This is a genomic window from Promicromonospora sp. NPDC057138, assembly GCF_042670845.1.
GTDB lineage: Bacteria > Actinomycetota > Actinomycetes > Actinomycetales > Cellulomonadaceae > Promicromonospora.
Genome location: NZ_JBHUUX010000018.1, coordinates 1 through 57,025 on the forward strand (window position 1 = coordinate 1; position 57,025 = coordinate 57,025).

Below are 57,025 nucleotides of genomic sequence, written 5' to 3' on the forward strand. Positions count from 1 at the left end.
CGTTGCCCCCTATTGAGGAAGCTCTCGCCGCGTATCGGCGTCTGGCCGGGGCGAATCCCGACCGGTACGAACCCGACCTCGCCCGCTCCCTGACTAACGTCGGGATAGGGCTCTCCGAACTGGGGCGTCCGCAGGACGCGTTGCCCCCTATTGAGGAAGCGGTCAGCCTCCGCCGGCGTCTGGCCGAGGCCAATCCCGACCGGCACGAATACGACCTCGCCAACTCCCTGAATCACCTCGGGGTCGTTCTCTTCGAGCTGGGGCGTCCGCAAGAAGCGCTGCCCGCTAGTCAGGAAGCGGTCAGCGCTTACCGCCGTCTGGCAGCGGTCAACCCCGACAGGTACGAACCCAACCTCGCAGATTCCTTGTGGGAACTGGGGCATCGCCTCGACGGTCCAGAGCAACGATCCAGGGCAATCGAGCTGCTGCGGGAATCAGCCGCCGTCTATGAACGCGTCGTACACCGCAACGAGGCCCGCTACCGCGACAAGTATCAGCGTCTGCTCGCGTTCCTCCGCCGCTTGGGATACGACGCAGACACCACCTAGGCCACGACCGGGAGTGCGTGCGTGCACGGTGGCTTCTTCGACGGTGCCCCCTCCGCGACACAAGCCGAGAAGCTCATCGTTCCGCAGGCTGACGGCACCGCCGTCGTCATCCCCAAGGACACCGACCCGGCACTCATGCCAAGCCTGTTGACCCTGTCCGACGTGTACCTCACCGGCTATCACGCAGCGGTCCGCGGCAACGTCGGGCCCGGCAAGACCGTCACCGTCATCGGTGACGGCGCTGTGAGCCTCTCGGCGGTCCTCGCCGCCCGTCAGCTCGGCGCCGAGACGATCATCGACATGGGCCGCCACACTGCTCGCACCGACCTCGGCCGCGAGTTCGGCGCCACCCGCGTCGTGGCCGAGCGCGGCGACGAGGGGATCGCCAAGGTGATGGACATCACCGAAGGCGAGGGTTCGCACATCGTCCTCGAAGCAGTCGGGCACATGCCCGCCTACGAGCAGGCCTACAAGATCGTCCGCCCCGGCGGAACCATCAGCCGGGTCGGCGTGCCGCAGTACGAGGACGCCGCGATCGGGTTTATGTCGCTGTTCGGCAAGAGCGCCACCCTCACCGGCGGTCCCGCCACCGTCCGGGCCTACGTCGAGCACGTCATGCCGCAAGTTCTCGACGGCACCATCAACCCGGGGCGTGTCTTCGACCGCGAGCTGCCGCTCGACGACATCGCCGAGGGCTACCGCCTGATGGACTCCCGCGCAGCCCTCAAGGTACTCATCCGCCCCTGACAGTCACCGGCGAGAGGCCGCGCCTTCCTTGGGCGCGGCCCCTCGCCCCGCGTAGGTTCGCGATGCGTGCATGCCATCGAACCAATGCGGTGCGGTCCGTTGCACTACATCGCTTTGTTCGGGACTGTCGCCCGTGCGTGGCAGGTGCAGGACGGTGGGCCGCCTGCCGAGCGGGAGAACTTCACGATGCCGTTCGGGCCAGATGGAGAACCGACAACTACCCGGTCGACCGACACCTTGCCGACCACAACACCGCTCTGAACGACATCTTCGATGAGTTCCTACATGCGTATCGGCGCAGACATCTGCCTGGCGTTCATCAAGGACGACTCTCCTGGTGCGTCCGGGTGCGTCCAGTTCGCCAGGGCTGCGGGGATCCCGCTCCGCCTGTTCGAGTCCTGAGCCACCACAGGTGCTGGGTTCGTGGGGGCCTGATCGCCCCGCACTCCACCGGAGCATGAGCATCCAGCGTCAGCCCGCGGGGTCGCCGGACTCCACCGGCGGGCGGTTCGCCCCGTCCGCCCTAGGCGAGAGCGCCACTGACCTCACGACGACGGCCATGGCGCCCGGATTCCCGAACCTGGCCTCCGGCGTCGACGCCGAGATGACCGGCAAATGTCGCAACTGCGACCGCGTCGCCGGGTTTCGGAAGCTCGACGGTGACTCCGGGTTCGTGCACCTCAACGCCGACGGATCTCTCGCGGAAGTCGACGGGGACGGCGACCCCGAGGACCGGTCCGACGACCCGACACCGGATCCAGAACTGTACGCGGGCGACACGAGCTACCTCGACGGGCTCTGGAGCGACCGCGACTGGGAGCGGTTCTACGATGCCCGCAGCGACCGCAACGAGCAGGAGCTCGACGAGCGCCGCGCCCTCGACTCGACCGGCGGCATCGACCTGGACCAGGACCCAACGCAAGTGCGCAGCCAGGCACTGACGCTCCTCTGGAAGATGCAGGACCTGTCCCTGCAGGCAGGCTTGAAGGCTGCCGCAGCCGAGATCATCGCCGAGCACCCCGATGCCGTCTTCCTGAACCTCGATCAGGGCGACCAGGGATCGGCCTGGTACGCGACCGGGATCGCCGACAAAGACGACCGCTCCGTCGTCGACTTCGAGGAGTTCGAGGACGAACACTGGGGTGTTGTCTCGGATCTACCCGGTGAGCGTGGTCTGCGCGGCTACCCGTGGGCGGTCCTCTCCGGCGACGACCTGCCCAAGATCGACCTGCGCCAGGCCGCCCAGATCGACCTGCACGCCATCTTCGACCGGGAGGGTCAAGCATGAGCCACGGCATGCAACGTCCCGGCGCAGCACGGGCGGCGGCGCGTCACCCCAAGGGTGCTCCGAACTCCAGCGGCGGCCGCTTCGCACCGTCCCCCCACGACGAGAACGCCACGGCCCTCTCCCCGATCGCGCCCCCAAAGGTTCGCCCCTCCCGGCAGACAACTGAGTTCATCGAACGGATGGTCCAAACCGGATACCTCTCTCCCGGTGCCCGCGCGATGGACCCACGGGAGGCGATCGAGCAGCACGCCGAGGCAAGTGTGATGCTCTTTGTGCAGAAGGTGTCGTGGTACGAGCAGGCCGGCCTGTATATGCGGGCTGACGCCGAGGACATCCGCGAAGGTGACCGGATCGACGTTGAGCCGCTGATGCGGGAGTACTCCAAGGATGCCCTCGAAGGCGACGCCAAACCATCCATATCCGAGCTGGCGACGGTGATCCAGCACGACGACATCATGGTCGATGGCCGGCGCGTGACGTCGATCCATACCGACCAGGCGCACATCCAGGTTCCGCTCGGCACGCAGGTGGAGTTCATGCCAGCGCCGGACAACGCGAACCGCTGCGACGACTGCGGTGACGAAATGGACGACGCCGAGGAGGACTACCTGTGCTCCTTCTGCGCTGCGGATCAGCGCGCCGAGGAGGCAGCCATCCTCGCCGAGGCATCCGACGACGGTGACGGTGCGTGGTAACTCCCGAGCTTCCCCGCAGCCGCTGATCGGCACCTGCGCCGATGAGGCTGCGGCCAACGGCGAGCGACGTTGACCCCTCGCGCTCACCTCCTGCCCCGCACTCCAACGGGGTATGGCCGACGTATCGAACCGCAGCAGGCGGCCGCAGGGCGCCCCGGACAGCACCGGCGGGCAGTTCTCGACCGAGGACCATGCCGAGGTCGCAGTCGTCCTGGACACGGCCCCTGGCCCCGAGACCGTCACCGAGGTCGTCGGCTACAGCCGCACCGAGATCAGCACGGCCGCGCATGCGCTCCGGAACCTTCTGAGCGAGCAGTCCGCAGCCCGCACCGGCAGCGACGAGCTGTTCAACCACGAGAGCCGCTCGGCGGCGTTCAGCGAGTATGTCGCGATCCTGCACGACCCTGAGGTCCTCGATGATCCGTGGACCGACATAGCCGTGGGTCAGTCCGCCGCCAACACTCGGGACGCTCTCCGGGCTGGGTTTGACATGTCCGCACCATCAGGACTGAACGAAACGCAGCGGCGGGCGGCGATCGAGTACATCTCAGGGAGGTTCGCCAGTGAGCTCGCTTACGCCGCCGAGGCCGACGCTCAGCCCAAGGAGGCTCCTTCCGAGACGCGGGCTGAGGACCACCACTCCAGGGGACGCCTCGAAGGTTACGGCGCGGCACTCGTCGAGCTCGTCCACTCAGGACAGCAGTCCAGCACCCGCGTGGAGACAAACTCCAAGCTCGCCGAAATGACAGACACGTGGAAAGAGCCCCCCGCGCCTTACGACGTCATCGCCGTCGCCATCAGGCAACGCACCGCACATCGAACCGCCGTCGCGGAGCAGGAGGCCGCTGCCGCGCACGACGACGTCATCGGCGCCCGCCAGGATCTCACCGAAGCCAACAGGCAGCTGGACCTTGCGTTCGCCGCGGATCCCAACTGGGACCACCACAGCGCGCTGGAGAACGACATCTCCGACGCTCACGTCGCCTACCGCGAGGCCGAGCGGGCACACGACGAGGCAATTCAGAAGCTGTGCCTGGCACGCGCACCACAGTTGCTGCGAGAGGTCGACGAGGACCTGGGCAACGCCCCCCCGTGACGTCTCCGCACTGCGATCTCGGGACAGCATCGAGCTCGACCTGGCATGGTTCCGTAGTCACCAGGACCGAGTGAACGCTGCCCTGGCCGCCAAAGGCGCCGACAGCGACCCTGCAAAGGACGGGCTGCAGCAGGCGGCACGACTGGTCAGGGCGCGCGTAGCGCTGCTGGATGACCGGTTCACCGAGTTACATTTCGCGCAATCCTAGAGAGATGCTTGGTAACGCGACCGCGGCTACATCATGCGCGGCACGTCACTGGTTCCGGCCAGCCGACAACACCTCGTTGGACGCGACCTCAGCAGCCTTCGCACCGCCGCCGATCCCTTGGTCGCCCGCACGAGCGAACATCTGGGCAACTCGCAGTGTCAGGCGGAACCTACCAAGTCCCTTTCACCGCCAGCCGAGCCCGGCCAGTGCTCCCTGCCACCAGGGGCAAGGCGTCCTGCGTTGACCGGCTGTCGAACCCAGATCTCACACACCGAACAACTCCTGGCCGCCACACGTGACCGCGATCGATTCCGCCCATTGCGCAGGACGCGCATCGCGAGCATGTCGGAGCCGACGCGCTGCGAAACTTGGTGGTCGATACTCATCCCATGCCCATCCTGAAGTTCCCGCTCGACGTGCCCCAGAGCATGGGCCGTTTCTGGCTCTCAGGCGCCGACCCAGACCAGGCCAGGTCCGATGGCAACTGCCGTGTCGAGGGCCGCTCAATCGACATCGAGGTTGTCTCACCGCTGACCGAGTGGATGAGTCCAGCCAACCCCAAGATCGTGGACGGTGATCTTGTCATCCACGGGATGCTCGCTGTGCAACCTGGGCCAGTCACCTTCCTTGGCGCGCGCACCATCACCCGAGCGGGACTCCTTGTGCCGTCCAGCGGCGACACCTCCGAGTTTCATGGTCTGCGGGCAGAGTGGTGCGTCACCGGGGCACATATCGACGGGCTGGAAACACAGTTCACAGCAGTACGTGCCCGCTTCACGCACCTTGAGCTGTGGGCTCGGACCAATGTCATCCAGCTCAAACAACGGCTGAAGCCGTCACTGCAGTCGACAATGATCTTCACGCCCATTGAGGCAATCGAGGTGCCTTTCCAATCCTTCGAAGAGGATGGTCGTCTGCGTGTCACCACCGACGGATCTATCGGCCCTCCGGGTCCTTGGGGATCGCACATCAACACCCGCGACTGGCTGGAACTCGACCGCCTCTCGGGTTGGACACTCGAAGAAGCTCTCGCGAGGTTCGTCAGACCGATTCAGATTCTGCTGACATTACTCGCTGGCGAAGACTGTTCAGTGACTCATCTTGAGGTCAAGGTCAACGACCAGTGGTGCGCGGTGTATGGCGACGCGGTGCAATCGACCGCGCCTCTGCCGGAGAACGAAAAATTGCTGATGGACCGCGAAGCAATGCCGCTGGAGAAGCTGGCTGTGTGGTGCGAAGTCGCAAACCGGCTCGCGCCAACTCCGCACGTGGTTGGCTCCTCGGTCGGCAGCGAGTTCGCAACCCTCGACGCGGAGGCTCTCGCCCTGACAACGACTGCCGAAGGGCTGGACCGGGTCCTGTACCCGGATTCGCGCCGGTTCGACGAGGGCCAGGTTGCCGCGAGCATCAAAGCGCTCAAGGCTTCCGAGGTTCCCGACCAAGTCCGCGAAGCCATAGTCGCCGCATTGAATCAGTACTTCTATGAGGACACCTACCCGGTACGCATGAAACGCCTGGCGGATTCGGTAGCCGAGGCGGTGCCCCGCTGTGTTGGGAAGACGAGCAAGTGGAAGGGAGAGATCGCCAACCTCCGCATCGGTCTCGCGCACGCTCTGGACCAGAACGCTGGGTCCACCGATGCCGAGATTTGGACGATGCACGCGCGAGTCCGATCTTTACGCTGGGCGATCTTGCTGCGCTTGCTTCTGGAGGCCGGCGTCCCGGCCAAGACTCTAAGCGCGGCCGTCGAGGCGTCCAGAAGGTTCCAGCGCGATGAGCGGATCTGGCGGACACGGCTGCCGAAGGTCTTCCCGATTTCGGATGACGCCCCCGCAGAGGCGAACTCTCCAACTGAACCCGCTCACGGGGCAACAACTCAGCCGTGACCAGCCAGCGGGACCGCGGGTGCGGGGATAGACGCCACTGGGCACGTCGACTCCGTGGCGACGCTCCGCTGTTTTCAGCGGTTAGCCTGTGCGCAGCACGACCTGATCGGTGCCCAGCGATGCGGAATCCCATGCGGAATCCACCCCGTGTACAGGGGTGTCACGGGATGCACGCCCGTGCATCGCTCTATAGTTCTGAGGTGAACGACGTGGAGGCACTCTGTTGGATGAGCACGACCCTGGAGATGGACATGACGGCTACCCGCCTAGCTCCACGGACTCGGCGTCTTCGCAGGTCAGCCTCCTGTGGCGGACCGACCACCTGCTCGGCGAACCGTTCCAGGAGGCCCCGCTCGGGCCCGCCACGCTGGTGCGCTACCCGCACCCGGACGACGCTCCCCCGCCCCACGCCGCCGTCGTCCACGTGCACGGCTACAACGACTACTTCTTCCAGGAGCACCTGGCCCGCACCTTCACGGCGGCGGGGTACGCCTTCTACGCCGTCGACCTGCGGGCCGCCGGGCGGTCGCTGCAGCCGGACCAGATCCCGCACTTCGTGACGGACCTGCGCGAGCAGGCCACTGACATCGCCGCCGCCGCGCGGGCCGTGCGCGCTCTGGAGCCGGGCCTGCCGCTCGTGCTGCATGCCCACTCCACGGGCGGGCTGACCGGGGCGCTGTGGGCGCACGCCCACCGCAGCGCCGCAGGGGCCGGCGCCGGGCCCGACCTGCTCGTGCTCGACTCGCCGTTCCTCGACCTGTGGGCGCCCGAGTGGCAGCGCACGATCATGACCCAGGTGCTGGACGCGGTCGGGCACCTCGCCGCGACGGCGGTGCTGGGCGACGGCCCGTCCCGGTACGCCGAGCACCTGCTCGCCGCCAACGGCGGGCGCTGGGAGTTCGACACGACGCTCAAGCGCCCCGAGGGCCTGCCCCGCCGGGTCGGGTGGTTCGTCGCCGTGCGGCGCGGGCAGGCGCGCGTCGCCGCCGGGCTCGAGATCGCCTGCCCGGTGCTGCTCGCGCGGTCCGACTCCTCCGGCCCGGACGACCTGGACAACCCCCTGCTCGACGCGCAGGACACCGCGCTCGACGTGGACCAGATGGCGGCGCTCGTGCCACGCCTCGGCCACGACGTCACGGAGCTCGTCGTCCCGGGCGGTGTGCACGACCTCACACTGTCGGCCCACGGGCCGCGCGAGGCCTACCTCGACGGCATGCTGGAATGGACGAACAGCCGGGTCGACGCCGCCGTCGGCGCCCGGGACACCATGTAGTACGACGAAGCGGTACAACGAAGCTGGACCACGATGCACGACCGAGACGCGGGACGAGACATGAGGTACAACCAGTGAGCTACTTCGAGGGGCCGTTCCAAGCCCTCGCCCACCGCGGGTTCGCGCACGCCTCGGCCGGCACCGAGGGCCTGGAGAACTCGCTCGCGGCGTTCGGCGCCGCCGTCGACCTCGGCTACCGCTACGTGGAGACGGACGCGCACGGCACCGCCGACGGCGTCGCGGTCGCGCTGCACGACGAGTCGCTCGACCGCACCACCGACGGCACCGGCCTCGTGGCCGAGCTCCCGTGGTCCGAGGTCAGCGAGGCGCGCATCGGCGGCGTCGAGCCCGTGCCGCTGCTCGAGGACGTCCTGGGCGGCTGGCCCGGCCTGCGGGTCAACATCGACGTCAAGCACGGCTCCGGCGTCGGGCCGGTCGCCCGGGCCATCGAGAAGACGGCGTCGTGGGACCGCGTGTGCGTCACCTCGTTCGACGCCGCCCGCCGCCGCGCGACCCTCGCCAGGCTCTCCCGCCCCGTGGCGACGTCGGCCGGCCGCAGGGAGATCACGGCCTTCCTGACCGGGGTGCGCGTCCGCGTGCCGGTGCTGTCCCGGCGCGCCCTGCGCGACGTCGACGCGCTGCAGGTCCCGGTGAGCGAGGGCTCGATCACCGTCGTGGACGCTGCGTCGATCGAGGCCGCGCACGCGCTCGGCAAGAAGATGCACGTCTGGACCATCGACGAGCCGGACGAGATGAACCGGCTCATCGACGAGGGCGTGGACGGACTGATCACCGACCGCGCCGACCTCCTCAAGAAGGTCCTGGAGGACCGGGACCTCTGGGCCTGACCCGAGCTCAGCCCAGCGTCAGCGTGACCGGGGTGCCCGGGCCCTTGGCCGGGGGCTCCTTGGCGACCTCCGCGTAGGCCGCGGCCAGGAGGGTCGGGTCGGGGCCCTCCAGGCGCACGGGCTTGGCGACGTCGTCCAGCACCACGAACCGCAGCAGGTCGCCGCGGGTCTTCTTGTCGCGGCGCATCGCGGCCAGGAGCTGGTCCCAGCGGTCGCCGCGGTAGTGCACCGGGAGGCCGAGCGAGGACAGGATGGTGCGGTGCCGGTCGGCGACGTCGTCGGGCAGCTTGCCGGCCAGGCGGGCGAGCTCGGCCGCGAAGACCATGCCCACGCTGACGGCGGCGCCGTGGCGCCACTGGTAGCGCTCGGCCAGCTCGATCGCGTGGCCCAGGGTGTGCCCGTAGTTCAGGATCTCGCGCAGGCCGGCCTCCTTGAGGTCCTCCCCCACGACCTGGGCCTTGACCCGGACGGACCGCTCCACCAGCTCGGCGACGACGCCCCAGGTCTCGTCGGAGGCGTCGGCTCCCGCCCAGTCGCGCAGCTCGTCGACGTGCGCCTCGACCAGGTCGAGGATCTCCGGGTCGGCGATGAAGCCCGTCTTGACGACCTCCGCCAGGCCCGCGACCAGGTCCCACTTGTCGAGCGAGCCGAGGGCCGCCAGGTCGCACAGCACGCCCGCCGGCGGGTGGAACGCGCCCACGAGGTTCTTGCCCTCGGTCGTGTTGATGCCCGTCTTGCCGCCCACGGCGGCGTCGACCATCGCGAGCAGCGTGGTCGGCACGTGCACCACGCGGATCCCCCGCAGCCAGGTCGCGGCCACGAAGCCCGCCAGGTCCGTGGTGGCGCCCCCGCCGACGCCGATGATCGCGTCCGACCGCGTGAAGTCGAGCTGGCCGAGCAGGCCCCACAGGAAGGCCGCGACCTGCGGCGTCTTGGCCGACTCGGCGTCGGGCACCTCGGCCACGAACGCCTCGTAGCCGCCGGCCTTCAGGTCCTCGGCGATCGTGTCCGCGGTCGCCGACAGCGCGGCCGGGTGGATCACCATGACCTTGCGCGCCGCACCCACCAGGGACGGCAGCTCGCCCAGCAGGTGGCGGCCGATGACGACGTCGTAGGGCACGTCTCCCCGCACGGTGACCCGTGTGGGGGCGCTGTCGGTGCTCACGCGTTGCTCTCCTTGTGCTTCGGGTCCACGTGCTTCGGGTCCACCACGTTCTTGGGGTCTCTCAGCTCGCCGCCCGCCAGCTCCAGGCCGAGGGCAGCGACGATCTCCGCCGCCACCTGCTCGCCGGGCCGCTCGCTGGAGACGATGGTCAGCGTCGCGAGCCGCTCGTACGTCGGGCGCCGCTCGGTCATCAGCTTCTGCCACTGCGCGCGCGGGTTGCCGAGCAGCAGCGGCCGGGCCTGGTTCATGCCGACCCGCTGGGCGGCCACCGCGAGCGGCACGTCCAGGAAGACGACGTGGCCGCCGTCCGCCGCGTACCTCTCGAGCGCCTCCTGGGTGGCGGGGTTCATGACGGCGCCCCCGCCGAGCGACAGCACGCCGTCGTGCTCCGCGAGCGCCGCGAGCACGGCCTGGTGCTCGAGCTCGCGGAATCGCGGCTCGCCGTCGTTCACGAAGATGTCGCTGACGGGCTTGCCTGCGGTGGCCTCGATGTCGGCGTCGGTGTCCCGGACCGTGACGTCCAGGCCGGCGGCGAGGATGCGGCCGACCTTGGACTTGCCGGAGCCCGGGGGGCCGATCATGACGGCGACGGGGCCGTTGCGGGTCGAGTCCCCGCTGGTCGAGCCTGTCGAGGCCCTCACTGGAGCAGCTCCGGGATGGCGGCGACGTAGGAGTCCAGGTTGCGGCGCACCTCGGCCACCGAGTCGCCGCCGAACTTCTCGAGCGCGGCCTCGGCGAGCGTGAGCGCGACCATCGCCTCGGCGACGACGGCGGCGGGCGGCACGGCGCACACGTCGGACCGCTGGTGGTGGGCCGTGACGGGCTCGCCGGTGGCGGTGTCTACGGTCGGCAGGGCGCGGGGCACCGTAGAGATGGGCTTCATCGCGGCGCGCACGCGCACGACCTCGCCGTTCGACATGCCGCCCTCGATGCCGCCGGCGCGGTTGGTGGTGCGCTCGATGCCGCCGGGTCCCCGCACGATCTCGTCGTGGGCGGCGGTGCCGCGGCGGCGGGCGGTGCGGAAGCCGTCGCCGACCTCGACGCCCTTGATCGCCTGGATGCCCATCAGCGCGGCGGCCAGGCGCGCGTCGAGCCTGCGGTCGCCCTGCACGTAGGTGCCCAGGCCGGACGGCACGCCGTAGGCGAGCACCTCGACGACGCCGCCGAGGGTGTCGCCGTCCTTCTTGGCCAGGTCGATCTCCTCGACCATGAGCTTGGACGACGCGGCGTCGAGGCAGCGCACCGGGTCGGCGTCGAGCGCGGCGAGGTCATTCGGGGTCGGCAGCGCGGCGTCGTCGGGCACGCCCGCCTCGCCGATCGCGACCACGTGCGAGACCAGGCGGATGCCGAGGGCCTGCTCGAGGAACTTCGCGGCCGCGACGCCGAGCGCGACACGCGCCGCGGTCTCGCGGGCCGAGGCGCGCTCCAGCACGGGCCGGGCGTCCTCGAAGCCGTACTTGCGCATGCCGATCAGGTCGGCGTGGCCTGGGCGGGGGCGCGTCAGCGGCCGGTTGCGGGCCACCTCGCGCTCGTCGCCGGTGCCGGCGTCGACCATGAGGGCCTCGGCGGGCACCGGGTCGGCCGACATGACGTCGGTCCACTTGGGCCACTCGGTGTTGGCGATCTCGATGGCGAGCGGCCCGCCCTGCGTGACGCCGTGGCGCAGGCCGCCGAGCACCCGCACCTCGTCCTGCTCGAACTTCATCCGCGCCCCGCGGCCGTAGCCGAGGCGGCGGCGCGCGAGCGCGCCCTGGATGTCCGACGTCGTCAGCTCCACCCCTGCGGGCAGACCCTCCATCACGCCCACGAGAGCAGGACCGTGCGACTCACCCGATGTCAACCAACGCAGCATGCTCGGATTGTTTCACGCGGGTGACGGGGACGGCGCACCGGTCCACAGGGCGGCGCGCCGTCGGCGTGTCGTCGGGGAACAGCGTCGGGGAACAACGTCGGGAAACAACCTTGCCTCAGCCCGTCCCCGGCCCGCCGAGCGCCGCCTGGAGCGCCTCGTCCATCGCCGCGAGCGGCGCCACGCGTCCGGTCATGAGGCGCACCTGCTCGGCCGCCTGGTGCAGCAGCATGCGCTCGCCGCCCAGGGTCTCGGCCCCGAGCGCGGCCCACGCGGACTGCAGCGCGGTGGGGCGCGGGTCGTAGACGACGTCGAGCAGCACGCCGCGCGGCTGGTCGCCGGCGGCCGCCAGCAGGTCGGTCAGCAGCGGCGCCCAGGTGTCGGCCGCGTACTTCGGCGTCGTGGAGACGACGGCGTCCGCGCGCGCCAGGGCCGACGTCGTCGCCTTGTCGTCGAACACCTCGAACGACGGGCTCACGCCCATCCGCGCCACGGCCTCCCGCAGCGGGCCGATGCGGTCCAGGGAGCGCACGAACACCTGCGGCGAGGGGCAGCCGAGCTCGGCGACCGCCGCGAGCGCCGACGCCGCCGTCGCTCCGCCGCCCAGGACCACGGCGTCGGACACCCGGCGGGTGCCGAGGCGCTCCCGCAGCGCCGCGACGATGCCGTACACGTCGGTGTTGGCGCCGGTCGTGGTGACGCCGGTGCGGCCGGCGCCGCCCGCCGCACCTCCGACCGCCGAGAACAGCACCGTGTTCACGGCGCCGACCGCCTCGGCGAGCGGCTCCACGTGGTCCAGCAGCGGGATGACCACCTGCTTGAGCGGCATGGTCAGGCTCAGGCCCGCCCAGCCGCGGTCGACGTCGCGCAGGAAGCCCGGCAGGGCGTCCTGGGTGACGTCGTGGACGCCGTACTCCCACCCGTCCAGGCCGAGGGCCCGGTAGGCCGCGGTGTGCAGCACCGGCGAGAGGGAGTGTGCGACGGGGTGACCAAGGACAGCAGCGCGGCGCCTCGGCGTACGGGTCGAGCCCGGGGTGGCAGAGCGCATGGTCAGTGGCCGTTCGCCGCTTCCCAGGCCCGGAGCTCGGCCACAAGGGCGTCGAACTCTTCCTGGGTAGTGGCGAACTTGGTCTCGCCGGTCTCCAGGTTCACCGCGCACCAGTACATCCACGTGCCGTCGGCCGGGTTCATTGCCGCATCGATGGCGCTGCGGCCCGGGTTCGAGATGGCCGTCGGCGGCAGGCCCTTGTGGCGGCGCAGGTTGTACGGGTTGGACGCGTCGTCCAGCTCGGACTGGTACAGCGCACCACTCGTGCGCCCGACGCCGTACAGGATCGAGGCGTCGATGCCGAGGTACCAGTTCTGCTCGATCCGGCTGTGGATCACGCGCGACATCTTGGGCTGGTCCTCGGGGTTCTTGGCCTCACGCTCGATCAGGGACGCCATGGCGAGGATCGACTCGCGCTGGTCGAGGGGGACATTGACCTCGCCCAGCACGCTGACGGTCTGCGCGATCATCTCCTTCAGGACGTCGGTCGCCGGGGTCTCCTTCGGCTTCACGTCGTAGGTGCTGGGGAACAACCAGCCCTCCGGCTTACCGCCGGCCTGCGGCGGGAGCAGCTTCCCGATGTTGTCGAACGCCGCCTTGACGTCCGCCTCCGGCCAGCCCTGCTTGATCATCCGCTGCTTGATCTGCTCGGCGGTCAGCCCTTCGGGAACGGTGAAGCCGCCGCGGTTGATCTTGTTCTCCGCGAGCAGCGCCACGGCCGACGCCGCGCTCATCCGCAGCTTCAGGACGTGCGTGCCGGCCTGGATCCCCCCGGCGTCCGGGTCGGCGTTGAAGGCGTGGACGAACGCCTCGGCGCTGGCCACCACGTCCTTCTGGGCGAGCTCGACACCGATCGCGTACCCGTTGGCGTTCTCGGGCACCTCGACCTCGACGTCCTGGCCGCCCGTGCCCTCGTAGTCCGCCGCCGCCAGCGGCGTCCGGATGCCGAAGAGGTAGCCGTCGTTCTTCATCGTCCAGGCCCCGAGGCCGCCCACGACGACGAGCACCGCCACCAGGGCGATGACCAGCGGGCGCCGGGACTTCTTCGTCCGGCGGTCCCTCCGGCTGGCGTACACGTCACGCTCCCCTCGTCGGCCGCGAGAGCCGCTGGCGTGCCGCGGTGGCCCCTCATAATTCACTCCCGGAAGGGCCTCGGTCACGCTCGCTCCGTCCTCTGCACTGCCTGGATCGGGTCGATCCACGCCTGGTCACGGGCCGGGCGCACGACACCGTCATCGCATGTCACGATCGCATCACAGCCCGGGTGCCGCGAACGCTACCCCGATCCGTGCATTCCCGGCCAACTCCCGGGATTCGCCGCGCAACGCCGTCATGAGCCAGCACTGCGTGCGAATTCACCCGTTCGCCGCCTCCCACGCGCGCAGCTCGTCGACGTTGCGCTGGTGCTCCTCGAAGTCCGTTGCGAACTTCGTCTCGCCCGTGTCGAGGTTGACCGTGACCCAGAACTTCCAGTCGCCCGACGCCGGCTTGAGGACGGCGTCGATCGCCACCTCGCCCGGGTTGGCGATCGGGCCCGGCGGCAGCCCCGTGTGCCGATAGGTGTTGTACGGGTTCTTGGTGTTGTCGCGGTCAGCGTTCGTCAGCTCGGTGCCCGGCTTACCCGCGCCGTACGCGACCGCCGCGTCGATCTCGAGCCGCATGTCGTCGTCGAGCCGGTTCTCGATGGCCCGCGCGATCTTCGGCTTGTCCTCGGCCTTGAAGCCCTCGCGTTCCACGAGCGACGCCTTGGTCAGCACCTGCTCCCAGTCGGCGGTGGGGACCTCCTTCTGGCGCAGCAGGCTCGTGGTGCGCTCCACCATCTGCGACAGCAGCCCGGCGGCTGTGTCGTTCGGCTTGACCATGTACGTGTCGGCATACAGCCAGCCCTCGACGTCGCCATCGGCTCCCTTGGGCAGCCCGATCTTGCCCGGACGCTTCAGCGCGGCCGCGAAGTCCTCGGCGGGCAGGCCCGTGACCTGCACCGCGCGGTCGACGATCTGGTCGGCCGTGTAGCCCTCGGGGATGGTGAGCTGCAGGTCGGCCGTCTCGTTCTTCACGAGCAGCGCGACGGCGTCCCGCGCCGGCATCCCCTCCAGCATGGTGTGGGTGCCCGGCCGGATCAGCACCGACTCCGGGTTCGCCTCGAACGCGGCGGTGAAGGCCGGCACGCTGGCGACCACGCCCGCCTCGTACAGCTCCTCGCCCATGGCGGTGCCCGTGGCACCCTCGGGGATCTCCACGTTGACCTGGTCACCGCCGGGACCCGGGAAGTCCTTGGACTCGAGCGGGGTGGTCAGGCCCATCAGCGAGTCGAGGTTCATCCAGATCGCATAGCCCGACCCGCCGACCAGCACGAGCGCCACCAGCAGCACGACCAGGGAGCGGCCGTGCCGGTTGCGCCGGCGCTTGCGCTGGGCTCTCCTGGTCGATCTGCGTTCGGGGAAAGCGGGTTCCGCCTGACTGTGCGGGGGCGCCGTGAAGAGGTCCGTCACCGGAGACTCACTGTCCTTCGTTGGGGGGCGACTGGGGTTACTCGTGCGTGTCGTGCACCGTCTGCACCTCGACGAGCTCGCCGGCGCGCTCCCCCTTCGCCCGCTCCGCGTCGAGTGCAGATTGCAGAATGATAACGGCTGCGGCCTGATCGATCACGGATCTGTGCTTCTTGGATTTCCGGCCGGCCGCGTGGAGCGCCTGATGGGCCGACACGGTAGTCATCCGCTCGTCCACGAGCCGCACCTCGGCGCCCTCTCCCGCTGCCGCCAGCGCGACGGCCAGGCGGCCCGCGAAGGCCCGCGCGTCCGCCGTCGCCGCCCCCTCCTTGCCGGACAGGTGCCGGGGCAGCCCGACGTAGACGACGGCGGCGAACCGCTCGGCCGCCTCGGCGACGATCCGGGCGACGTCGGCGGTGGTGCCCTGGGCGCTCCGGCCGGGCGGTGTGCCGCCCTGGCGAGCCTTGCCGGGCTTGGCAGCCTTGCCGGACGCCGCCAGCACCCGCGGCACGGTCTCCACCGGGGTGGCCACCAGGCCGTCGGGGTCGCTGGCGGCCAGCCCGATCCGGGCCATGCCGACGTCGACCCCGAGCCGGGCCCCGCGTGGGAGGCCCGGCTCGGGGGTCTCGACAGGCTCGACCACCGGGTGCACCGGCGTCAGGCGCCGACGGCGGCCAGGCGCACGCTCTCGGCGATGCCTGCCAGCGCCTCGCCCAGCTTGGCCGGGTCGGTGCCGCCGCCCTGGGCCATGTCCGGCTTGCCGCCGCCTCCGCCGCCGAGCGTCTGGGCCGCCGTGCGCACCAGGTCGCCGGCCTTGTAGCCGGCAGCGCGGGCGGCGGCGTTGGTCACGACCACCACGACGGGGCGGCCGCCCGACACGCCGCCTGCGGCGGCCACGACGGGCTCGGCCTCGCCGAGGCGCGAGCGGACGTCGAGCACGAGGGCGCGCAGGTCGTCGGCCTGGGCCTCGCCGGCGTCGTGCGCGATGACGCGGACGTCGCCGACGCGCGGGGCCTCGGCGGCGAGCTTGCCCGCCGTGGCCAGGAGCTGGCCCTGCCGCATGGCGGCGAGCTCCTTCTCGGCGTCCTTGAGGCGGGACACGAGCGAGCCAACCCGGTCGGGCAGCTCCTCGGCGCGCGTGTTGAGCAGGCCCGTGAGCTGGCCGACCAGGGCGTGCTCCTTGGCCTGGAAGCCGTACGCGCCGTCGCCCACGAGGGCGTCCACGCGGCGCACGCCGGAGCCGATCGACGACTCGCCCAGCAGCGTCACCCGGCCGAGCTGGCCGGTCTGCTTGACGTGCGTGCCGGCGCACAGCTCGCGCGACCAGTCGTCGCCGATCGAGACGACGCGGACGACGTCGCCGTACTTCTCGCCGAACAGCGCCATGGCGCCGGCGGCGCGGGCCTGCGCGATCGGCATGAGCTGGTCGGTCACCTCGAGGTTGTCGGCGAGGCGCACGTTGACACGCTCCTCGATCTCCGTCAGAGCCGACGCCGAGACGGCCGACGGCGAGCGGAAGTCGAACCGGATGCGGCTCGGGGCGTTCTCCGACCCGGCCTGCGTGCGGTCCGGGCCCACGAGCTCGTGCAGCGCCTTGTGGATCATGTGCGTGGCCGAGTGGGCGCGGCTGATGGCCTTGCGGCGGGCCGTGTCGATCTGCGCGGTGCCGGGGTCGCCCAGTGCCACGGTCCCCTCGATGAGGCGGCCGCGGTGCACGCTCAGGCCCTTGATGGGGCGCTGCACGTCGTCGACCTCGATGGTGGCGCCGGCGTCGAGCACGATGGTGCCGTGGTCGGCGAGCTGGCCGCCGGCCTCGGCGTAGAACGGCGTGCGGTCCAGGACGACCTCGACCTCGGCGGGGGCGGTGACGGCCGGGGCGGGCACGCCGCCCGACAGCAGGCCGGTCACGCGCACGGCGGCGTCGGTCTGCGTGTAGCCGAGGAACTCGACCGGGGCCGTGAGCTCCTTCTCCAGGGCCTCGTAGGCGGCGACGTCGGCCCCGCCCGTGCGCTTGGCGATGGCGTCGGCGCGGGCACGGGTGCGCTGCTCCTGCATCAGCGAGCGGAAGGCCTGCTCGTCCACCTGGACGCCCTGCTCGGCGGCCATCTCCAGGGTGAGGTCGATCGGGAAGCCGTAGGTGTCGTGGAGCTGGAAGGCGGCGTCGCCCGGCAGGACGAGGCTCGTGCCGCCGTCCCCGCTCTGCCGCTTCAGGTTCGCCACTGCCGTGTCGAGGATCGTGGTACCCGAGGCGAGCGTGCGCCGGAAGGCCTCCTCCTCGGCGTAGGCGACCGCGGAGATCTGCTCGAAGTTGGTGGCGAGCTCCGGGTAGGAGGGAGCCATGGCGTCCTTGGAGACCGGCAGCAGCGAGGTCAGGGCGAGGCCGTCGACGCCGAGCAGGCGCATGGCGCGCACCGAGCGGCGCAGCAGGCGGCGCAGCACGTAGCCGCGGCCCTCGTTCGAGGGGCGCACGCCGTCGCCGATGATCATCAGGGCCGAGCGGACGTGGTCGGCCACGACGCGCATGCGCACGTCGTCCTCGTGGTTCTCGCCGTACGTCTTGCCGCTGAGCTTCTCGGCGGCCTCGATGACGGGGAAGACCTCGTCGATCTCGTACATGTTGTCCTTGCCCTGGAGCAGGAAGGCAACACGCTCGAGGCCCATGCCGGTGTCGATGTTCTTGTTCGCGAGCTCCCCGAGGATGCGGAACTCCTCCTTGGACTTCACCTCGTCGATCTCGTACTGCATGAACACGAGGTTCCAGATCTCGACGAAGCGGTCGCCGCCCTCGTCGATCAGCGGGCCGCCGTCCGGACCGTAGGCGGCGCCGCGGTCGTAGAAGATCTCCGAGCACGGGCCGGCCGGGCCGGGCTGGCCGGTGGACCAGTAGTTGTCCTTCTTGCCGAGGCCCTGGATGCGCTCGTCGGGCAGGCCGACGATGTCCTTCCAGAGCTGGCGGGCCTCGTCGTCCTCGTAGTAGACGGTGACCCACAGCTTGTCCGGGTCGATGCCCAGCTTGCCCTCGTCCAGCGAGCCCGTCAGGAAGTCCCAGGCCATGCGGATGGCGTCGGCCTTGAAGTAGTCGCCGAACGAGAAGTTGCCGTTCATCTGGAAGAACGTGCCGTGGCGCGTCGTCTTGCCGACGTCCTCGATGTCGAGCGTGCGCACGCACTTCTGCACGCTCGTGGCGCGCTTCCACGGCGGCGTCTGCTGCGCCGTCATGTACGGGATGAACGGCACCATGCCCGCGATGGTGAACAGCGTCGACGGGTCCGGGGAGATCAGCGACGCAGACGGCACCACCGCGTGGCCCTGAGCTTCGAAGTAGTCGAGCCAACGCTTGCGGATCTCGGCGGTGCGCATGAGGTCAGTGGTCCTTCTTCTCGGTCGTGCGGGAACGTCGTACGGGAATGTGGTGTGTCGGTGGCCCGACGCAGTCCCATTCTGCCGCTGGTTGCACGGCAGACGGAAACTGAAAGAACCGGCGGGATGTCCCCCGGACGATCTCGCCGGGCATCTGGCGTTCGGCCCTGCGGGCTCGCTACCGCTGGTCGCCGGGGAGCTCGCCGCGCAGGGACGCCATGAGCTCGGCCTCGCGCTCGGCGCGGGCGACGGAGAACTCGGACCGGAACGTGCGTGCCATCGTGTTCAGGCGCGCCCCGGCGTCGTCCACCGCTGCCGCGGCGCGCTCGCTGACGGCCTCCGGCGTGTAGCGCCGGACGACCTGGCGGCCCTTGTAGATCACGACGACCGTGACGGCGGCGCCCACGCCGACCCAGAACAGGCGGCGGATCATGCGCCGGTCCCTGTTGACCCGGCCCCGTCCGGGCCGGTGTGCTTGCCGGAGCGGCCCCCCGCCCTGCCGAACGCCTGGCGCACGCCGTAGGAGAACGCGGCCACCCTGACGAGCGGGCGACCCAGCGTCGCCGCGTACAGGCCGGTCAGCGCGGACACGTTCTCGCTGACCGACGCCGCGGACGTGGTGATCGTGTCGACCTTGACGAGCTGGGTGTTCGCGGACGCGAGGGTGCTCGCGGCCTCGTCGAGGATCGGCACCGAGTGCTCGGTGACGTCACGGACGCTCGAGCGCGCCTCGTCGAGGAGTTTTCCCAGCTTCCACAGGGGGACGGCGAGAAAGCCCACCAGGAGCACGAACGCGATCGCCGCGATCAGTCCCGCCACGTCTCCGAGGTCGCCGAAGGTCATGCGCAAGCTCCTGCCCTGAAAGGTCCGCTGATGATCAGCGCCGATGTCTGTGGGGAATCGTTCGTCACCCTATCCCGGCCACCGCCGACACTGCCGCGCGACACTGCCGACCGACGTGCCCCGGATGCAGAAAGCCCCGCCTGCGCCGAAGCGCGGACGGGGCGTCCTGAGCATGCTGAACGGGCTGGATCAGCGAGCGTAGAACTCGACGACCATCTGCACGTCGCAGGTCACGGGGACCTCGACGCGCTTCGGGTGGCGGGTCAGCGTGGCCGTCAGCTTCTCGAGCTGGACGTCCAGGTAGCCCGGCAGCGCCGGCAGCACGTCGCGGTGCGCGCCGGCGGCGGCGACCTGGAACGGCACGGTGGTCTGGCTCTTCGGCTTGACCTGGATGGTCTGGCCCGGCTTCACGCGGAACGACGGGCGGTCCACGATCTTGCCGTCCACCAGGATGTGGCGGTGCGTCACGTGCTGACGCGCCTGCAGGATGGTGCGGCCGAAGCCGGCACGCAGCACGACCGAGTCGAGACGCGTCTCGAGGTCCTCGACCATGACCTCACCGGTCAGGCCGGCCTGCTTGCGGGCGTTCTCGTACACCTTGAGGAGCTGCTTCTCCTTGAGCATGTACTGGGCGCGCAGACGCTGCTTCTCGCGCAGACGCACCGCGTAGTCCGACTCGGTGCGGCGGCGGGCACGGCCGTGCTCGCCGGGCGGGTACGGGCGCTTCTCGAAGTGCTTGACAGCCTTGGGCGTGAGCGCGAGGCCCAGCTTGCGGCTCAGTCGCACCTGGCGGCGCGAACGGGTCACAGAAGTCACTGTGTTTCCTGTCCTGTAGTAAGGAAAAAAGGTCACACCCGGACACGGAGAGCCCACGAGGGGAACCACACCGGGTGCGGGACCAGCCGTTGGAGCGGGGTGATCAGATCGAAGATCGGACCATCACGTTCACGGGGCCGAGGTCCCAGGGAGCTGCCGTAGGCAACCTGTCCATCTTAACGCACGTCAGGGCTTCAGCTCGCCGTGGGGCTGGTCACTGCTTCCGGTCGCTGCTGCCGTCCTCGCTACCGAGGATCCCGCGGATGCGCTCCAGCCGCTCCGACACCTGCCGCTCGTAGCCGCGGTCGCTCGGGTCGTAGTAGCGCGAGCCCTCAAGGACGTCCGGCAGGTACTGCTGCGGCGCGACGCCGTGCGGCCAGTCGTGCGCGTACCGGTACCCGTCGCCGTGCCCCATCTGCTTGGCGCCCGCGTAGTGCGCGTCGCGCAGGTGCGGCGGCACCGTCCCCACCCGCCCGGCCCGCACGTCCGCGAGCGCCGCGTCCACGCCGAGGTAGGCGGCGTTCGACTTGGGCGCGGTGGCCAGGTGCACCACGGCCTCGGCCAGCACGATGCGGCCCTCGGGCATGCCGATGAGCTGCACGGCCGTCGCGGCGGCGACGGCGGTCTGCAGGGCGGACGGGTCCGCCATGCCCACGTCCTCGGCGGCGGAGATGACCAGGCGCCGGGCGATGAAGCGGGGGTCCTCGCCGGCGGCGACCATGCGGGCGAGGTAGTGCAGCGCGGCGTCGACGTCGGACCCGCGGATGGACTTGATGAACGCGGAGATGACGTCGTAGTGCTGGTCGCCGTCGCGGTCGTAGCGGACGGCGGCGACGTCGATGGCGCGCTCGACGTCGGCCAGGCCGATGCGCGGGACGGCAGCGCCGTCGCCGTCCCCCCGGTCCTCGCCGGTCGAGCTCGTCGAGACCTCGTCCGAGAGCACGGCGCCGGCGGCGGCCTCCAGGATGGTGAGTGCCTTGCGGGCGTCCCCGCCGGACAGGCGCAGGAGGTGCTCGGTCGCCTCGTCGTCGAGCTCGACGGAGCCGCCGAGGCCGCGCTCGTCGGTCACGGCGCGCAGGACGAGCTCGCGGACGTGCTCGGTCTCCAGCGGCCGGAGGGTGAGCAGCAGCGAGCGGGACAGCAGCGGCGAGTTCACGGAGAAGCTGGGGTTCTCGGTGGTGGCGGCCACGAGAGTGACCCACCGGTTCTCGACGCTGGGCAGCAGCGCGTCCTGCTGCGACTTGGAGAAGCGGTGCACCTCGTCGACGAACAGCACGGTCTCGTCGCCGCCTGTGGCGAGCCGGCGCCGGGCGTCCTCGACGACCTGGCGGACGTCCTTGACGCCGGCGGTCACGGCGCTCAGCTCGACGAAGCGCCGGCCGGACACGGTGGCGACGAGGTAGGCGAGGGTGGTCTTCCCGGTGCCGGGCGGCCCCCAGAGGATGACCGACGACGGCGCGGCGCGCCCGCCCCCGCCGGGCTCGATGAGCCGGCGCAGCGGCGACCCGGGCACCAGCAGGTGCTCCTGCCCGGCGATCTCGTCGATGGTGGCCGGGCGCATGCGCACGGCGAGGGGCGACGAGGCGCGCGCGGCGGGGGTGCCCGCCGTGTCGGTCGTCACCGTACTGAACAGGTCGTCGAACACCACCCCAGCCTACGGATGCTCACCGACACTCCCGTCCGCGGGCCACGGCTCGTTGGGCTCGCGCGGGTCGTCCGGCAGGATCGTGCCCACCCAGGCATCGCGCCGCACGCCGCGCTGCAGGCCGTGCCTGCGCAGCGTGCCCTCCACGCGGAACCCGAGGCGCCACGCGACGCGCCGCGACGCCCAGTTGCCGACGTACGCCACCCACGTCACCACCGACAGCCCCAGGCCCGCGGGGTCCAGGGCCCAGTCGACGACGAGCCGCGCCGCCTCGGTGCACAGGCCGTCGCCGCGGGCGTCCGCCGTCATCCAGAAGCCGAGCTCGCCCGCGCGCTCCTCCCCCGGGCTGCCCTCGCACGTGAGGCCGACCATGCCGACCAGCGGCCCGTCGGCGTCCCCCGGCGCGCGCACGGCCCAGGTGTGCACCGAGCCGTTGGCCCAGCCGTCGGCGACGTGGTGGCGCACGAACCCGTCGGCGTGCCGGCGCTCGTACGGCACCGGCACCGCCGTCCACTGGGCAACGGCTGGGTCCCGGCAGGCCGCGGTGATCGCGTCGATGTCCGCGTACGTGGGGACGGACAGGCGGACGCGCTCCGAGGCCAGGACGAACGGTTCCATCCCTCGATGGTGCCACAGAAACAGGCCCCGACCTGCAGGTTTACCTCTAGGCGGGGGCGGCGGGCCCGTCCGGGACGCGCTCGTCGGACGTCGCCGGCGGTCCGTCGCGGGGCGGTCCGACGTCGGCCACATCGCCGGATCCAGAGCCGGGGCCGGCGTCGGGCGGCAGGTCGGCGTCGGGGCGCTTGCGCAGCGTGCTGAACACCGACCAGGCCACCGCGATGAGCGGGACCGCGATGATCGCGCCGAGGATGCCGCCCACCACCGTGCCGCTCGTGACGCCCAGGGCGACCACGACGGGGTGCAGCGAGACCTGCTTGCCCATGATGAGCGGCTGCAGCACGTGCCCCTCGAGCTGGCCGATGCCGGCGATGCCGATCACGACGATCAGGGCCGTCAGCAGCCCGTCGGCCGCGAGCGCCACCACCGCCGCGATGATCATGGCCAGGGGCGCGCCGATCAGCGGGATGAAGGTACCGATGAACACCAGGACGGCCAGGGGCGCCGAGAGCGGCACGCCGAGGATCGACAGGAAGATGCCGGCCAGGACGCCGTTGGTGATCGCGACGAGCACGGTGCCGCGGGTGTAGCCGGAGAACGTGTACCAGCCGGCGCCGGCGGCGGCGTGCCACTTGATGCGGGTGCGCTCGGGGACCTGGGACATGAACCAGCGCCACATCGCGGCGCCCGAGGCGAGGAAGAAGACCGTGCAGAAGAGCGCGAGCGCCAGGACCGCGACGCCCTCGACGATCGAGCCGGCGCTCTCGGCGGCCCTGCTGACGAGGGTCTGGGAGTTCTCCTGGATCCAGTTGGCGGCGTCGTCGATCCACTGGTCGCGGGTGTCGACCTCGACGGTGACCGGGAACGAGTTGCTCTCGATCAGGTCGACGAGCTGGTCGATGCCGGTGTTGAACTCCCCCGCGAGCCGTTCCCACTGGCCCGCGACGGACACGACGACGTACGTCACGAGGCCGCCGATGACGAGGATGCCCGACAGGATGGCCGCCGCCGTCGCCAGGGCGCGGGGCATGACCCGGGCGTAGAGGTCGGTCAGCGGGTTGAGGACCGCCGTGAAGACGAGCGCCAGGAACACCGCCACGAAGACGATCAGCACCTGCGTCACCGCCCAGAACACCAGGGCGATGCCGCCTACGAGCACGATCAGGCGCCACGACCAGCCGGCCGAGGCGCGCAGCCAGGGCGGCGGGGCCGGCTGGTTCGACGCCGGGTCGTGGTGCGCGACGTCGGGGCGTGATGCGGGGTCGGGCACCGATTCAGTCTGCCTCATGAGCGGGCGCGGTGCCCTGCGTCTTCCGGCGCAGCGTGCTGAACACCGCCCACGTCACCGCGGTGAGCGGCACCGCGACGACGGCGCCGAGCAGGCCGCCGAGCACCGAGCCCGCGGCGACCACGAGCGCCATCACCACGGGGTGCAGCGAGACCTGCTTGCCGGTGATCAACGGCTGGAGCACGTTCGCATCGATCTGCGCCACCACGACCATGCCGATCAGCACCACCAGCGCGAGCACCGGGCCCTTGGCAGCCAGCGCGACGAGCACGCTGACGACGATGGCGGCGACGGGGCCGATCATCGGGACGAACGCCCCGAGGAACACCACCACGGACAGCGGGAGGGCCAGCGGCACGCCCACGACGGTCAGGAAGACGCCGGCGATCACGCCGTCCGACAGCGCGACGAAGAACATGCCGCGCGTGAAGCCGGAGAACGCGGTCCAGCCGGCTCCCGCGGCAGCCTCCCAGCGCTCGTGGCGGTCCGCGGGGACCAGGGAGAGCACCCAGCGCCACATGCGGCCGCCCTGGGTCAGGAAGAACACGGTGCAGAAGACCGCGAGCACGACGGCGGTGACGCCTTCCGCGATCGAGCCGGCGCTCGCGGCGGCGGTGGCCGCGTAGTCGCCCGCGTTCGCCTGGAGCCAGGCACCGCCGTCCTCCAGCCACTTCCTGGGCGTGCCCAGGCCGGCCAGGATCGGGATGTCGGTGACGAGCACGGCGAGGTCCGTGAGGCCGGTGCCGAACTCCGTGGCGAGCTCCTCCCAGCGGCTGACCACCGAGGAGACCACGTACGTCACCAGGCCGCCGACGGCGAGGACCGCGGTCAGCAGGGACGCCGTCATGGCGAGCCCGCGCGGCATCACGCGGTCGTACAGGTCCCCGAGCGGCAGCAGCACCGTCGTGAAGACCAGCGCGAGGAACAGGGCGACGAACACGAGCTGGACGAGGCTCACCACGTAGAACACGAGGGCCACGGCGACCACGATGCCGACCAGCTTCCATGCCAGGTCGCCGGTGGACCTCAGCCACGGTGCGCCGAAGGTGGCCGGCACGGGGGCGGCCGGTGCGGCGTTGGGCTCGGCCGCCTGCTGCGGGGTGGTCGGCGACTCCGCCGCTGTCGTCGGCGCTACCGTCGGCGCGTCAGCCGTCATCACCATGCTCCAGATTTTGTTTTGGCCGGATTGTCCAGGCGGACGTTAGCGGGAGGTCGCTTCTCTCGACAACTTTTCACAGGCGCGAGCGCCTGCCCCGGAACCTACCGTGGCGGCATGAATATTCTGGTGACCGCGATGTCGGCGATCGCCAGCCCCTCGGCGTGCGCGCCGGACGTCACCTGGCCAGCGGCTCCTCGTCTCGCACCGCGGCGACCACGTCGAGGATCGCTTCGCTCGTCGCGGCGGCGTGCGCCTCCTCATGTATCAATGCCGAGTGGTCGGCACCCTCGATGAGGCGATGTGCCGACTCATCCGACAACGTCGCCAACTGCTCCTGCTTCTCCACCGAGGCCGCATCACTGCCCACAGAGGCCGTCAGAACGACCAACGGCTTCGAGCCGAAGTCCTCGAGCCAGGCCGCCTGACCGCCCGACGTGTTGGCTGTGAGGTACTCCTCGACGGTGCCGCGAAGGTGAGACTCCGTCGCCCCCGCCGCGCGCATCTCGTCGCGAGACTGGGGTGGCAGGTCACCGAAGTCGGATCCACTGACCAGACGACCCAACCCCAGGCGGGCGGTCGTGCCCAGCAGGGCGGCCAGCCGGTCCATCGCGTCGGGACTCGCGTCGTCGGAAGTCGTGGTGCTTCGCGGAGCAGGCTCCGACGCTGGGGCGGTGGTATCCACGAGGACCATGCCGGCAACCTCGTCGGGGTAGAGAGCGGCGGAGGTGAGGGTGTAGAGACCACCGAAGGAGTGGCCGACCAGCACGTAGGGCCCTGGCACCTGCCCGCTCTCCAGCAAGGTGTGAAGGTCGGCCGCTATCTCGGCACCGTCCTGGGCTGTTTCGGACGACTCACTCCAGCCGTGACCGGCGCGGTCGTAGACGCACACCCGTGTCTCCTCGGACACCACCGGTGCGATCCAGCCGAATGCCGAGGACATCTCTCCACCGCCGGGCTGAAGCACGACGGTGGGGCTGCCTGATCCGTTGCAGTTCAGGTGCAGGCTGTGGGTACCGACGTCGATGAGGTTTCCGGGCATCGGGTAGTCCTCATCGGCGGCTGATTGCACGGTCTCGTATCCGCCGCCCACCGAGACGATGGCGAGGACCGCAAGCACCGGGTAGAGCAACCACCGTCCGCGTCGGACCCGCAGATCGCGGTGGACGCGCACGGCCATCCAGATGACCAACGCCAACAGCGTCGGCGGCCACACCCAGTCGAGCACCGCTGAGGAGCCAAGAGTGAGCAGAAGCAACCCACCAGCCCCTAGGAACAGGGCAGGGATGAAGGCCCAACGCTGCGGCTGATCGGTGAACCGCGCTGAGAGCACCGCCAGCACGGCCCACCCGAAGGCAAACCCGCACAGCACCACCCCCAGGACGGCGTCACCCTCGGCCGGGACCAGCGGCGCGATGACGAGAAGCAGCGCGGCGACAATCCCCGTAGTCAGGGACCCGGCCACCACACTCCCGATCGGCCCCCTTGATGGTGCGTCAGGCGGCGATGCGGTCGGCCCTTTGCCCGCTGCGGAAGGGGTGGGCTGTGGCGTCGTAGAAGGATTCGTCACGATGGGCTCGATTCCTGTTCACCTGGCGTCGCGCGAGCGCAGCCTGCGCTGGAGCACGTGCCCTCACTGCCACGCTAGACCCGTTGCGTGCCCGACGACCGCCCGGACGAGCGACTCCCACGACGATTCCAGCGTGGCCCGGATTGGGAAGCGTGCATCTAGCCAGGTGACCTCGGTACCTACCGAAGGCCGGCCGAAGGAGTTATCGGCGTGCTCAGATGGTGATGGCGACCTTGCCCCGTACCGGCAACCACTCCTGACTCACATGGGCCCGCCGTAACGTGGACGGCATGGACAACCAGGCCGAGGCGGCGATGGGCGACGAAGTCTCGCCCCTGGAGCTCTTCTTCGATCTCTTGTTTGTCTTCGCGATCGTTCAGCTCTCGCACCACCTGCTGGAACACCTGACGTGGCGAGGCGCCGCCGAGACCGGCGTGCTTCTGATCGCGGTCTTCGGAGTCTGGTCCCTGACCAGCTTCGGCGCCAGCATGCCGGGTGTCAGACGGTCGACGTGGATCCGCATCCTGTTCCTCGTCATCGGGCTCGGTCTGTTCTTCAACGCAGGGATCACCCGCGCCTTCGAGGACGAGCCCTGGCTCTTCGTCGGGCCGTTCCTGGCCTGCCGCCTCGGGATAATTGCCTTCTACCGGATCTCGGCGAAGACGCCCTTGCTGAGAAGCCACGCGGCGAGCATGGTCATCTGGGGCGCAGTCGCCGCGGCGCTGTGGGTCGTCGGTGCCCTGATGGGACCCGAGGTCCGGTTGTGGTGCTGGGCACTTGCCGCCTCGGTCGACCTCGTCGGCGCATGGTCGGCGTACTGGCTGCCGGGCCGGACCTTCCGCACCGTGGAGGTGTCCTTCGCCCCGGCGCACATGATCGAGCGAAGCCGCCTCTTCCTGCTCATCGTGCTCGGCGAGACCATCCTCGCCACCGGCGGCGCGGTGGCGACTGCCGATATCAACACGGCCACGATCGCGACCGGGATTCTCGCCCTGCTCGGCACGGTCGCGCTCTGGGCGCTGTACTTCGGCGGCTCCGAGCGCCTCGTCATGGAGCACTCCAGCACCACCGGCGACCCGCTCCGCGCCGCACGCCTTGCGGTGAACGGGCAAGTCGTCACCGCCGCCGGACTCATCGTCCTAGCCGTGGGAAATGAGATCGCCATCGATCACCCCCTTACGCCCGGCACACCCACCCTCTCGCTTCTGCTTTTCGGCGGACCGTTGCTCTATCTAGGTGTCCAAACCTGGTACCTGCGGTCCCTCACCGGCCAATTCCCGCGCGAACGACTCGTCGCGGCGATTGTTCTGGCCGTGGCCGGTGTGGCCACGTGGACACTCCCACCCCTGGCCACCATCGCAATTTCCTCCGTGCTGCTCAGCCTCCTGGCTGTCCAAGTGACCATCGCAGTCCGCCGTGTGGAAGCAGGCCGTGACCGTGACAGGACGTCTGAGTCCTGATGGTGCCCCCTCGATCCAGGCGGGAGTTCGACCCGGAGGGTCAGGTGAAGCGGCCGACGTATGGTCGACGGCGTCCAGCGCAGCCTGTAGACGGGATGTCACACCGCGCATCCTGCCAGCCCGGCGAGGCCACGGTGCTGACAACACAGAAGGCCCCCGACGTGGAGGTCGGGGGCCTTCTGTGTCGCTGTCTCAACGAGTGTCCGGAGGGGGACTTGAACCCCCACGCCCGATAAAGGGCACTAGCACCTCAAGCTAGCGCGTCTGCCATTCCGCCACCCGGACAGGTGGACCGATCCCGGCGTTTCCGCCGTTCCGGTGCGTGGAAAAACATAGCACGCAGGTCGGGTCGGTTCCGAATCGAAAACCGTGTGACCTGGGTCGCGTGGGATGGCGGGCGGGCCGGGCCGTCGCGCCCACCGGTCGGGGTGGATCAGAGGTCGTGCTCGGCGAGCTCGCGGAACTCGTCGGGCACGGCGCCGCCGCGGCGCAGCACGACGGGGAGGTAGCCGACGGCGTCCCCGCCGAACTTGGTCCGGATCGCGTCCATCGACTCGTCGACAGCGCGGCGGGCCGCCCCCGGCGCGGAGCCGGGACGCCACGGGTCGGGCGGCTCCAGGTCGAGCTCGAGCTGGATCGCCAGCTGGTCCGCGAGGTTCGAGACGGAGACGCCGAGCAGCGTGATCTCGCACGGCGCGGCGTCCTCGATCGCGGACCAGGCCAGCCGCTCGGCGACCTCGGTGAGCGTGAGCGTGGCCGCGACCGGCACCGGCAGCGTGCGCGACCGCGTCGCCCGCTGCATGCCCGTGAACCGCACCGCTACCGTCACGGTGCGGCCCGCGCGCCCCTTGGCGCGCAGCCGCCGGGACACCCGGTCGGCCAGGTGCGCCAGGACCGCCCGCACGTCGCCGGGCTCGGGACGGCGCCGGCTCAGGGCCGACTGCGCTCCCACGGAGCGGGCACGGCGGGAGGTGACGACCCGGCGCGGGTCCTCGTCCTGCGCCATGGACTTCAGCTTGTGGCCCACGGCTTCGCCGAGGATGTGCTCCACCGCCGACGACGGGGTCCGCGCCAGCTCACCGATCGTCCGGATGCCGAGGTCGGCGAGGCGCTGCCCGTTCACGGGGCCCACGCCCCAGATCAGGCCGACCGGGAGCGGGTCGAGGAAGGCCCGCTCCCCGCCAGGGGCGACGACGACCAGGCCGTCCGGCTTGGCCACCTGGGAGGCGATCTTCGCGAGGTGCTTGGTGCGCGCGGCGCCGACCGAGATGGGGAGCCCCACCTCGGCGCGGACGCGCTCGCGGATCCGCGCCCCGATCGCGGCGGGCGGGCCGAACAGGTGCGTCGCGCCGGCCACGTCGAGGAACGCCTCGTCGATCGAGATCCGCTCGACGGTCGGCGTGACGTCCGCCAGGACGGCCATCACGGCATCACCCAGCCGCTGGTACTCCCGGAAGTGACCCCGGACGAACACGAGCCCCGGGCAGAGCCGGGCCGCCCGCCAGCCAGGCATCCCGCCCTGCACCCCGTGGGCCTTCGCCTCGTAGGAGGCCGCGAGCACGACGCCCCCGTGCGGCCCGCCACCGACGGCGATCGGCCGCCCGCGCAGGGCCGGGTCCAGCAGCTGCTCGGCCGACGCGTAGAACGCATCCAGGTCGGCGTGCAGGATCGTGGCACCGGGCGCTGACATGACAGGAGTCTAGTCGAACATATGTTCGAAGCGCCAGAGTCTCGGCCCAGCTGACAGAAGGCGAAGGGGCGCTTGCCAAACACGACGAGCAGCTCCCAACCCGTGGAGGAAGGGAGCCGCTCGCAGCCCGTCGTCTCAATCAGACCACGGCCCGCCGTCTACCAGCCCAGCCCCAGGCCGTCGACGAACGTGCCGAACCGGTCGGCGATGACCTGGTGGTCGTGGGTCGAGTAGTGCCAGTCGCAGCCGAGGAAGTCCAGGCCGGCGCCGTCGAGGTACCAGTACCGGACCCGGCTGTCGCCCGCGCCGGTGCGCTCCTGCACGACCTGCTGCACGTCGTCCGCGAACGAGCCGGCGCCGATGGCCACGATGGTCGTTCCGGTGCCGTAGCGGGTGCGCAGCTTCTGCACGAAGTCGCTGTACGCGGTGCGGTAGGCGGCGGCCAGGCTGTCCGGCGTCGTCCACGGCTCCCCGGGGTTGAGGGCTGTCGAGAAGTCATTGGTGCCGAGGTAGACCACGACGAGCTGGGGCCGCCAGGTGCCGGGGTCCCACACGTCGCCGGCCACGTTGAGCAGCGCGCGGTCGTAGTAGGTGCGGTAGCTGGTGCCCGGGTCGCTGCCGTTGTAGTTGCGCACCATCCCTCTGCCCGAGAACGCGTTGACCTGGTAGTCGGCCGACAGGCCGCGGGCGGTGAGCGCGCCGTAGCTGAGGTCTGTGTCGGTGGTCCGGCTCACCTGGTCACCGGGGCAGTCCCTGCTGGTGGAGGTGTTGCCGTAGCCGACCGTCAGCGAGTCGCCGATGAACTCGATCTGCCGGCTGCGGGCCGCCGGCCTGGTGAGGATCGCGCCGCCCGGAACGGCGACGAACCCGCCGAACTCGCTGGTGCTCCACGGGCTCTCGTTGCGCTTCACGAGGCGCACGGTGTGCTCGGCGTCGCTCAGGCCGGTGACCCACCGGGTCGCCTGACCGGGCGTCACGAGGGTGGCGACGGTCGCGCCGTCGACCTGGACGTCGTAGTCGGCGGCCGAGTCGTTCAGCACGATCCCCACCCCGGCGCCCCGGAACCGGCCCTCGAAGTAGATGCCGGGCCAGCTGTACTGGACGGTGTCGCCGCTGACCTTGACGCGGCCGGCGGTGTGCGCCTGGGACAGCACGTCGCTGGCGCCGCCGTGCCCTCGGTGGCCGGTGCTGTCGCTGGTGGTGGCGATGCTGGTGGTGATGGTGGCGGCGTGGGCTCCGCCCGCGACCGGGATCGTGGTGATCGTGGTGACGGCCGCGGCGATGGCGGTGACGGCGGTCAGCGCCACCGCGAGGGCGCGCCACCCGGATCGTGCTCTCGTCCGTCGGCCGCCGGTCGGGCTCTCGTTCCTGGCTGGTGGTAGCGCTCTCATAGTGGCTCCTCACAGCTCGCGGGCGTCTTTGACCTGCGCGCCGAATCCTGCTCGGTGGCACGACGGCGGTCAAGACCCGGCGTGTGTCAGGGGCCCCTGGCACACTGGCCGCCATGACGCTCCAGGACGCCGCCGTGACCACGCCCGCACTCGACGTGCTGCGCGAGGTCTTCGGCTATGACGCCTTCCGGGGCGAGCAGCAGGAGATCATCGAGACGGTGGTCGGCGGGGGTGACGCGCTCGTGCTCATGCCCACGGGCGGCGGCAAGTCGCTGTGCTATCAGATCCCGGCGCTCGTCCGGCAGGGCACCGGCGTCGTGATCTCGCCGCTGATCGCCCTCATGCAGGACCAGGTGGACGCCCTGGAGGCGCTCGGCGTCCGGGCCGGTTTCCTGAACTCCACGCAGAACCCCGACGAGCGGCGGGAGGTGGAGCGGGCCTACCGGTCGGGCGAGCTCGACCTGCTGTACCTCGCCCCGGAGCGGCTCGGCGTCGAGTCCACCGCCCGGCTGCTCGACCAGGGCACCATCGCCCTGTTCGCGATCGACGAGGCGCACTGCGTGTCCCAGTGGGGCCACGACTTCCGCCCCGACTACCTGCGGCTGGGCGAGCTGGCCGAGCGTTGGCCCGGCATCCCTCGCATCGCGCTGACCGCCACCGCGACCCAGCACACCCGCGAGGAGATCGCCACGCGCCTCGGGCTGACGCAGGCCCGGCACTTCGTCGCCAGCTTCGACCGGCCCAACATCACCTACCGGGTCGCGCCCAAGGACAACCCGGGCCGGCAGCTGCTGGACCTGCTGCGCACGGAGCACCCGGGCGACGCCGGGATCGTGTACTGCCTGTCCCGCGCGTCGGTGGAGAAGACCGCCCAGCAGCTCACCGACCAGGGCATCCGCGCCCTGCCGTACCACGCGGGGCTGCCCGCGCACGTGCGTGCGGCCAACCAGTCGACGTTCCTGCGCGAGGACGGCGTCATCATGGTCGCGACCATCGCGTTCGGCATGGGCATCGACAAGCCCGACGTCCGCTTCGTCGCGCACCTCGACCTGCCCAAGTCCGTCGAGGGCTACTACCAGGAGACCGGCCGCGCCGGGCGGGACGGCCTGCCGTCGACCGCGTGGCTCGCCTACGGCCTGGCCGACGTCGTCCAGCAGCGCAAGATGATCGCCGAGTCCGACGGCGACCTCGCCCACCGCCGCAAGCTCTCGTCCCACCTCGACGCGATGCTGGCCCTGTGCGAGACCGTCGAGTGCCGCCGCGCCCAGCTCCTGCGCTACTTCGGCCAGGACCACCCCGGCACCTGCGGCGCCTGCGACACCTGCCAGAACCCGCCCGAGGCCTGGGACGGCACCGTCCCCGCCCAGAAGCTCCTGTCCGCCGTCTTCCGGCTGGACCGCGAGCGCAACCAGCGCTTCGGCGTCGGGCACGTGGTGGACATCCTGCGGGGGAAGGCCACGCCCAAGATCACGCAGTGGGGGCACGACAGCCTCACCGTGTTCGGCGTCGGAGAGGACCTGTCGGACGGCGAGTGGCGGTCCGTCGCGCGCCAGCTCCTGGCCCTGGGGCTGCTGGAGGTGGACGCGAACCACGGCACCCTGCTGCTCACGGAGGCCAGCGCCGAGGTCCTGGGCCGACGGCGCGAGGTGCGGCTGCGGCGCGACCCTCGGCCCCAGGGCGGTGCGCGCCGGCCCGCGCGCTCGGGCGGCGCACGCCCGGAGGTGGCCCAGCTCTCGGACGCCGACCAGTCAGTCTTCGAGCGGCTGCGGGCCTGGCGGGCGGCGGCCGCCAAGGAGCAGGGCGTGCCCGCGTACGTGGTGTTCCACGACGCCACGCTGCGCGCCGTGGCCGCCGAGCGGCCGGCGGACCTGGACGCGCTGAGCGGGATCAGCGGCGTCGGCCAGGCGAAGCTGGACCGGTACGGCGAGGGGATCCTGGCGGCCTTGCACGCTCAGGAGTGACTGGCGCCCCGATCATCGGGGTTCCCGTCACTCCTGCGTTGCCTCGCGGATCACGCGAGCGTTGCCGACGTCCATCGACTCTCCCGGCTCCATCCGGTCGAGACACCACCGCATGTGCCAGTGCGGCTCGCGGTCGGCATGGGCGAACCCCGCCCCCAGCAGGTACTCCGCCGTCGATCCGGCGGTCGGGAACTCGATCTCCCCGTCGGGGGTGTCGACGACGAACTCGGCAATGGTGGTCATGTTCGGGTCCCCCAGTCGGTGCTGGGCAATCGTCCGCGACGCCGATGCTCTCACACCGCTCGGTCGGCCCACACCGGGGGCACCGCGTCATATATGATGTACGACGTGCCCACGACGCCCCCGGCTCCGACCCCACTGCCCTCGCGGACCGAACACGCTCTCGCGACCATCAAGGAGGGCATCCTGAGCGGCCGGCTCGCCTCCGGGCAGCCGCTCGTCGAAGCGGATCTCGCCCAGGAGCTCGCGATGTCGAAGACCCCGGTGCGTGAGGCCCTGAAGACCCTGGAGCTCAGCGGGCTCGTCGTCGTGCGGCCGTACATCGGGGTGCGCGTGCGCGAGCTCACGCAGGCCGACGCCGTGGCGATCTACGAGACCCGGCTTCTCCTCGAGCCCGAGGCGACGCGGCGCAGCGTCCTGGCCTGCGCGGACACGGCGCCCGCGCGGGCCGCGCTGGAGCGCGCGGCGGAGGCGACCGAGCCCGTCCAGCGCAGCCTCGCCAACCGCGCGTTCCACGCGGCGCTGTGGGCCGGGGCCGAGAACCCGGTCCTCGTCGGCATCCTCGAGGGGCTGCGTGACCAGACGGCGCTCGCCGCCGTCACCACCTGGGCGCGGCAGCCGAGCTGGCGCGACGAGGCACAGGAGCACGCGCAGATCCTGGCAGCCGCGGAGGCGTCCGACGCCGATCTCGCGTCCCAGCTGACCCGCCGGCACATCGCCGGCTTCCTCGACCGGCTCCGCCAGGGAGGTGCACCGGCCTGACCTGAACAGCGAGGTACGGCCCGTTCACCGCCAAGTTCCCGGGCCGCACCTCTGAAGCGAGTGCTCCGAGACGGAGCACGCACGTCACTCGATGAACCCACTCGATGAACTACTCGATGAACAAGGAGCAACGATGCTCAATAGTACAAAGCAGCCCGCAGCCATCGCAGCCGGTGCGCGGCGCAGCCAGATGCGCTGGACGATCGTCGCGCTCTCGGCGCTCGGGCTCACTATCGCCTACCTCGACCGGGCCGCGCTCAGCGTCGCGCTGCCGTTCATCTCGGACGAGTTCCACATCAGCCCCGCGGTCCAGGGCGTGCTGCTCTCGTCCTTCTTCTGGACCTACGCCCTGTTCCAGGTGCCGTCGGGCTGGCTCCTGGACAAGTTCGGGCCGCGCGTGATCTACCCCATCGCCGTCGGCTGGTGGTCGGTGTGGACGGCGCTCACCGCCGTCGCGACAGGCGTCACCAGCCTGATCGTCTTCCGGCTCGGCCTCGGGATCGGCGAGGCGCCTGTGCAGCCCGCCAACATCAAGGTCGTCTCCACCTGGTTCCCGCGCCGCGAACGGGCGTTCGCGTCGAGCCTGTTCGACATGGGCCAGCAGATCGGCTCCGCCCTCTCCATCCCCGTCGTGACGGGGATAGCGGTCTTCGCCGGATGGCGCTGGACCTTCGTCGTCATCGGCGCCGTCGGGCTCCTGTGGATCATCGGCTGGCTCGCGATCTACCGGGCCCCGCAGAACCACCAGCGCGTCAGCGCCGCCGAGCTCGCGTACATCCGCTCCGACCAGGCCGAGATGGTCCGGCACGCCGGAGAGCCGGTGCGCTGGAGCGCGCTGCTGCGCGACAACCAGACCTGGGCCCTCATGCTCGGCTACGTCTTCCGGTCGCTCGCCGGCGCGTTCTTCCTCACCTGGTACCCCAGCTACCTGCTCGACGAGCGCGGGTTCTCCGAGGCGGAGTTCGGGATGGTCGGGGCCTTGCCCGCCGTCATCGCCATCGGTTCGACAGTCCTGGGCGGGATCGTCTCGGACCGGATGCTCGCCTCCGGGCTGTCCCCGAACGTCGCCCGCAAGGTGCCGATCATCACGGGACTCGTGCTGAGCGCGTGCATCGGCTTCAGCCCGTTCGTGGAGAGCCACGTGGTCCTCATGGTCGTCCTGACGGTCTCGAGCGCCGCGCACTCCTTCGCGGGGGCCGCGATCCTCAGCCTGCCCGCCGAGGTGTCACCCAGCCCCGAGCGGGTCGGCTCGCTCGCGGGCTTCCAGAACTTCGGGTCGCAGGTCGGCAACCTCGTCAGCCCCATCGCGATCGGCCTGTTCCTCAGCGCGTCGGGCGGCTCCTACCTCTGGCCTCTCGTGTTCGCGGCGATCAGCTGCCTCGTCAGCGCCTCGATCTACGGGTTCTGGGTGCGCATCAAGCCCGTCGAGGCGGCCGCCGAGCTGGAGACCAGCACCCCTCGGAACGGCACCTCTCAGAACGTCACCCTGGAGAACGGAGACTCATGACCAGGCACAACGACGCCGGGCAGAACGACACCAGGCACAGCGAGATCGTCGCGCGCCTCGAGACGGTGGTCGGCATCCCCGTCGTCCCCTATGCGCCCGACGGCGACGTCGACCTCGCGCTCACCGGAAAGCTCACCGACCGTCTGATCACCTCGGGCCTTGGCGCGATCACGCCCAACGGCAACACCGGTGAGTTCTACGCGCTGTCGCCCCGCGAACGCGCAGACGTCGCCCGGACCGTCGTCGACGTCGCCGGCGACCGCGCGGTGGTGATCGTCGGGGTCGGGCTGGACCTCGCAACGGCGCGGGCCGAGGCGCGGCAGGCCGCCGAGCTGGGCGCGCACGCGATCATGGTGCACCAGCCCGTGCTCCCCTACATGTCACGCCAGGGCTGGGTCGAGTACACGGCGGCGGTCGCGAACGCGGTGCCGCGGCTCGCCGTTCTGCCCTACGTCAGCTCGCCGGCCATCCGGGGGTCCGACATCGCGGCGCTCGTGCAACGGGCGCCCAACGTCGTCGGGATCAAGTACTCCGTCCCCGATCCCGTCGCCTTCGCCGAGACCGTGCAGGACACCGACGCCGACCTGCTCTGGATCGCCGGGCTGGCTGAGTCGTACGCGCCGTCGGCGTGGCAGGCGGGCGCGCGGGCGTTCACCTCGGGCCTGGTCAACGTCGCGCCGGAGATCTCGTTCGGCCTGCTCGACGCGCTCCGGCAGGACGACGCCGCGCGTGCCGCCGCCGTGTGGCGCCGCATCCGCCGGTTCGAGCAGCTGCGCGCCCGCGACCGGTCTGCCGACAACGTCTCCGTCGTCAAGGAGGCCCTGCACCAGCTCGGCCTGTGCGACCGGTCGGTCCGCCCCCCGAGCACTACGCTGCCCGACGCCGACCGGGCCGCCGTCGCGCACATCCTGAAGGACTGGAACGGCGGAGACTGGAACGCCGGCGACGACCAGAAGGGCGCGGCATGAAGATCGACCGGCTCACCACCTACCTGCAGCGCGTCGGCGACCGGCCGCGCGTCCTGCTGCGCATCACGACCGACGACGGCATCGACGGATGGGCGGAGATCTACAACCACGGTCCCGACCTCGCCTACCCGGCGGTCATCGACTTCATCGCCGACCAGATCGCGGGGATCGACGCCTCCCGGGTCGCGTTCGTGAACCAGCTCCTGCACCAGTCGGCGCGGTTCCCGCAGGGCGCGCTCGGCCTCGCCGCGATCGCAGCGGTGGACCACGCGCTCTGGGACATCGCCGCCAAGGCCGTGGGCGTTCCCGTGTACCAGCTGCTCGGCGGGAGCGTCCGGGACCGGGTCCGGGTCTACGCGGGCCTCTACTCGGCCCCCGACGTCCCCGAGCTGCGCGACCGCACAGCGGAGCTGAACGCGACGCTCGGCGTCGACGCCTTCAAGCTCAGCCCGTACCGGCGCGCGCCGCACCGGTCGCGGTTCGGGCTCGTCGCGCGGGAGCTCGGCGACTGGTTCGGGGACATCCGGGCGGCGCATCCCGACGAATGGGAGTTCGCGTTCGACGCGCACGGCTGCCTCTGGGAGCCGCGGCAGGCCGTCGCTCTCGCCGCGGCGCTCGCGCCGAACGAGCCGATGTTCCTCGAGGAGCCGATCCGCCCCGAGTACCTGCCGGCCTGGGGCCGGATCCGCGCGGAGATGGCGGTCCCGCTCGCGACGGGCGAGTCGCTGTACTCGCCGAACGAGTTCCTCGGCCTGCTGACCGTGCAGGGCGCCGACATCGTCCAGCCCGACATCTGCGTGGTGGGCGGGCTGACCCAGATGCGCAAGATCGCCACCCTCGCCGAGGCGCACGACGTCCCCGTCGCACCGCACAACCCGCTGGGCCCGCTGGCGACGGCGGCCAACGTGCACTTCGCCGCCGCGACGTGGAACTTCTCGATCCTGGAGTACAAGCCGGACGAGGTGTCGTGGTGCCACGATCCCTACGTCCCGGTCGAGGGGCACCTCGAGCTGCGGCCCGACCGGCCCGGCTGGGGCATCGAGATCGACGAGACGGCGCTGGCGCACGACGACTGGGTGCACTGGGAACGCAAGGTCCCCGTGCGGCCGGACGGGTCGACGGCGTGGATGTGACCCCGCGTCTGGCTGAATTTCCATAGCCCTCGGGGCCCCACGGACCTACGCTGGAGGTACCCCCAGTTCCGCGACGAGGACGTGGCGGCGAGACCTATGACCTGGACCTTCCGGACGCTGACGCGAACGCGGTCGGCGCGAGCGCCCGACCCGCTGGTCACCCTGCGCCTGCAGGTGCGGCTCGGGCAGCTCGCGACCGAGCTGCGGCGCGTGGAACAGGACCCCGGCGTGTACGCGCGCGCCCACCACTGGTTCGCCGTGCAGGGCGCGTACGACGCGCTGCTGCGCGAGGCCTGCCGCCTCGCCGGCCTGCCGATGGAGTCGGCACCGCTGCGCGCCGACGAGCGCACGACCGACGACGAGCGGCTGCGGGAGGAGCTGGAGCTCAGCTCGCGCGGCTGGTCCTGGTGAGGAGACACGGGTCACCGACTTAAGGTCGGGGCATGTCTCCCTGGCTCGAGGCCGCCGGATGGCTGGGTTCCGTCCTCGTCGTGCTGTCCCTCACGCAGGCGCGCGTGCTCCGCTTCCGCTGGCTCAACCTCATCGGCTCCGTCATCGCGACCGCCTACAACGCGATAGTGGGGATCTGGCCGTTCGCCGCCATGAACGCCGCGATCAGCGCCATCAACGTCTACTGGCTGTGGCGGCTGAACCGCGAGCGCCATGACGCCGCCGTGTACGAGGTGGTCGAGGTGGCGCCCGACGACGCCTACCTGCTGCACGTGCTCCGCACCCACGCGGCGGACATCGCGGGCGTCGTGCCGCGGTTCGTGGCGGTGCCGGAGCCGGGTGAGGAGCGTTCGGCGTTCCTGGTGCAGCGCGGCGACGAGACCGTGGGCGTGGTGGAGGTGCGCGACGCCGGCGACAGGACCGGCGTCGTCGAGCTCGACTGGGTGACCAAGCGGTTCCGCGACTTCACGCCCGGCGAGTTCGTGTACCGGCGCAGCGGGATCTTCGCGGCAAAGGGGTTCGACCGGGTGGTCGTGCCCGAGGCAGGGCCCGGCGAGGTGGCGTACCTGCGCGGTGTGGGCTTCCGTCCGGAGGACACGCCGGAGAGCACCGCGTGGGTGCGGGACGTCGTGGTGGAGGGCGGGCGCTGAGCCTCTGCGCTGTGACAGGAGCAGGTGTGCGACGGCGTCAGGGCTCGTCCACCGTGATTCCAGACGGCGCGGGCACCGGAGGGAAGGTGACCCTCAAGGGATGCGGCACCGCGATGGCACGATCGGGCTTCCCGGAGCCCGCGGGCATCGCACCGCCCGGCATCCACACCAGGGCCGGGTGCGCGGGGGCGTCGCCGGCTCGATCCCGGAGCCATGCGGCGCCCTCCTGCGCCCAGGTGAACCCGGGTCGCCCCAGGGCCGCGCGGTAGATCTCGCCCGCGCGAACGGGATGCCGTTCCGCGAGGTCCCGGAGCGCGAAGCCGGGGACGTGTCCTGTGGCCAGGACCTCGGACACCTGGCGCACGGTCGCCGGGCTGATCGGCGACGTCGAGCCGTGCAGGTCCGCGAGCATCCCGTAGCCGGCCCCGAGCACACGTAGCCCATGGACAGGATGGTGCACCGGGTACCACGTTCCGCCGTCGGGCCGCCGCCCCTGGTCCAGAGCCTCGCGGAGGTCGCAGAGGTCGCGCTCCAGCGGGAGGCTCGGCCACCACGTGGCCCAGATGCCCGACGACTCCCAGAACCGGTCGAGGTCCTCGACGAGCCGGGAGCCCGCCCTGGCCACGCCCTGCCCGCCGAACAGGCGCAGGAACTCCTGGTGCTGCGCGGTGAGGGCCACCCGTGCCTGCTCGACGATGGCGGGGTTGCGGTAAGGCAGTGCCGGTGCGCCCCGGACCAGCTCGGCCATCAGGCCGAGCATCGCCCTGCGCTCCCCCGGCGCGTACAGGTCGACGGCGCCCACCAGCATCCAGAACTCACCGACCGGGAGGGCGTGTCCGACAAGGTACCGCCCGGTCCGCAGGTCCGCACGGGGCATCGGAGCCTTCGGGTCGACGTGCAGCGTGTACTCCAGATCGTCGCCGAGGCAGCGCACCCGCATCCCGGCGCCGGCGCGGCGCGTGATCTCGAAGACGGCGTGGACATCGTCGGTGCGCCACGCGTCGAGCAGTCTTCGGTCCCGGTCGGTCAGTTCCGCGGACCAGTCGGCGTAGCGGTCGATCAGGCGCATCCCCAGCGGTGGTGCGTCGAAGACGATCTGTGCCGCCGCGAGGGCCAGTACGCGACCCACCTGATGGTGCCCGCACAACGCACCGCCGTCATGATGCTCGGTCATCGCCGTCACGCGGCGAACATTGGCGGCAGTGCGCTCGCCGAACGGCGGGTTCGTTGCGTACTCCAGCAGCCGTGCGTACAGCTCGGATGCGTGCCTCAGTGCAGATTCGGTCGTCTCTTCAGATTCCATACGAGCATCATCCGACACCATCACCGTGAACAATCATCTTCGTCCACAGTTCTATGGGACGTCACCGCGCTGGCGCCCGTCTCAGGTGGCCTCGGGGTCGGCGCCCTGCGCGGCGCGCCCGCCGTCTACCGGCAGGACCGCGCCGTTGACGAACGCCGCCTGGTCGGAGAGCAGGAAGGCCACGACGTCGGCGACCTCGCGGCCAGTGCCGACGCGGCCGAGCGGGTGCAGGGCGGCCATCTGGCGGTCGACGCCGGGGTGCTCGCGCCGGTACTCCGCGTAGCGCGTGGTCTCGATGGATCCCAGAGCGACGGCGTTGGTGCGGATCGCGTCGGGCCCGTGGTCGACGGCGACGGCGCGGGTCAGCGCCTCGACCGCGCCCTTGGCGGTGGCGTACGGCAGGGCGCCGCGGACCGGGCGCTGCGCCTGGTGGGACGAGACGTTGACGATCGCCCCCGCGCGCCCGTGCCGCAGGTAGTGCCCGACGGCGGTGTGGCAGCCGGTGATCGCGAGCGACAGGTTCACCGTGACGGCCGCGAGCACGTCGGACGGCGGCGCGGTGACGAGGGCGTCCCGGAAGACCGCGGCGTTGTTGACCCAGCCGGTCAGGGGCGCCCTGGCCTCCGCCACCTCCGCGGCGCGGCGCGCGGTCTCCGGATCCCCGGCGTCGCCGGTGACGAGCGTGACGTCCGGGTCGTCCCAGGTGAGTCTGTCGGCGAGGTCGAGGACGACGACGTGACCGTCCGCAGCGAGCCGCTGCACCACGGCGCGGCCGACCCCCTGGCTGCCGCCGGTCACCACGAATGAGCGCACGGTCACTCACCTCAGACAACGTGTACCTCAGTGCTTCCGGTCGTCGAATCTACAGCGGCCAGCAAGACAGTGCCGCCAGAACGGCTGGACAGGGCGGTGTCGGCAGCGCAGCTCGTGCAGGCAGCTCCGCGACGCACCTCCGCGACCCAGTAGGGTGCGCTCGTCCGCGCGCACGGCGGCGGACGGGGACGCCGTCGGGCACGAAGGGAAACGTCAGGGTGTACGACCAGGTCACACCGCGCCGGCGCGTGCCGGTGGGGTTGCTCGCGTGGGTGCTCGCCGTCCTGCTGGCCATCGCGGCCGTGGTCGGCACCATGTGGGTACTGACGCGCGACGTGTCCGACCCGCAGGGTGCGGCTCATGCCACGACGTCCGGGAGCGCGCCCGGACCGAGCCCGTCGGACGCCTCGGCCAGCCCCGACCCGTCCCCCACCCCGAGCGCGCCTCCCGCGGAGCCGACGCCGACCGTCATCACGCTGCAGGGCGCCGCCTCCGGCCGGTGTCTCGACGTGCCGGGTGGCGCCGCCGTCGACGGGTCCGCCCTGCAGATCTACGACTGCACCGGGGCGGCGGGCCAGCAGTGGACGGCGTCCACCTCCGGGGAGCTGCGCACCCTGGGGTCGATGTGCCTGGACGACGCGAGCGGCGGGGCGCCCGGGACCCCGGTCACCATCCGGACGTGCCACGGCGGCGCGAACCAGCAGTGGGGCCCGCAGGCCGACGGCACGGTGCGCAACGTCGCGACGGGTCTGTGCCTGGACGTCTCGGGCGCCGCCATCGAGAACGCGACGCCCGTGATCGTGTACGACTGCCACGCCGGGGACAACCAGCGGTGGACGACGTCGTGACCCGGGGTCCAGCTTGCCGGTGACGCCCCGTCTCTGTCAGAGACAACGGGTAGGTTCGCGGCCATGACCGAACCTGCGGACGTCGTCCGGATCCCCCGGCGTCGGATCAGCATCCAACCCCACCGGCGACCAATCAGACGGCCTCACTGCGGACCCGTCGACGACGGAGCCGCACTCTCACCCTCAAGCGACTGACCCAGCTGCTTGTCGATATCCGTGAACGCCTGCGCCACCTGCGTCGACGCATCCGCCAGCTTCCGCAAGTTCTCCGTCATCTTCGCCCGCGTGTCATCCCACTTATGCGCAAAATCACGCACCACACCCGACAACCCCTCATGACCCACCGCATCCGCGATCCGATCACTGTTCGCATTCGCGTTCTCGAACTCGTTCGCCACCGTCGTCAAACTCGACCCCAGCTCACGCACCGCATCCAGATCCATCCGCAGATCAGCCATCGAACCGCCCTCCCCTTCGCCGTCGGACACGACCAGACACCGCTACTGCGCAGCGAGAATACCGAGCCCGCACGGGCCCGCACTATGGATAGAGGTCCCCATCTGCGTGGGTGATGCGCCAGACACGCCCCAAGCGCGGGCTACGCCCCGGTCTGGGACCCGGCCAGCCCCCGCAGCGCCTCCACCACGAGGGCGTGGTCGTCCTGCTGCGCCAGGCCGGACACGGTGACGACGCCGACGATCCCCACGCCGTCGACGCGCACAGGGAAAGCGCCGCCGTGCGCGGAGTACTCCTGGAACAGCAGGCCGTGGTCGGCGTTGAAGTCGGTCCCCTTCGCGCGGGCCCGCAGCCCCACCAGGTAGGACGACGCCCCGAACCGGTACACCACGCGCACCTTGCGCTTGATCCAGGAGTCGTTGTCCGGCGTCGTGCCGGGCCGGGCCGCGTGGAAGACCTGCTGGGTCCCCTTGCGGATGTCGACGGCCACGGGCAGGTCCCGCTCCGTCGCCAGCTCGACGATCCGGGCGCCCAGGTGCCAGGCCTCCTCGTGCGTGAACGTGGCCAGGACCAGCTCCGCCTCCTGGGCCTCGACCTCGGCAATGATCGTGGTGACATCGGGTTCGCTCATGCCCCCATCCTGCCCTCCCGGCAGCAGGCCGCCCGGACCCCGTCCGGACGGCGTCAGGACGTCCCGTACCGGGCCGACACGTGATAGACCCCGCCGCCCCAGCCGTCCTTGGGGAACGCGTCGGTCACCCGGATGTAGACCGCCTTGTCCGGCCCGAGGTGGGGCGTCAGGTCGAGGGTGTGGTCGGCCTTGTTCGACCCGTCCCTGATCGGCTGGTCCTCGGCCAGGACCGTGGTCCAGCTCTCGCCGTCGGGCCCGACGTCGACCACGTACTGGTTGTCGATCGTCAGAGTCGCCTCGGCCGAGGTGGCCTCCGCCGGGAACGGGAACTTGTAGATGAAGTGGCTGGTGCCGTCGGCGAACCGGCTCCCGGACTGGCTCAGCCCGGAGCCGCCGGCGTCCCAGAGCCACGCGACCTCCTGCGTCGTCCCGGCATCGAAGTCGACGACGCTCGCCACCTGGACGGTGACCCCGGTGGTGTAGCTGAGCCCCGGCTTGGCGCTCACGCGCACGGTCAGCGGGTAGCTGCCGTCCTCGGCGTCCGCGGGCACCGTGACGCCCAGCGGGACGCTCACCCGTGCCGGCGCGCCGGCGCCCGTCGGCGCCAGATCGACCGTGCTCCTGGCCGGGTCCACGGTCCAGCCGTCCGGGCCGCTGACGCGCACGTCCACCCGCACCGGCCGGTTGTCCGGCGTCGCCGCGACCCGGACCGTGGTCCGGACCTGCGAGGCGGCTCCGGGATTCGGCATCACCACGAGCTGCGCCGGAGACATCGTCGCGGACAGCGACCGCTGCGGCCCGTCCTCCGGCACGGCGGCGATCAGCGCGCTGAGCGCGCTGGCCTGGGTGCGCCAGTCGAAGACGTTGGGGTGCTCCGTCGTCCAGCCGCCCGCCCAGCGCTGGCCCAGCCGCTCGGAGGAGTCGCGGTCGTTCGCCCAGATGGTCTCGGCCTGCCGGTCCACGAACTCCTGGTAGCGCGCCTCGCCGGTGGTGTCGGCCAGGTCCATCAGGTACCGCACGAAGATACCCTTGAACTGCTTCTGGTTGTCGTCGCAGCTCCGGTCCAGCGGGTCGCAGGACTCGGTCAGGACGCCGTCCGTGACCAGCGCGTCGGACTCGAGCGCCGCGTCGGCGAGCCGCTCCGCGGCACCGAGCAGCTCCGGGTCGCCAGTGGCGCGGTACAGCTCCAGCGCAGCGCCGATCCCGAGGCCCTGGTTGTAGCTCCAGACGGTGTCGCCGTTGTTGGCGCAGCTGCCGGTCAGCCCGTCGTTGACCAGCCCCTCGGCGTTGATCAGGCCGCTGGCCGCGTACCAGTCCCAGGCCTCCTGGGACCGGTCCAGCCAGGCGGTGTCACCGGGGATGCGGTTGTGCAGCTCGGCGGTCAGGCGGATCCACTGGCCGTTGGTGACGGCGTTCTTGTACGTCCGCTCCTCGTTCCACCAGATGCCGCCGCCGCAGGTGCTCGGGTCCCAGAACCCGTGCATGAACTCGGCGATGGTGCCCGCCATGTCGAGGTACTTGTGGTCGCCGGTGAGGTCGTAGGCGGTGACCCAGCTCAGGGCCCACCAGCCGGCGTCGTCGATGGCGCGGCTGGTGAAGTTGCCGTAGATCTCGTCGGTGGACCGCTCGCCGGCAGGGAACGGGCCCTTGTTCGTCTCGAAGCTGTGGTCCAGCTCGTCGACGTAGCTCCGGTCGCCGGTGCGCTCCATGTAGTCGCCGATGGTCTGCAGCGCGACGGCGGAGTTCCACCAGCTCGACGGGAACCATGCCTTCTGCTCGTCGTAGGACTCCAGCAGCACCTCGGTGGCGACCCGGGCGCGCGCCACGTCGGTCGAGCCCTGGTCGGACAGACCGTCATCGGTCGAGTACATGCCCGTCAAGCCCGAGACCAGCGAGCTCTCCGGCGGCGGGTCCGCATGTGCGACAGCGGCCGGCTGGAGGCCGGCGACCAGGGCAAGGCTGATCAGGACAGGTCGGATCCGACGCGGCATCAGTTGGCTCCTCCCCCGGGCGCGACGTTGCATCCCGGATTCACCCCAAAACGTACATTAGGAAAGGTCGGAATGCACCCATACACCCGATCGCGCGAAGGGCGGCCGAAGAGCTGACTGACGCACGAAGAGGAGCGCCGACAGGTACCTGCGCAGGTGCCTGGGTAGGTTCCTACGTGGGCGCCACGAGGACGGTGGAGTGTCAGTGGCTGATCGTATGATCGAACAGGCGTCCGCAGTTATGGGACCGTGTGCATAGGCTTATGTTTCGACCTGGAAGGGGGTGTGCCGGCATGGGTGAAGGACAGTGCGACGACGGTGGGGGCGGTACGCTCCCGAACGGCAGGTTGCTGGATGGCGCCCTCGGGGCTGACGGCAGCGACGCCGTGCCCGACGGCGCGTCGTTCGACGACGGGGCGCCCTTCGGCGAGGAGCGGCCCTTGGACGAGGTGCGGCCTTTGGACGACATGCCGCCGTTCGACGACGTGCTGCCTGGCTCGGAGGCCGAAGCGGGGGCAGGTCAGGACTGGCCGCCGGACTGGCCGCCAGATGTCGTGCCGGTCGCGTTCTGGCCGACCGAGACCCTGCGGACGGCGCTCAGGGGTGTGCCGGGCGTACAGCTGGCCCGAGTGGTGGCCGAGGTGGCCGACCCGGAGACCGGTCTGCTGGCCGATCTCCCCGACGATGTCCTGGGCGATCTGGTCACCGCGTCCGGGCGCCTGCAGTCGTGGTCTGCGGGAGTGCGGGCGCGGGTCGTGGCCGAACGCGCGGCTCGGGAGAGCAGCCCGTTGGCACACAGCTCGCTGGTGGGACAGGTGACCGGCGAGCTCGTGGTCACCGAGCCCGAGGGTACGGAGGTCGTCGTCCGCGCCGAGTCCGGGAACCGGCACCCGAGCGTGATCGACGCGCTGGAGACCGGGCGAATCGACGTACGCAAGGCGCACACGCTGCTGCGTTCCGCGTCCCAGTTGACCATTGCCGAGCGGGCCGAGGCGATCCGCCGGTTCCTGCCCGAGGCGCCACGGCGGACGTGGAAGTGGCTGCGGGCCCGGATGCTCGCGTTCGCCAAGGCCCGCCACGGTGCTGCGGACGCGGCCCGGGCCGAGGCTCAGCGGCGCAGCGTGCACCTGGACCGGGCGGAGAACGACATGGGCTGGCTCTCCGCCTACCTGCCTGCGACCGACGCGGCGGCGGTCTGGGGCGTGGTGGACGACATGGCGCACCAGCTGCGACACGCCACCGGCGACGACCGGTCCCTGGGACAGCTCCGCGCCGACTGCCTGACCGGCATCGTGACCGGCCGCCTCCTGCCCGCCGACCGATTCACCGACACCGAGACCGACGCCAACCCAGAGACCGACGCCAACGCAGAGCCCGACAACCACACGGAGACTGGTCCGCGTGCCGTCGGTAGTGGCGCAGGTGCCAGCGGCACATCGTCTGAAGACGGGGTGCCTGACGACGGGGTGCCTGACGGCGCAGAACCCCACGGCGCAGGCAGCACGGTGTGCACGTGTGGCGGCAGGGCACCCTTCCAGCGGGTCGTGCAAGAGGTGGTGCACGAGGTCGTGCAGGTCGTGCGGGTCGCGCCGACCCGACCGGTCGTGCGGGTGACGATCCCGGCCGGCGCCCTCCTCGGGCTGAACGACGCGCCGGGCGACCTGGCGGGGTTCGGCCCCATCCCCGCCGAGACCGCACGGATCATCGCCGAGGACGCGACGTGGCAACGACTGCTCACCGACCCGATCACGGGGATCCTGACCGACTACTCCACCACCACCTACAAGCCCGGCAAGGTCCTCCGTGCGGCCGTAGAAGCCCGGGACGACACCTGCATGTTCCTGACCTGCGATTACCCCGGCGCCCACTGCGACCTGGACCATATCGAGCCGTTCGACCACGAGCACGACACGGACATGGGGAACGCTCTCGGGCAGACCCGCGCGCAGAACCTTCAAACCCTGTGTCGCCGGCATCACTTGCTCAAAACCCACGCCGGCTGGGGCGTGGTCCGCGACCCCCAGACCGGGGTCACGACCTGGACCACGCCCACCGGGCACACCCACACCCGACCGCCCACGGTGCTGGACACGGGCGTCGAGCTCGATCAGATCGACCCCGACACCAGCTATGACCTCACCCTCCGAGCGCTCACCGGCCAACACTTACCCCGCAGCTGCCAGACCACCGAACCCGGAGCCGTACCCGAGACCTCTGACGACCCGAGCACGCCCGCCCGTCCTGACCAGCCGCCCTTCTGAGCAGCTCAGCGGGTCGAGCTGCCCGCCACCAGCTCGGTCGGCAGCGTGACCTTGGTGACCTGCCCGGGTTCGCGGATCTGGGCGAGGACGAGGGCCACCGCCTCGTGGCCCATCCGCGCCTCGTCCTGCCGGATGTGGGTGAACCGGTAGCGGGCGTGGTCGTAGAACGCGTCCGGGTGGTCGAAGCAGACGATGCCGAGGTCGTCCGGCACCGCCCGTCCGGCCCGCTGCGCCGCCTCGCGCAGCAGGACGGCGATGTTGTACTCGGTGGCCACCAGGCCATTCAGGCCGGGGTTGGTGGCGAGGAACTTCTCGAGCTCGGCGATGTCGTCGTCGGGTGCGACGGCGCTCCCGGGGACCGTCGAGCGGACCTGCCGGAACTGGTGTGCCGGGTCGAACGGGACGCGCCGGGTGGCGTGCGCGTCGATGACGCCGTCGAGCCGGTCCTGGACCGTCGACACCGTGCTCGCCGCCGACACGAGTCCCACGTGCTCGTAGCCCGCGGCGAAGAGCACCCCGGCGGCCTGCCGGCCCGCCGAGACGTTGTCGGAGCAGACCGACGACACCGGGACGCCGTCGAACACGCGGTCCAGGATGGCGACTGGGAACGACTGGGTGATCAGCTCCAGGACGGCCGGCGGCACGTACTGCGACGAGCTCGGTTCGAGGATGACCCCCTGGACGCCGTACGCCACGAGCGCCCGCACCAGGTCGCCCTCGGCCTCGCCGTTGCCGAGGCTGCGCTTGACCACGAGGTTCGCGGCTGTGCTCGACGCGTCGAGCAGGCCGGCCAGGACGCGCGTGCCGAACGTGTCGTCGAAGTCCGTCAGGACGCACCCGATCAGCGGGGACGGCCCGCCCGCGGCGCCGGCGGCGTTGGTGGCGGTCTCGCTCACCACGACGGTGCCCAGCCGGGGCCGGCGCGTGATGTAGCCGTCGGCGCGCAGCAGGTCCATCGCGCGCTTGAGCGTGATGGCACTGACCCCCAGCTGCTTGGTCAGCTCGGCCTCGGCGGGCATCCGGTCGCCGACTTGGTACGTGCCGGCGTGGATCGCGTCGCGGAGCTTCTCGTACACCTCGAGGTAGAGCGGCTGGCTCACTGATGCCCCTTCACCGGTTGGTCGTGACCCATGAATCTACAGCGGCCAACCGCGAGAACCGCCCACCGTGACACGCGGGTCACGGCCGCACCTCGATCGAGGCGCGTAGCTCCAGCGCCATGATGGCGCTGAGCTGGGTCGAGTAGAACACGGGCGGCTGGGCGGGGCGGCGCCAGTCGTCGCCCGCCAGCAGGTGCCCGCCGCGCCGGCTCGTCTCCCACAGGCGGTCCGTGCTCGTGCGGACGAAGGCCAGCAGCGGCGCCGCGTCGGGCGACGTCGGGCCGACCGGGTCCAGGAGCGTGCCCAGGTACCGGTAGAGCACGCCCTTGAACAGGCCCTCGTCTCCCCCGCCGCCCTCGCTGCCGACGACGCCGTCGGGCGCGAGCTCGACCAGCGCCGTCGTGGCCGTGCGCAGCGCCCGGCCGATCAGCTCCGGCTCGTGCAGGACCTCCTCCAGCGCGACGGCCGCCCCGACGTAGAGCCCCTGGTTATAGGTGAAGCGCCACTGGGTGTCGACACGGCCGTCGCCCTCGCGGTTGATCCCGTCCTCGACGAACCCGTCGGGGCCCACCAGCGTGGCGGTGATCCAGTCGAAGGCCGCGGTGCCGTACTCCAGATACTTCGGGTCCGGCTCGTGCCGGTGCAGCCTGGCGGACAGGATGGCGAACGGGCCGTTGGCCGGCGTGTTCTTGTAGTACGGCTGCTGCTTGCGCCACGCCACGCTCGCACCGTGGGTCTCGTTCCAGCCGTGCTCGACGACGTGGTCCCAGACGGCGCGGGCGTCGTCCAGCGGCTCCTGTCGCCCTGTGGCACGTGCCAGCCGTTCCAGGGCGAGCGCGTACCAGAGCATGTCGTCGAAGTAGTCGTTGAACAGCGACCCGTCGTTCCGGCGGCGCAGGTTGGCGCTCGTCGCCTCCGCCGCCGTCAGCCACTCCTGGTCCCCGGTGCGTGCGAACGCGTCGAGCCGCACGTCCACGACGTGGGCCAGCCACCAGTAGTTGAACGTCGAGTTGTCCCCGGCCGGGTACGCGTTGGCGAGCAGCTGCGGCTCGGCCGCGCCGAAGAAGTGGTCCAGGCTGGTCTGGGCCAGGTCGGCGCGGGCGGGCCAGGGGTTCGGATCGTCGGGGTTCGGGTCGTTCATCGCTCCGTCGGGCGTCCTCACTGCGCGTTGTCGGCGAGGATCCGGTCGCCCAGCTCCTGGGCCTCCGCCAGCGCCGTCCGCGCGTCGATCTCGCCGCCGAGGAACCGCTCCAGGGCGGGGATGAGCGCCTTGCCCTCGACGTCGGAGGCACCCGGGGTGTTCGACCGCACCTGTGCGTACTCCATGGTCTCGATGAAGGCCTGGTACCGGTCGTCCTTGGTGAAGTACGGGTCGTTGGCGGCCTCCATGTTCGCCGGGATCCAGCCGGAGATCTTCGCGAAGTCGACGCCGTTGGCCGGCTCGGTGGTCCACCACTTCATGAACTCCCATGCGCCGTCGGGATTCTGGGCGCCCTGCGGGATGACCAGGCCGAAGCCGCCCATCCCCGCGCCCTGGTCGCCGTCCGGGCCGACCGGCGGCTGCACGATGCCGTAGTCCACGTCGGCCTCGTCCAGCGCGGTCAGCGCCCACGGCCCGTCGTACTTCAGCGCCAGCTTGCCCTCCGCGAACGAGTCGACGCCCTCGCCGAAGCCGGGCTCGTACACGCCGGCGTCCAGCAGGCCCTTCCAGAACTCGAGCACCTCGAGCCCCTCGGGGCTGTTGAACGCCGTGGCGGTTCCGTCGTCGCTGAACATCTGCCCGCCCGCCTGCTTCAGCCAGATGTTGAACAGGCCCGGGTCGTCCAGCGCGAAGCCGGCGACGCTCAGCTTCCCGCCGTCCCGCTCGGTGGCGGCCTCGGCGGCCGCCTTGAGCCCGGCCCAGTCGGTAGGCGGCTCGACGTCGGCCTCCTTCAGCAGGTCGGCGTTGTAGAAGAGCGACCGGTTGTCGACGAGCAGCGGGAGCCCGTAGGTCTCGCCGCCCACGACGAGCTCGCCCATCGCCTGGTCGTAGAACTGCGCGACGTCGACGCCGTCGGCCTCGATGTACTCGTCGAGCGGTGCCAGCGCGTTCTTCGGGACGTACAGCGGGGTGGCGAACCGGTCCCACAGGACGACGTCGGGCACGCTGCCGGACGCCAGCGCCGTCAGCAGCTTCTCCTCGACGAGCTCCTGGCCCACGTACTCGACCTCGTACTCGTCCTGCGACTCGTTGAAGGCGTCAGCCTGCCTCTGGAGCTGTTTGGCCTGGTCCCCGGACCAGGAACCCCAGAAGGTGACCTGTTCGGGGCCGCTGCCCGCGCCGCCGTCGGACCCGCTCCCGCAGGCGCTCAGGGTGCCGGCCGCGCCCGTGATGACTGCCACCGCGGCGAGTGCCCCGGCGATCCGTGTCGCACGCTTCATGACACTGCTCCTTTGCAGGGTTCGTCTTGCAGGGTTCGTCTGTTGTGCAAGGTGCGCTGTTCATTTCGTTCCCGAGTGGGCAAAGCTCTCGACGATGTAGCGCTGGGCGACGATGAAGACGACCAGGACCGGCAGGCTCGCCAGGATCGTGCCGGCCAGGAGCGGCCCGTACTCCGTCTGGTACTCGTTGACGTAGCTAGCCAGGCCCACCTGGACCGTGAGCGTCTCCGGGTCGTTGAGAGCGATCAGTGGCCACAGGAAGCTGTTCCAGCCGGCCTGGAACGTGAGCACGCCCAGCACGGCGAGGCCTGCCCGGGCCAGCGGCAGGTAGATGTTCCAGAAGATGCGGAACTCGCTCGCGCCGTCGATGCGCGCGGCGTCGCCGAGCTCGTCGGGCAGGGCCTGGAAGAACTGGCGCATGAAGAACACGGCGAACGGCCCGGCGGCGAACGGGATGAGCACCGCGCCGTAGCTGTTGATGAAGCCCGCACCGCCCTCGCCGAACAGGTCGTTCCCGCCGACCAGCGGGAACCGGCGCAGCACGAGGAAGGTGGGGACCATGGTGATGATGCCCGGCACCATCATCGAGCCGAGGAACAGCGAGAAGACGACGCCGCGGCCGCGGAAGCTCAGCTTGGCCAGGGCGTACCCGGCCAGGCCGCCGAAGAACAGGTTGGTGGCCACCCCGCCGAGCGCGATGATCGCCGAGTTGGTCAGGTAGCGCCCGAAGGGTCCGTCCGTGAACAGGGCCACGTAGTTCTCGAGGGTGGGGCTGGCCGGCAGGAGCTGGAGGTAGGAGGAGAGGATCTCGCCCTCTGGCTTGAGGGACGTCGACAGGGTCCAGACCAGCGGCATCACGGTGGTGAGGCTGATCAGCACGACGGCGAGCGCCCACACGGACTTGCCGAGGATCGCGCGGCCGGTCGGCGGGCGCTGGTCCGGCGTCGGCGCCGCGGCGGACACGGAAGCGCGCCCGGTGCGTGCGGGGCTGGTCGGGACGGGGCTCGTCAGGGCGCTCATCGGTCGTTCTCCCGTCCGGTCGCGCGGGCATTGGCCACGGAGAACACGAGGATGACGAGGAACAGCACGAACGAGAGCGCGGACGCGTAGCCCATCTCCAGGCGCCCGAAGCCGCGGTCGTAGATGTAGTAGACGAGCGTCAGCGTGGAGTTCCCCGGTCCGCCCTTGGTGAGCACGTAGGCCTGGTCGAACACCTGGAAGGCGGCGATCAGGAGCAGGGTGAGGATGAGGAACATGGCCCGGGAGATGGCCGGGAGGGTCACGTGCCAGAACACGCGGAAGGCTCCGGCGCCGTCGACGCGGGCGGCGTCGACGAGCTCGCCGGGGACGCCCTGGAGCGCGCCGAGGTAGATGATCATGTTGGCGCCGAAGCCGGCCCAGACGCTCATCATGACGATGGCGATCATCGCCCAGCGCGACTCGTACAGCCAGGCCGGCCCGTCGATGCCGAACCAGCCGAGCACCACGTTGAGCAGGCCGTACTGCGGGTTCAGGAGCCAGAACCAGATGGCGGCGGTGGCCACGGTCGAGGACACGACCGGGATGTAGAACAGGGTGCGGAACACGCGGGACACGCGGGTGCTCCGGTTGAGCAGCAGCGCGGTGCCGAGCGCCACGACGAGCCCGGCGGGCACGTACAGGACGGTGTACAGCGCGGTGTTGCGCACGGCCACCCAGAAGATCGGGTCCCCGGCGATGCGCACGTAGTTCGCCAGGCCCACCCACTCGAAGTCGCCGATGACCGCATAGTCGGTCAGGCTCAGGCCGATCGCCATGATCACCGGCAGCAGCAGGAAGATCGCGAACAGCACCACCGGTACGGCGAGGAAGATCCACGCGCTGATGGTCTGCTGGCGCCGCGTGGCGCTGACGGCGGCACTCACCTGCCGAACCTCGTTGTCCGGAACCTCATCGTCCGCTCCCTCTACGACTGCACGCAGGTCGTGCCGACGCTGGCCCGACCTGCGTGCAGACTAGGAGCCCATTACCACCATGTCAATGTATGGTAATAGGGGTAATAGAGAGAGTGGACGAGATCAGTGGACGATGACCGGCTTCACGGTGGTGCCGTGGTGCATGTCGCCGAAGGCTTCGTCGAGCTCGGACAGCTTGTACTGCTTGATCAGGCGGCCGAGCGGGAGCCGGCCGGCGGCGACGAGGTCGACGAGCTGCGGGATGAGCACCTTCGGGTCGGCGTCGCCCATGGTCACGCCGCTGACCGACTTGCCAGGCAGGATGCCCTGGAAGTCCACGGGGATCTCCGTCCCGGGCGGCGGAGCGCCGCAGGTGACCAGGTGGCCCCGCGCGCCGAGCGCCTCGATCGCGGACCGCGCGACGGCCGGCACCCCCGTGGTGTCGAAGGCGTGGGTCAGGCCCGCGCCGCCGGTGATCTCCGCGATGCGGGCGACGACGTCCTCCTCCCGCCCGTTGATCACGTGGGTGGCCCCGAGCTCGTGCGCGAGCTCGAGACGCTCCGGCACGACGTCGACGGCGACGAGCAGGCCGGGCTCGCGCAGCGCGGCGGCCACCACGCCCGAGAGCCCGACGGCACCCGCCCCGAACACCGCGACCCGCGCACCCGGCTGGACGTCGAGCGCGTTCCACACCGACCCGAAGCCCGTCATCACCCCGCACCCGAGCGGGGCGAGGCTCGCCAGGTCGGCGTCGGCACTCACGACGATGACGTTGCGCTCCTCGGCGATCGCGTGCTGGGCGAACGACGACTGGGCGAAGAAGTGCCCGCCGATCGGCGCGCCGTCGAGCGAGAGGGTCGGCGTCCCGTCCTCGCGTGCCCCGGCGAAGAGGTTCCGGGGCAGCCACGTGGCGCAGTAGGCCGGGTGGCCGTCCAGGCACGCGGGGCAGTCCCCGCAGGACGTGTAGCTCAGCACCACCTGGTCCCCCGGCGCCGCCGTGGTGACCGCCGAGCCCACCCGTTCCACGACTCCCGCGCCCTCGTGGCCGATGACGCCGGGCAGGGGGAACGGGATGCCGCCGGCCCACACGCCCAGGTCGGTGTGACAGACGCCGGTGGCGACCATCCGGACGAGCACCTCGTGCTCACGCAGGTCGGCGAGCTCGACGTCCCGCAGGGTGAACGGCGTCTGGGGCGCGGTCAGGACGGCGGCCCTGGTCGTGGTGCTCATGCCGGGTCCTCTCCGAGGTCGATCACTATCGACTTGGTGCGCTGGTAGGACGCCAGCGACTCGGGGCCGTACTCCCGGCCCCAGCCCGACGCCTTGACCCCGCCGAACGGCACCGCAGGGTCGAGCACGGCCCAGCCGTTGACCCAGCAGATCCCGGCGTCGAGCCGCTTGGCCACGCGGTGGATGCGCGAGATGTCCGAGGACTGGATGCCCGAGGCGAGCCCGTACGCCGTGCCGTTGGCCATCGCGATGGCCTCCTCCTCGGTGTCGAAGGGCTGGACGGTCAGCACCGGCCCGAACACCTCCTCGCGGACGCACACGGCGTCCGACGACAGGCCGGCCAGGACCGTCGGCCGGTAGTAGAACCCGCCGCCGAGGTCCGCCTGCTCGCCGCCGCAGAGCACCTGCGCGCCGTCCCGGCGCGCGGACTCGACCAGGTCCGTGACCTTGTCGAGCTGCTTCTGGCTGGCGAGCGGCCCGACGACGGTGGCGTCGTCCGTGATGTCGCCGAAGGGCACACCGGGGACGGCCTGGGCCAGGATGCCCAGCACCGTGTCGTAGATCGGCCGCTCGACGAGCAGGCGCGGCCCGGCCATGCAGAACTGGCCCGCGTTGAACACGAAGGCGCCGATCACTGTGCCGATCGCCTTGTCGAGGTCGGCGTCGGCGAACAGGATGTTGGCCGCGTTGCCGCCGAGCTCCGCGGTGAACGGCTTGAGGGTGCGCGCGGCGAGCGCCGCGGCGTGGGCCCCCACCTCGGTCGAGCCGGTGAAGGCGACCTTGTCGACCTGCGGGTGGCCGACGAGGTGGTCCCCCAGGCTCGCGCCGGAGCCGGTGACGACGTTGAAGACGCCGTCCGGGACGCCGGCGTCCTTGAGCACCTGGGCCATGAACAGCGCGCTCAGCGGCGTGTCGCCGGCGGGCTTGTGCACGATCGAGTTCCCGGCGATGAGCGCCGGGGCGATCTTGGTCGAGGACAGGATCAGCGGGAAGTTGAAGGGCGTGATCGCCGCGACGACGCCGATCGGCTCCTTGCGGATGTACGCGTGGGCGTTGGCGGGGATCTCCCGCACCGAGCCGTCCAGGTGCTGGCCGAGGCTCGCGGCGTACTCGAACTGCAGGATGGCGTGCTCGACGTCGACGATCCGCGCGAACGTGATCGGCTTGCCGACGTCGTGGCTCTCCAGCTGCGCGAGCTCCTCGCGCCGCTCGCGGAGCAGCTCGACGGCCTTCAGCAGGACGCGCGACCGCTCGCGGCCGCTCAGCCGCGACCAGACGCCGGAGTCGAACGACTCGCGGGCGGCGGCGACTGCCGCGTCGACGTCGGCGGTCGCCGCCCAGGCCACCGAGGAGATGACGCTGCCGGTGGCGGGGCTGATGACGTCGCGGCGTGTGCCGTCGGCCGCCTCGCGCCACTCGCCGCCGATGAACAGCTGCCCGGGCGGGAACTGGACGCTGCCGGTGACAGTGGGGGGATTGTCGGTGATGGTCATGACTGCTCTCTCTTCGTTGAGAAGGTTTCCCGGAGACGCTCGGCGATGAACGCGTAGGTGCGCCGGGCGGTGTCGAGGTCGTTCATGTCGTAGGCGTGGTCCACGCCCGGGATGTCGAGGTGGGCGACCAGGGCGCCCGCGTCGCGCAGGCGCGCCGCGTAGGCCGCTCCGTCGCCGCGGAGCCGGTCCAGCTCGCAGGTCAGGACGACCGCTGGCGCGATGCCGGTGAGGTCGGCGTCGTCGGCGGCGTGTGCCGGGGAGGCGAGGCGGTCCGCGCGCATCGCGGGATCCGGGATGTAGGCGTTGTCGAAGACGTCGCCCATCCACGGCTTGATCAGCGGGTTGGTGCCCGCCGCTGGCTTGTCCCGGGCATGGGTGACCAGGTCCAGCGGCGGGTAGTGGAGCACCTGGAGCGCGACGCGCGGACCGCCCTGCTCCAGCGCCTGGCGCGCGACGGCCGCCGCGAGCGCGCCGCCGGCACTCTGGCCGCCGACCGTGAGCCTCGTCCCGTCCCAGCCGTGGGCGGCTCCCTGTTCCGCTCCATGGTCGGCGACCCACCGCACGACCTCGTACGCCTGGTGGGGCGGTGCGGGGAACCGGTGCTGCGGCGCGACGGCGTAGTCGACGTTGATGACGACGACACCCGCCTCCGCGGCGAGGTACCGGCACAGGGGGTCGTCGGGCTGGAGGTCCCGCATGACGTAGCCGCCGCCGTGGAAGTTGACGTGCACCGGCGGGCTCGTTGCGTCGCCGTCGGACGGGCCGGCGGGCCGGTAGACGAACGCCCGGGCCGGGCCGATCGACGTCGGGACGCTGATCTCCTCGACCTCCGCGCGGTACTCGGGGAACGGCGTCGGCTTGCCGCGTGCGGCCAGCCGCACGCCGACGGCGGACAGCCGCTGCATGCCGAGCGCGACCGCTGAGGCCACCTGCACATTGCTGAGTACGGACATGTTCGCCATCTCTCTCAGTACCGGTAGACGGTCTGCGCCGCGTGCACGCCGCGGGGACCGTAGGGCGCCTTCTCGAGCCAGCTGGACGCGGCCTCGTTCTGCGGGGCGAGCTCGGCGGCGGCCTGGACCTCCTGCGCCTTCTCGGACGAGGGGCGCAGGTGGGCCAGCGCCTCCCCCGCGGCGTCCCGGTTGAACAGCGCGGCGGACCGGCGGGCCAGGGCGAACGACTCGACTGCCGTCCGCGCGGACTCCCGGGTGCCGGCGGCGAGCGCCAGGACGACGGCGGACGCGGCCGCCTCGGCGTCGGGCACGCCCGAGTTGAGGCCCCGCGCGCCGAACGGCGCGAACAGGTGGGCTGCCTCCCCGGCGAGCAGGACGCGGCGGGCGGGGTCGGCGAAGTCGTGCGCGACGAGCTGGAGGAACTGGTACGTCGAGACCCACGAGGTGTGCTCGGCGTACCCGCGCGGGAGCACCGCGTCGAGCCAGGTGTGCACGCAGTCCGGCGAGGCGAACTTGTCCGGGTCGTCGCCGTCGACGAGCTGCAGGTCGACCCGGTAGCCGCCGGCATACGGCACGACCAGGACGTTGCGGCCCTGGACCGCGGGGTGGGCGTAGTGGAAGTGCCGCTCCTGGGGCAGCGCGGGCTGCTCGATCTCGGCGACGTCGACGACGATGTACCAGCCGTCGTCGCGCCCGCCCTCCATGAGGGCGCCGATCTGCTTGCGCACGGCGGAGCGCGAACCGTCCGCGGCGATCACGTACTGCGCCTGCCAGCGGTCGCCGCCAAGGGTCGTGACCTGCACGCCGTCGTCGTCCGCGACGACGCCCGAGACCTCCTGCTCCCAGGCGAACTCGACCCCGGCGGCGACGGCCCGCTCGTAGAGGTACCGCTCGGTCTCGACCTGCGGCAGGCTCGTGAAGTGCGGGTACGTCCCCGGCGCGG

The 57,025-nt window shown here is 71.0% G+C and carries 51 protein-coding genes, 1 tRNA gene and 1 pseudogene (1 of these 53 cut by a window edge); 19 read left to right on the forward strand and 34 right to left on the reverse strand.

Translation table 11 applies throughout. From position 1 onward, the window contains the following. The 9 genes and pseudogenes from ACFT2C_RS12575 to ACFT2C_RS12615 form a co-directional block, all read left to right on the forward strand. Nucleotides 1-548, forward strand: a 548-nt coding sequence (locus tag ACFT2C_RS12575; protein WP_377207398.1) for a tetratricopeptide repeat protein, incomplete at its 5' end; no start/stop codon positions are given. A 12-nt stretch (nt 549-560) separates the two neighbouring features. Further along, nucleotides 561-1,295, forward strand: a pseudogene (locus ACFT2C_RS12580) (zinc-binding dehydrogenase); the annotation flags it as partial. A gap of 457 nt (nt 1,296-1,752) precedes the next feature. After that, nucleotides 1,753-2,583 (forward strand): hypothetical protein, encoded by an 831-nt coding sequence (locus ACFT2C_RS12585; protein WP_377207399.1) that lies wholly within the window; start codon nt 1,753-1,755, stop codon nt 2,581-2,583. Next, nucleotides 2,580-3,278 (forward strand): hypothetical protein, encoded by a 699-nt coding sequence (locus tag ACFT2C_RS12590; RefSeq protein ID WP_377207400.1) that lies wholly within the window; start codon nt 2,580-2,582, stop codon nt 3,276-3,278. Before ACFT2C_RS12585 ends, ACFT2C_RS12590 begins: the two co-directional genes overlap by 4 nt. Before the next feature lie 112 nt (nt 3,279-3,390). Continuing rightward, the gene (locus ACFT2C_RS12595; RefSeq protein ID WP_377207401.1) at nt 3,391-4,374 is read left to right on the forward strand and encodes a hypothetical protein; all 984 of its coding nucleotides are present in this window, start codon (nt 3,391-3,393) and stop codon (nt 4,372-4,374) included. 70 nt (nt 4,375-4,444) lie between these two features. Continuing rightward, the gene (locus ACFT2C_RS12600) at nt 4,445-4,582 is read left to right on the forward strand and encodes a hypothetical protein (RefSeq protein ID WP_377207402.1); all 138 of its coding nucleotides are present in this window, start codon (nt 4,445-4,447) and stop codon (nt 4,580-4,582) included. Between the two features lie 389 nt (nt 4,583-4,971). After that, nucleotides 4,972-6,468 carry a hypothetical protein gene (locus tag ACFT2C_RS12605; protein WP_377207403.1) on the forward strand — a complete coding sequence of 499 codons (1,497 nt, stop codon included), beginning with the start codon at nt 4,972-4,974 and terminating at the stop codon, nt 6,466-6,468. Between the two features lie 223 nt (nt 6,469-6,691). Beyond that, the gene (locus tag ACFT2C_RS12610) at nt 6,692-7,741 is read left to right on the forward strand and encodes an alpha/beta hydrolase (RefSeq protein ID WP_377207404.1); all 1,050 of its coding nucleotides are present in this window, start codon (nt 6,692-6,694) and stop codon (nt 7,739-7,741) included. A 74-nt stretch (nt 7,742-7,815) separates the two neighbouring features. Then, nucleotides 7,816-8,589 (forward strand): glycerophosphodiester phosphodiesterase, encoded by a 774-nt coding sequence (locus tag ACFT2C_RS12615; RefSeq protein WP_377207405.1) that lies wholly within the window; start codon nt 7,816-7,818, stop codon nt 8,587-8,589. Between the two features lie 7 nt (nt 8,590-8,596). On the opposite strand, the gene aroB is transcribed toward ACFT2C_RS12615, so the two are convergent. The 16 genes from aroB to ACFT2C_RS12695 all read right to left on the reverse strand — a co-directional run bounded on the left by aroB (nt 8,597) and on the right by ACFT2C_RS12695 (nt 26,331). Further along, complete coding sequence (gene aroB / locus ACFT2C_RS12620; RefSeq protein WP_377207406.1) at nt 8,597-9,754, reverse strand: 3-dehydroquinate synthase; 1,158 nt, start codon at nt 9,752-9,754, stop codon at nt 8,597-8,599. Further along, nucleotides 9,751-10,395: a shikimate kinase gene (locus tag ACFT2C_RS12625; RefSeq protein WP_377207407.1), complete on the reverse strand. Its 645-nt coding sequence runs from the start codon at nt 10,393-10,395 to the stop codon at nt 9,751-9,753. Before ACFT2C_RS12625 ends, aroB begins: the two co-directional genes overlap by 4 nt. Then, nucleotides 10,392-11,606 carry a chorismate synthase gene (gene aroC / locus ACFT2C_RS12630; protein ID WP_377207408.1) on the reverse strand — a complete coding sequence of 405 codons (1,215 nt, stop codon included), beginning with the start codon at nt 11,604-11,606 and terminating at the stop codon, nt 10,392-10,394. The genes ACFT2C_RS12625 and aroC overlap by 4 nt, the downstream gene beginning before the upstream one ends. Before the next feature lie 115 nt (nt 11,607-11,721). Continuing rightward, nucleotides 11,722-12,651, reverse strand: coding sequence for a shikimate dehydrogenase (locus ACFT2C_RS12635; RefSeq protein WP_377207409.1), 930 nt, complete (start codon nt 12,649-12,651; stop codon nt 11,722-11,724). A 2-nt stretch (nt 12,652-12,653) separates the two neighbouring features. Beyond that, on the reverse strand, nt 12,654-13,727 hold the full coding sequence (gene mltG / locus ACFT2C_RS12640; protein WP_377207410.1) for an endolytic transglycosylase MltG: 1,074 nt from the start codon (nt 13,725-13,727) through the stop codon (nt 12,654-12,656). Between the two features lie 279 nt (nt 13,728-14,006). Then, on the reverse strand, nt 14,007-15,143 hold the full coding sequence (gene mltG / locus ACFT2C_RS12645) for an endolytic transglycosylase MltG (protein ID WP_377207411.1): 1,137 nt from the start codon (nt 15,141-15,143) through the stop codon (nt 14,007-14,009). A gap of 37 nt (nt 15,144-15,180) precedes the next feature. After that, complete coding sequence (ruvX, locus tag ACFT2C_RS12650; RefSeq protein ID WP_377207474.1) at nt 15,181-15,714, reverse strand: Holliday junction resolvase RuvX; 534 nt, start codon at nt 15,712-15,714, stop codon at nt 15,181-15,183. An 83-nt stretch (nt 15,715-15,797) separates the two neighbouring features. Next, the gene (alaS, locus tag ACFT2C_RS12655) at nt 15,798-18,500 is read right to left on the reverse strand and encodes an alanine--tRNA ligase (protein WP_377207412.1); all 2,703 of its coding nucleotides are present in this window, start codon (nt 18,498-18,500) and stop codon (nt 15,798-15,800) included. Nucleotides 18,501-18,678: 178 nt separating this feature from the next. Beyond that, nucleotides 18,679-18,933, reverse strand: a complete 255-nt coding sequence (locus ACFT2C_RS12660) for a hypothetical protein (RefSeq protein WP_377207413.1) — start codon at nt 18,931-18,933, stop codon at nt 18,679-18,681. Beyond that, the gene (locus ACFT2C_RS12665; protein WP_377207414.1) at nt 18,930-19,343 is read right to left on the reverse strand and encodes a DUF948 domain-containing protein; all 414 of its coding nucleotides are present in this window, start codon (nt 19,341-19,343) and stop codon (nt 18,930-18,932) included. Before ACFT2C_RS12665 ends, ACFT2C_RS12660 begins: the two co-directional genes overlap by 4 nt. A 189-nt stretch (nt 19,344-19,532) precedes the next feature. Next, the gene (gene rpsD / locus ACFT2C_RS12670) at nt 19,533-20,159 is read right to left on the reverse strand and encodes a 30S ribosomal protein S4 (RefSeq protein ID WP_377207415.1); all 627 of its coding nucleotides are present in this window, start codon (nt 20,157-20,159) and stop codon (nt 19,533-19,535) included. A gap of 214 nt (nt 20,160-20,373) precedes the next feature. Beyond that, entirely contained in the window at nt 20,374-21,804 is a 1,431-nt protein-coding gene (locus tag ACFT2C_RS12675; protein ID WP_377207416.1) for a replication-associated recombination protein A, read from the reverse strand. A gap of 9 nt (nt 21,805-21,813) precedes the next feature. Further along, nucleotides 21,814-22,422, reverse strand: coding sequence for a GNAT family N-acetyltransferase (locus ACFT2C_RS12680; protein ID WP_377207417.1), 609 nt, complete (start codon nt 22,420-22,422; stop codon nt 21,814-21,816). A gap of 46 nt (nt 22,423-22,468) precedes the next feature. Further along, nucleotides 22,469-23,692 (reverse strand): AI-2E family transporter, encoded by a 1,224-nt coding sequence (locus tag ACFT2C_RS12685; RefSeq protein ID WP_377207418.1) that lies wholly within the window; start codon nt 23,690-23,692, stop codon nt 22,469-22,471. Between the two features lie 4 nt (nt 23,693-23,696). Next, nucleotides 23,697-24,872: an AI-2E family transporter gene (locus tag ACFT2C_RS12690; RefSeq protein WP_377207419.1), complete on the reverse strand. Its 1,176-nt coding sequence runs from the start codon at nt 24,870-24,872 to the stop codon at nt 23,697-23,699. Nucleotides 24,873-25,044: 172 nt separating this feature from the next. After that, complete coding sequence (locus tag ACFT2C_RS12695; RefSeq protein ID WP_377207420.1) at nt 25,045-26,331, reverse strand: alpha/beta fold hydrolase; 1,287 nt, start codon at nt 26,329-26,331, stop codon at nt 25,045-25,047. A gap of 395 nt (nt 26,332-26,726) precedes the next feature. Here ACFT2C_RS12695 and ACFT2C_RS12700 point away from each other — a divergent pair, with 395 nt between their 5' ends. Further along, the gene (locus ACFT2C_RS12700) at nt 26,727-27,896 is read left to right on the forward strand and encodes a low temperature requirement protein A (RefSeq protein ID WP_377207421.1); all 1,170 of its coding nucleotides are present in this window, start codon (nt 26,727-26,729) and stop codon (nt 27,894-27,896) included. Nucleotides 27,897-28,096: 200 nt separating this feature from the next. On the opposite strand, the gene ACFT2C_RS12705 is transcribed toward ACFT2C_RS12700, so the two are convergent. From ACFT2C_RS12705 to ACFT2C_RS12715, 3 genes are all read right to left on the reverse strand, one after another. Further along, nucleotides 28,097-28,181, reverse strand: a tRNA-Leu gene (locus ACFT2C_RS12705). A 148-nt stretch (nt 28,182-28,329) separates the two neighbouring features. Then, complete coding sequence (gene dinB, locus ACFT2C_RS12710; protein ID WP_377207422.1) at nt 28,330-29,586, reverse strand: DNA polymerase IV; 1,257 nt, start codon at nt 29,584-29,586, stop codon at nt 28,330-28,332. A 158-nt stretch (nt 29,587-29,744) separates the two neighbouring features. Beyond that, nucleotides 29,745-30,977: an SGNH/GDSL hydrolase family protein gene (locus ACFT2C_RS12715; RefSeq protein WP_377207423.1), complete on the reverse strand. Its 1,233-nt coding sequence runs from the start codon at nt 30,975-30,977 to the stop codon at nt 29,745-29,747. A 113-nt stretch (nt 30,978-31,090) separates the two neighbouring features. Between ACFT2C_RS12715 and recQ the strand changes: the two genes are divergently transcribed. Beyond that, a complete protein-coding gene (recQ, locus tag ACFT2C_RS12720) occupies nt 31,091-32,938 on the forward strand; it encodes a DNA helicase RecQ (RefSeq protein WP_377207424.1) in 1,848 nt (615 codons plus the stop codon). A 27-nt stretch (nt 32,939-32,965) separates the two neighbouring features. Here recQ and ACFT2C_RS12725 read toward each other — a convergent pair whose 3' ends face one another. Continuing rightward, a complete protein-coding gene (locus tag ACFT2C_RS12725; RefSeq protein WP_377207425.1) occupies nt 32,966-33,181 on the reverse strand; it encodes a hypothetical protein in 216 nt (71 codons plus the stop codon). Nucleotides 33,182-33,277: 96 nt separating this feature from the next. Between ACFT2C_RS12725 and ACFT2C_RS12730 the strand changes: the two genes are divergently transcribed. The 6 genes from ACFT2C_RS12730 (at nt 33,278) to ACFT2C_RS12755 (ending at nt 38,648) form a co-directional block, all read left to right on the forward strand. Then, nucleotides 33,278-33,940: a GntR family transcriptional regulator gene (locus tag ACFT2C_RS12730; protein WP_377207475.1), complete on the forward strand. Its 663-nt coding sequence runs from the start codon at nt 33,278-33,280 to the stop codon at nt 33,938-33,940. Nucleotides 33,941-34,073: 133 nt separating this feature from the next. Beyond that, complete coding sequence (locus ACFT2C_RS12735; protein ID WP_377207426.1) at nt 34,074-35,447, forward strand: MFS transporter; 1,374 nt, start codon at nt 34,074-34,076, stop codon at nt 35,445-35,447. Beyond that, complete coding sequence (locus ACFT2C_RS12740) at nt 35,444-36,415, forward strand: dihydrodipicolinate synthase family protein (protein ID WP_377207427.1); 972 nt, start codon at nt 35,444-35,446, stop codon at nt 36,413-36,415. The genes ACFT2C_RS12735 and ACFT2C_RS12740 overlap by 4 nt, the downstream gene beginning before the upstream one ends. Continuing rightward, nucleotides 36,412-37,548, forward strand: a complete 1,137-nt coding sequence (locus ACFT2C_RS12745) for a mandelate racemase/muconate lactonizing enzyme family protein (protein WP_377207428.1) — start codon at nt 36,412-36,414, stop codon at nt 37,546-37,548. The genes ACFT2C_RS12740 and ACFT2C_RS12745 overlap by 4 nt, the downstream gene beginning before the upstream one ends. A gap of 96 nt (nt 37,549-37,644) precedes the next feature. Beyond that, the gene (locus ACFT2C_RS12750) at nt 37,645-37,959 is read left to right on the forward strand and encodes a hypothetical protein (RefSeq protein ID WP_377207429.1); all 315 of its coding nucleotides are present in this window, start codon (nt 37,645-37,647) and stop codon (nt 37,957-37,959) included. 32 nt (nt 37,960-37,991) lie between these two features. Continuing rightward, entirely contained in the window at nt 37,992-38,648 is a 657-nt protein-coding gene (locus tag ACFT2C_RS12755; protein ID WP_377207430.1) for a hypothetical protein, read from the forward strand. A gap of 37 nt (nt 38,649-38,685) precedes the next feature. On the opposite strand, the gene ACFT2C_RS12760 is transcribed toward ACFT2C_RS12755, so the two are convergent. Further along, nucleotides 38,686-39,951 (reverse strand): hypothetical protein, encoded by a 1,266-nt coding sequence (locus ACFT2C_RS12760; RefSeq protein ID WP_377207431.1) that lies wholly within the window; start codon nt 39,949-39,951, stop codon nt 38,686-38,688. A gap of 81 nt (nt 39,952-40,032) precedes the next feature. Next, a complete protein-coding gene (locus tag ACFT2C_RS12765) occupies nt 40,033-40,764 on the reverse strand; it encodes an SDR family NAD(P)-dependent oxidoreductase (RefSeq protein WP_377207432.1) in 732 nt (243 codons plus the stop codon). A 218-nt stretch (nt 40,765-40,982) separates the two neighbouring features. On the opposite strand from ACFT2C_RS12765, the gene ACFT2C_RS12770 reads away from it, so the two are divergent. Then, the gene (locus ACFT2C_RS12770; protein ID WP_377207433.1) at nt 40,983-41,612 is read left to right on the forward strand and encodes a ricin-type beta-trefoil lectin domain protein; all 630 of its coding nucleotides are present in this window, start codon (nt 40,983-40,985) and stop codon (nt 41,610-41,612) included. A gap of 143 nt (nt 41,613-41,755) precedes the next feature. On the opposite strand, the gene ACFT2C_RS12775 is transcribed toward ACFT2C_RS12770, so the two are convergent. From ACFT2C_RS12775 to ACFT2C_RS12785, 3 genes are all read right to left on the reverse strand, one after another. Beyond that, nucleotides 41,756-42,100, reverse strand: a complete 345-nt coding sequence (locus ACFT2C_RS12775; RefSeq protein ID WP_377207434.1) for a hypothetical protein — start codon at nt 42,098-42,100, stop codon at nt 41,756-41,758. 110 nt (nt 42,101-42,210) lie between these two features. Beyond that, nucleotides 42,211-42,699 (reverse strand): heme-degrading domain-containing protein, encoded by a 489-nt coding sequence (locus tag ACFT2C_RS12780; RefSeq protein ID WP_377207435.1) that lies wholly within the window; start codon nt 42,697-42,699, stop codon nt 42,211-42,213. A 53-nt stretch (nt 42,700-42,752) separates the two neighbouring features. Further along, on the reverse strand, nt 42,753-44,690 hold the full coding sequence (locus ACFT2C_RS12785; protein ID WP_377207436.1) for a glycoside hydrolase family 76 protein: 1,938 nt from the start codon (nt 44,688-44,690) through the stop codon (nt 42,753-42,755). A gap of 293 nt (nt 44,691-44,983) precedes the next feature. On the opposite strand from ACFT2C_RS12785, the gene ACFT2C_RS12790 reads away from it, so the two are divergent. Further along, nucleotides 44,984-46,951 (forward strand): HNH endonuclease, encoded by a 1,968-nt coding sequence (locus ACFT2C_RS12790; RefSeq protein WP_377207437.1) that lies wholly within the window; start codon nt 44,984-44,986, stop codon nt 46,949-46,951. 5 nt (nt 46,952-46,956) lie between these two features. Here the strand turns inward: ACFT2C_RS12790 and ACFT2C_RS12795 are convergent, their stop codons facing one another. The 9 genes from ACFT2C_RS12795 to ACFT2C_RS12835 all read right to left on the reverse strand — a co-directional run. Continuing rightward, on the reverse strand, nt 46,957-48,051 hold the full coding sequence (locus tag ACFT2C_RS12795; protein WP_377207438.1) for a GntR family transcriptional regulator: 1,095 nt from the start codon (nt 48,049-48,051) through the stop codon (nt 46,957-46,959). A 79-nt stretch (nt 48,052-48,130) separates the two neighbouring features. Then, nucleotides 48,131-49,192 (reverse strand): glycoside hydrolase family 76 protein, encoded by a 1,062-nt coding sequence (locus ACFT2C_RS12800; RefSeq protein WP_377207439.1) that lies wholly within the window; start codon nt 49,190-49,192, stop codon nt 48,131-48,133. Nucleotides 49,193-49,209: 17 nt separating this feature from the next. Then, nucleotides 49,210-50,472, reverse strand: a complete 1,263-nt coding sequence (locus ACFT2C_RS12805; protein ID WP_377207440.1) for an ABC transporter substrate-binding protein — start codon at nt 50,470-50,472, stop codon at nt 49,210-49,212. 60 nt (nt 50,473-50,532) lie between these two features. Then, nucleotides 50,533-51,492, reverse strand: coding sequence for a carbohydrate ABC transporter permease (locus ACFT2C_RS12810; RefSeq protein WP_377207441.1), 960 nt, complete (start codon nt 51,490-51,492; stop codon nt 50,533-50,535). Continuing rightward, nucleotides 51,489-52,376: a carbohydrate ABC transporter permease gene (locus ACFT2C_RS12815; protein ID WP_377207442.1), complete on the reverse strand. Its 888-nt coding sequence runs from the start codon at nt 52,374-52,376 to the stop codon at nt 51,489-51,491. Before ACFT2C_RS12815 ends, ACFT2C_RS12810 begins: the two co-directional genes overlap by 4 nt. 153 nt (nt 52,377-52,529) lie before the next feature. After that, entirely contained in the window at nt 52,530-53,636 is a 1,107-nt protein-coding gene (locus ACFT2C_RS12820; RefSeq protein ID WP_377207443.1) for an NAD(P)-dependent alcohol dehydrogenase, read from the reverse strand. Beyond that, nucleotides 53,633-55,129: an aldehyde dehydrogenase family protein gene (locus tag ACFT2C_RS12825; protein WP_377207444.1), complete on the reverse strand. Its 1,497-nt coding sequence runs from the start codon at nt 55,127-55,129 to the stop codon at nt 53,633-53,635. Before ACFT2C_RS12825 ends, ACFT2C_RS12820 begins: the two co-directional genes overlap by 4 nt. Then, complete coding sequence (locus tag ACFT2C_RS12830) at nt 55,126-56,082, reverse strand: alpha/beta hydrolase (RefSeq protein WP_377207445.1); 957 nt, start codon at nt 56,080-56,082, stop codon at nt 55,126-55,128. The genes ACFT2C_RS12825 and ACFT2C_RS12830 overlap by 4 nt, the downstream gene beginning before the upstream one ends. Nucleotides 56,083-56,096: 14 nt before the next feature. Beyond that, nucleotides 56,097-57,025, reverse strand: partial view of an FAD-dependent monooxygenase gene (locus ACFT2C_RS12835; RefSeq protein ID WP_377207446.1) — the 3' portion only. Its footprint extends 310 nt past the window's final position; the window shows 929 of its 1,239 coding nt (coding positions 311-1,239); its start codon lies off the right edge, out of view — the gene reads right to left on this strand; it ends in the stop codon at nt 56,097-56,099.

What these genes read in the sequence shown, in the direction of transcription:
- ACFT2C_RS12790 (WP_377207437.1), top strand. Translation starts at nt 44,984, where the DNA reads ATGGGTGAAGGACAGTGCGACGACGGTGGGGGCGGTACGCTCCCGAAC.
- recQ (WP_377207424.1), top strand. Translation starts at nt 31,091, where the DNA reads ATGACGCTCCAGGACGCCGCCGTGACCACGCCCGCACTCGACGTGCTG.
- ACFT2C_RS12755 (WP_377207430.1), top strand. Translation starts at nt 37,992, where the DNA reads ATGTCTCCCTGGCTCGAGGCCGCCGGATGGCTGGGTTCCGTCCTCGTC.
- aroC (WP_377207408.1), bottom strand. Translation starts at nt 11,606, where the DNA reads ATGCTGCGTTGGTTGACATCGGGTGAGTCGCACGGTCCTGCTCTCGTG.
- ACFT2C_RS12735 (WP_377207426.1), top strand. Translation starts at nt 34,074, where the DNA reads ATGCTCAATAGTACAAAGCAGCCCGCAGCCATCGCAGCCGGTGCGCGG.
- ruvX (WP_377207474.1), bottom strand. Translation starts at nt 15,714, where the DNA reads ATGGCCCGGATCGGGCTGGCCGCCAGCGACCCCGACGGCCTGGTGGCC.
- ACFT2C_RS12635 (WP_377207409.1), bottom strand. Translation starts at nt 12,651, where the DNA reads ATGCGCTCTGCCACCCCGGGCTCGACCCGTACGCCGAGGCGCCGCGCT.
- ACFT2C_RS12820 (WP_377207443.1), bottom strand. Translation starts at nt 53,636, where the DNA reads ATGAGCACCACGACCAGGGCCGCCGTCCTGACCGCGCCCCAGACGCCG.
- ACFT2C_RS12825 (WP_377207444.1), bottom strand. Translation starts at nt 55,129, where the DNA reads ATGACCATCACCGACAATCCCCCCACTGTCACCGGCAGCGTCCAGTTC.
- ACFT2C_RS12725 (WP_377207425.1), bottom strand. Translation starts at nt 33,181, where the DNA reads ATGACCACCATTGCCGAGTTCGTCGTCGACACCCCCGACGGGGAGATC.
- ACFT2C_RS12745 (WP_377207428.1), top strand. Translation starts at nt 36,412, where the DNA reads ATGAAGATCGACCGGCTCACCACCTACCTGCAGCGCGTCGGCGACCGG.
- ACFT2C_RS12740 (WP_377207427.1), top strand. Translation starts at nt 35,444, where the DNA reads ATGACCAGGCACAACGACGCCGGGCAGAACGACACCAGGCACAGCGAG.
- ACFT2C_RS12700 (WP_377207421.1), top strand. Translation starts at nt 26,727, where the DNA reads ATGGACAACCAGGCCGAGGCGGCGATGGGCGACGAAGTCTCGCCCCTG.
- ACFT2C_RS12690 (WP_377207419.1), bottom strand. Translation starts at nt 24,872, where the DNA reads ATGGTGATGACGGCTGACGCGCCGACGGTAGCGCCGACGACAGCGGCG.
- ACFT2C_RS12590 (WP_377207400.1), top strand. Translation starts at nt 2,580, where the DNA reads ATGAGCCACGGCATGCAACGTCCCGGCGCAGCACGGGCGGCGGCGCGT.
- ACFT2C_RS12760 (WP_377207431.1), bottom strand. Translation starts at nt 39,951, where the DNA reads ATGGAATCTGAAGAGACGACCGAATCTGCACTGAGGCACGCATCCGAG.
- ACFT2C_RS12585 (WP_377207399.1), top strand. Translation starts at nt 1,753, where the DNA reads ATGAGCATCCAGCGTCAGCCCGCGGGGTCGCCGGACTCCACCGGCGGG.
- ACFT2C_RS12595 (WP_377207401.1), top strand. Translation starts at nt 3,391, where the DNA reads ATGGCCGACGTATCGAACCGCAGCAGGCGGCCGCAGGGCGCCCCGGAC.
- ACFT2C_RS12810 (WP_377207441.1), bottom strand. Translation starts at nt 51,492, where the DNA reads ATGAGCGCCCTGACGAGCCCCGTCCCGACCAGCCCCGCACGCACCGGG.
- ACFT2C_RS12780 (WP_377207435.1), bottom strand. Translation starts at nt 42,699, where the DNA reads ATGAGCGAACCCGATGTCACCACGATCATTGCCGAGGTCGAGGCCCAG.
- ACFT2C_RS12830 (WP_377207445.1), bottom strand. Translation starts at nt 56,082, where the DNA reads ATGTCCGTACTCAGCAATGTGCAGGTGGCCTCAGCGGTCGCGCTCGGC.
- ACFT2C_RS12805 (WP_377207440.1), bottom strand. Translation starts at nt 50,472, where the DNA reads ATGAAGCGTGCGACACGGATCGCCGGGGCACTCGCCGCGGTGGCAGTC.
- ACFT2C_RS12785 (WP_377207436.1), bottom strand. Translation starts at nt 44,690, where the DNA reads ATGCCGCGTCGGATCCGACCTGTCCTGATCAGCCTTGCCCTGGTCGCC.
- dinB (WP_377207422.1), bottom strand. Translation starts at nt 29,586, where the DNA reads ATGTCAGCGCCCGGTGCCACGATCCTGCACGCCGACCTGGATGCGTTC.
- ACFT2C_RS12680 (WP_377207417.1), bottom strand. Translation starts at nt 22,422, where the DNA reads ATGGAACCGTTCGTCCTGGCCTCGGAGCGCGTCCGCCTGTCCGTCCCC.
- ACFT2C_RS12665 (WP_377207414.1), bottom strand. Translation starts at nt 19,343, where the DNA reads ATGACCTTCGGCGACCTCGGAGACGTGGCGGGACTGATCGCGGCGATC.
- ACFT2C_RS12800 (WP_377207439.1), bottom strand. Translation starts at nt 49,192, where the DNA reads ATGAACGACCCGAACCCCGACGATCCGAACCCCTGGCCCGCCCGCGCC.
- ACFT2C_RS12730 (WP_377207475.1), top strand. Translation starts at nt 33,278, where the DNA reads ATGTACGACGTGCCCACGACGCCCCCGGCTCCGACCCCACTGCCCTCG.
- alaS (WP_377207412.1), bottom strand. Translation starts at nt 18,500, where the DNA reads ATGCGCACCGCCGAGATCCGCAAGCGTTGGCTCGACTACTTCGAAGCT.
- ACFT2C_RS12660 (WP_377207413.1), bottom strand. Translation starts at nt 18,933, where the DNA reads ATGATCCGCCGCCTGTTCTGGGTCGGCGTGGGCGCCGCCGTCACGGTC.
- ACFT2C_RS12605 (WP_377207403.1), top strand. Translation starts at nt 4,972, where the DNA reads ATGCCCATCCTGAAGTTCCCGCTCGACGTGCCCCAGAGCATGGGCCGT.
- ACFT2C_RS12715 (WP_377207423.1), bottom strand. Translation starts at nt 30,977, where the DNA reads ATGAGAGCGCTACCACCAGCCAGGAACGAGAGCCCGACCGGCGGCCGA.
- ACFT2C_RS12750 (WP_377207429.1), top strand. Translation starts at nt 37,645, where the DNA reads ATGACCTGGACCTTCCGGACGCTGACGCGAACGCGGTCGGCGCGAGCG.